The 55,047-nt window shown below is 65.8% G+C and carries 59 protein-coding genes and 1 pseudogene (1 of these 60 only partly in view); 29 read left to right on the top strand and 31 right to left on the bottom strand.

Annotated features, from left to right (window positions below; all coding sequences use genetic code 11):
• From CSQ99_RS09815 to CSQ99_RS09805, 3 genes are all read right to left on the bottom strand, one after another.
• On the bottom strand, positions 1–860 hold the 5' portion of the coding sequence (locus CSQ99_RS09815; RefSeq protein ID WP_099038874.1) for an alkane 1-monooxygenase. The gene continues 364 nt to the left of window position 1, outside the view; 860 of the gene's 1,224 nt are visible here — the first part of the coding sequence; the start codon lies at positions 858–860; its stop codon lies beyond the left edge, outside the window.
• Between the two features lie 140 nt (positions 861–1,000).
• Positions 1,001–1,870 (bottom strand): type IV toxin-antitoxin system AbiEi family antitoxin domain-containing protein, encoded by an 870-nt coding sequence (locus tag CSQ99_RS09810; RefSeq protein WP_099038873.1) that lies wholly within the window; start codon positions 1,868–1,870, stop codon positions 1,001–1,003.
• Between the two features lie 78 nt (positions 1,871–1,948).
• A complete protein-coding gene (locus CSQ99_RS09805) occupies positions 1,949–3,424 on the bottom strand; it encodes an amino acid permease (RefSeq protein ID WP_099038872.1) in 1,476 nt (491 codons plus the stop codon).
• Between the two features lie 53 nt (positions 3,425–3,477).
• Here CSQ99_RS09805 and CSQ99_RS09800 point away from each other — a divergent pair, with 53 nt between their 5' ends.
• Positions 3,478–4,818: an FAD-dependent oxidoreductase gene (locus tag CSQ99_RS09800; RefSeq protein WP_099038871.1), complete on the top strand. Its 1,341-nt coding sequence runs from the start codon at positions 3,478–3,480 to the stop codon at positions 4,816–4,818.
• A 1-nt stretch (position 4,819) separates the two neighbouring features.
• Here the strand turns inward: CSQ99_RS09800 and manA are convergent, their stop codons facing one another.
• The 4 genes from manA to CSQ99_RS09780 all read right to left on the bottom strand — a co-directional run bounded on the left by manA (position 4,820) and on the right by CSQ99_RS09780 (position 9,066).
• Positions 4,820–6,046: a mannose-6-phosphate isomerase, class I gene (manA, locus tag CSQ99_RS09795; protein WP_099038870.1), complete on the bottom strand. Its 1,227-nt coding sequence runs from the start codon at positions 6,044–6,046 to the stop codon at positions 4,820–4,822.
• A 4-nt stretch (positions 6,047–6,050) separates the two neighbouring features.
• A complete protein-coding gene (locus CSQ99_RS09790; RefSeq protein WP_099038869.1) occupies positions 6,051–7,163 on the bottom strand; it encodes a TobH protein in 1,113 nt (370 codons plus the stop codon).
• The gene (locus tag CSQ99_RS09785; RefSeq protein WP_099038868.1) at positions 7,160–8,560 is read right to left on the bottom strand and encodes a phosphomannomutase/phosphoglucomutase; all 1,401 of its coding nucleotides are present in this window, start codon (positions 8,558–8,560) and stop codon (positions 7,160–7,162) included. The genes CSQ99_RS09790 and CSQ99_RS09785 overlap by 4 nt, the downstream gene beginning before the upstream one ends.
• A gap of 86 nt (positions 8,561–8,646) precedes the next feature.
• Positions 8,647–9,066, bottom strand: a complete 420-nt coding sequence (locus CSQ99_RS09780) for a DUF3499 domain-containing protein (protein ID WP_099038867.1) — start codon at positions 9,064–9,066, stop codon at positions 8,647–8,649.
• Positions 9,067–9,239: 173 nt separating this feature from the next.
• On the opposite strand from CSQ99_RS09780, the gene CSQ99_RS09775 reads away from it, so the two are divergent.
• Positions 9,240–9,662, top strand: a complete 423-nt coding sequence (locus CSQ99_RS09775; protein ID WP_006247595.1) for a metallopeptidase family protein — start codon at positions 9,240–9,242, stop codon at positions 9,660–9,662.
• Positions 9,663–9,671: 9 nt separating this feature from the next.
• Here the strand turns inward: CSQ99_RS09775 and CSQ99_RS31850 are convergent, their stop codons facing one another.
• Positions 9,672–10,088 (bottom strand): WhiB family transcriptional regulator, encoded by a 417-nt coding sequence (locus CSQ99_RS31850; RefSeq protein ID WP_006247596.1) that lies wholly within the window; start codon positions 10,086–10,088, stop codon positions 9,672–9,674.
• A gap of 293 nt (positions 10,089–10,381) precedes the next feature.
• Here CSQ99_RS31850 and cofD point away from each other — a divergent pair, with 293 nt between their 5' ends.
• Genes cofD through CSQ99_RS09755 form a run of 3 tightly spaced genes read left to right on the top strand, consistent with a single transcriptional unit; the run spans position 10,382 to position 13,262 of the window.
• Positions 10,382–11,383: a 2-phospho-L-lactate transferase gene (gene cofD, locus CSQ99_RS09765; RefSeq protein WP_099038866.1), complete on the top strand. Its 1,002-nt coding sequence runs from the start codon at positions 10,382–10,384 to the stop codon at positions 11,381–11,383.
• Positions 11,380–12,729 (top strand): coenzyme F420-0:L-glutamate ligase, encoded by a 1,350-nt coding sequence (locus CSQ99_RS09760; protein ID WP_099038865.1) that lies wholly within the window; start codon positions 11,380–11,382, stop codon positions 12,727–12,729. The genes cofD and CSQ99_RS09760 overlap by 4 nt, the downstream gene beginning before the upstream one ends.
• Positions 12,726–13,262, top strand: coding sequence for an NUDIX hydrolase (locus CSQ99_RS09755; protein WP_099038864.1), 537 nt, complete (start codon positions 12,726–12,728; stop codon positions 13,260–13,262). The genes CSQ99_RS09760 and CSQ99_RS09755 overlap by 4 nt, the downstream gene beginning before the upstream one ends.
• Positions 13,263–13,313: 51 nt before the next feature.
• Here CSQ99_RS09755 and manB read toward each other — a convergent pair whose 3' ends face one another.
• From manB to rfbD, 3 genes are read right to left on the bottom strand one after another with little or no spacing between them, the layout of a single operon-like run.
• Complete coding sequence (manB, locus tag CSQ99_RS09750) at positions 13,314–14,390, bottom strand: mannose-1-phosphate guanylyltransferase (protein WP_176560951.1); 1,077 nt, start codon at positions 14,388–14,390, stop codon at positions 13,314–13,316.
• Between the two features lie 18 nt (positions 14,391–14,408).
• Complete coding sequence (locus tag CSQ99_RS09745) at positions 14,409–15,284, bottom strand: glycosyltransferase family 2 protein (RefSeq protein ID WP_099038862.1); 876 nt, start codon at positions 15,282–15,284, stop codon at positions 14,409–14,411.
• Between the two features lie 49 nt (positions 15,285–15,333).
• Entirely contained in the window at positions 15,334–16,200 is an 867-nt protein-coding gene (gene rfbD / locus CSQ99_RS09740; RefSeq protein ID WP_099038861.1) for a dTDP-4-dehydrorhamnose reductase, read from the bottom strand.
• Positions 16,201–16,267: 67 nt separating this feature from the next.
• On the opposite strand from rfbD, the gene CSQ99_RS09735 reads away from it, so the two are divergent.
• From CSQ99_RS09735 to CSQ99_RS09725, 3 genes are read left to right on the top strand one after another with little or no spacing between them, the layout of a single operon-like run.
• A complete protein-coding gene (locus CSQ99_RS09735; RefSeq protein WP_099038860.1) occupies positions 16,268–17,731 on the top strand; it encodes an LCP family protein in 1,464 nt (487 codons plus the stop codon).
• Between the two features lie 2 nt (positions 17,732–17,733).
• On the top strand, positions 17,734–18,438 hold the full coding sequence (locus tag CSQ99_RS09730) for a TIGR03089 family protein (protein ID WP_099038859.1): 705 nt from the start codon (positions 17,734–17,736) through the stop codon (positions 18,436–18,438).
• Positions 18,439–18,461: 23 nt separating this feature from the next.
• Positions 18,462–19,874 carry a multicopper oxidase family protein gene (locus CSQ99_RS09725; protein ID WP_099038858.1) on the top strand — a complete coding sequence of 471 codons (1,413 nt, stop codon included), beginning with the start codon at positions 18,462–18,464 and terminating at the stop codon, positions 19,872–19,874.
• Positions 19,875–19,962: 88 nt separating this feature from the next.
• On the opposite strand, the gene CSQ99_RS09720 is transcribed toward CSQ99_RS09725, so the two are convergent.
• The 3 genes from CSQ99_RS09720 to CSQ99_RS09710 are packed head-to-tail and all read right to left on the bottom strand — an operon-like array spanning position 19,963 to position 22,879.
• Complete coding sequence (locus CSQ99_RS09720) at positions 19,963–21,126, bottom strand: acyl-CoA dehydrogenase family protein (protein WP_099038857.1); 1,164 nt, start codon at positions 21,124–21,126, stop codon at positions 19,963–19,965.
• A gap of 60 nt (positions 21,127–21,186) precedes the next feature.
• Positions 21,187–21,702, bottom strand: coding sequence for a 5-(carboxyamino)imidazole ribonucleotide mutase (gene purE / locus CSQ99_RS09715; protein ID WP_176560950.1), 516 nt, complete (start codon positions 21,700–21,702; stop codon positions 21,187–21,189).
• Positions 21,695–22,879, bottom strand: coding sequence for a 5-(carboxyamino)imidazole ribonucleotide synthase (locus tag CSQ99_RS09710; protein WP_245908841.1), 1,185 nt, complete (start codon positions 22,877–22,879; stop codon positions 21,695–21,697). Before CSQ99_RS09710 ends, purE begins: the two co-directional genes overlap by 8 nt.
• 155 nt (positions 22,880–23,034) lie before the next feature.
• On the opposite strand from CSQ99_RS09710, the gene CSQ99_RS09705 reads away from it, so the two are divergent.
• A complete protein-coding gene (locus tag CSQ99_RS09705) occupies positions 23,035–23,718 on the top strand; it encodes a GtrA family protein (protein WP_099038855.1) in 684 nt (227 codons plus the stop codon).
• Here CSQ99_RS09705 and CSQ99_RS09700 read toward each other — a convergent pair.
• Together CSQ99_RS09700 and CSQ99_RS09695 are read right to left on the bottom strand one after the other, a co-directional pair.
• On the bottom strand, positions 23,673–24,191 hold the full coding sequence (locus CSQ99_RS09700) for a PH domain-containing protein (protein WP_099038854.1): 519 nt from the start codon (positions 24,189–24,191) through the stop codon (positions 23,673–23,675). The genes CSQ99_RS09705 and CSQ99_RS09700 overlap by 46 nt on opposite strands.
• A 22-nt stretch (positions 24,192–24,213) precedes the next feature.
• On the bottom strand, positions 24,214–25,020 hold the full coding sequence (locus tag CSQ99_RS09695) for a biotin--[acetyl-CoA-carboxylase] ligase (RefSeq protein WP_099038853.1): 807 nt from the start codon (positions 25,018–25,020) through the stop codon (positions 24,214–24,216).
• 96 nt (positions 25,021–25,116) lie between these two features.
• Here CSQ99_RS09695 and CSQ99_RS09690 point away from each other — a divergent pair, with 96 nt between their 5' ends.
• From CSQ99_RS09690 to CSQ99_RS09680, 3 genes are read left to right on the top strand one after another with little or no spacing between them, the layout of a single operon-like run.
• Positions 25,117–26,757: an acyl-CoA carboxylase subunit beta gene (locus CSQ99_RS09690; RefSeq protein ID WP_099038852.1), complete on the top strand. Its 1,641-nt coding sequence runs from the start codon at positions 25,117–25,119 to the stop codon at positions 26,755–26,757.
• 50 nt (positions 26,758–26,807) lie between these two features.
• On the top strand, positions 26,808–27,074 hold the full coding sequence (locus tag CSQ99_RS09685) for an acyl-CoA carboxylase subunit epsilon (RefSeq protein WP_245908835.1): 267 nt from the start codon (positions 26,808–26,810) through the stop codon (positions 27,072–27,074).
• Positions 27,071–27,700, top strand: a complete 630-nt coding sequence (locus tag CSQ99_RS09680; protein WP_099038850.1) for a Maf family protein — start codon at positions 27,071–27,073, stop codon at positions 27,698–27,700. The genes CSQ99_RS09685 and CSQ99_RS09680 overlap by 4 nt, the downstream gene beginning before the upstream one ends.
• Positions 27,701–27,706: 6 nt before the next feature.
• Here the strand turns inward: CSQ99_RS09680 and CSQ99_RS09675 are convergent, their stop codons facing one another.
• From CSQ99_RS09675 to CSQ99_RS09665, 3 genes are all read right to left on the bottom strand, one after another.
• Positions 27,707–28,075, bottom strand: coding sequence for a hypothetical protein (locus CSQ99_RS09675; RefSeq protein WP_099038849.1), 369 nt, complete (start codon positions 28,073–28,075; stop codon positions 27,707–27,709).
• 121 nt (positions 28,076–28,196) lie between these two features.
• A complete protein-coding gene (locus tag CSQ99_RS09670; RefSeq protein ID WP_099038944.1) occupies positions 28,197–28,559 on the bottom strand; it encodes a hypothetical protein in 363 nt (120 codons plus the stop codon).
• A 99-nt stretch (positions 28,560–28,658) separates the two neighbouring features.
• Positions 28,659–29,027, bottom strand: a complete 369-nt coding sequence (locus CSQ99_RS09665) for a hypothetical protein (protein WP_099038943.1) — start codon at positions 29,025–29,027, stop codon at positions 28,659–28,661.
• A gap of 289 nt (positions 29,028–29,316) precedes the next feature.
• Here CSQ99_RS09665 and CSQ99_RS09660 point away from each other — a divergent pair, with 289 nt between their 5' ends.
• The 3 genes from CSQ99_RS09660 to CSQ99_RS09650 all read left to right on the top strand — a co-directional run bounded on the left by CSQ99_RS09660 (position 29,317) and on the right by CSQ99_RS09650 (position 32,524).
• Positions 29,317–30,204 carry a sulfurtransferase gene (locus CSQ99_RS09660; protein ID WP_099038942.1) on the top strand — a complete coding sequence of 296 codons (888 nt, stop codon included), beginning with the start codon at positions 29,317–29,319 and terminating at the stop codon, positions 30,202–30,204.
• On the top strand, positions 30,201–30,611 hold the full coding sequence (locus CSQ99_RS09655) for a SufE family protein (RefSeq protein WP_099038848.1): 411 nt from the start codon (positions 30,201–30,203) through the stop codon (positions 30,609–30,611). The genes CSQ99_RS09660 and CSQ99_RS09655 overlap by 4 nt, the downstream gene beginning before the upstream one ends.
• Before the next feature lie 113 nt (positions 30,612–30,724).
• Positions 30,725–32,524: an acetyl/propionyl/methylcrotonyl-CoA carboxylase subunit alpha gene (locus tag CSQ99_RS09650; protein ID WP_099038941.1), complete on the top strand. Its 1,800-nt coding sequence runs from the start codon at positions 30,725–30,727 to the stop codon at positions 32,522–32,524.
• A gap of 51 nt (positions 32,525–32,575) precedes the next feature.
• On the opposite strand, the gene CSQ99_RS09645 is transcribed toward CSQ99_RS09650, so the two are convergent.
• Positions 32,576–33,274 carry an SDR family oxidoreductase gene (locus CSQ99_RS09645; RefSeq protein ID WP_099038847.1) on the bottom strand — a complete coding sequence of 233 codons (699 nt, stop codon included), beginning with the start codon at positions 33,272–33,274 and terminating at the stop codon, positions 32,576–32,578.
• A 22-nt stretch (positions 33,275–33,296) separates the two neighbouring features.
• On the opposite strand from CSQ99_RS09645, the gene CSQ99_RS09640 reads away from it, so the two are divergent.
• Positions 33,297–33,629, top strand: coding sequence for a hypothetical protein (locus CSQ99_RS09640; RefSeq protein WP_099038846.1), 333 nt, complete (start codon positions 33,297–33,299; stop codon positions 33,627–33,629).
• Positions 33,630–33,642: 13 nt separating this feature from the next.
• Here CSQ99_RS09640 and CSQ99_RS09635 read toward each other — a convergent pair whose 3' ends face one another.
• The gene (locus CSQ99_RS09635) at positions 33,643–34,182 is read right to left on the bottom strand and encodes a nucleotidyltransferase family protein (protein WP_099038845.1); all 540 of its coding nucleotides are present in this window, start codon (positions 34,180–34,182) and stop codon (positions 33,643–33,645) included.
• 269 nt (positions 34,183–34,451) lie between these two features.
• On the opposite strand from CSQ99_RS09635, the gene CSQ99_RS09630 reads away from it, so the two are divergent.
• Entirely contained in the window at positions 34,452–34,895 is a 444-nt protein-coding gene (locus CSQ99_RS09630; protein WP_099038844.1) for an STAS domain-containing protein, read from the top strand.
• Here the strand turns inward: CSQ99_RS09630 and CSQ99_RS09625 are convergent.
• Together CSQ99_RS09625 and CSQ99_RS09620 are read right to left on the bottom strand one after the other, a co-directional pair.
• The gene (locus CSQ99_RS09625) at positions 34,866–35,588 is read right to left on the bottom strand and encodes an RNA polymerase sigma factor SigF (protein WP_425437805.1); all 723 of its coding nucleotides are present in this window, start codon (positions 35,586–35,588) and stop codon (positions 34,866–34,868) included. The genes CSQ99_RS09630 and CSQ99_RS09625 overlap by 30 nt on opposite strands.
• 62 nt (positions 35,589–35,650) lie before the next feature.
• Entirely contained in the window at positions 35,651–36,085 is a 435-nt protein-coding gene (locus tag CSQ99_RS09620) for an ATP-binding protein (RefSeq protein WP_006244323.1), read from the bottom strand.
• A gap of 121 nt (positions 36,086–36,206) precedes the next feature.
• Between CSQ99_RS09620 and CSQ99_RS30945 the strand changes: the two genes are divergently transcribed.
• From CSQ99_RS30945 to mbp1, 4 genes are all read left to right on the top strand, one after another.
• Positions 36,207–36,374, top strand: coding sequence for a hypothetical protein (locus CSQ99_RS30945; RefSeq protein ID WP_176560948.1), 168 nt, complete (start codon positions 36,207–36,209; stop codon positions 36,372–36,374).
• An 81-nt stretch (positions 36,375–36,455) separates the two neighbouring features.
• On the top strand, positions 36,456–37,472 hold the full coding sequence (locus CSQ99_RS09615) for a DNA topoisomerase IB (protein ID WP_099038842.1): 1,017 nt from the start codon (positions 36,456–36,458) through the stop codon (positions 37,470–37,472).
• A gap of 77 nt (positions 37,473–37,549) precedes the next feature.
• Positions 37,550–37,747: a hypothetical protein gene (locus CSQ99_RS09610; RefSeq protein WP_099038841.1), complete on the top strand. Its 198-nt coding sequence runs from the start codon at positions 37,550–37,552 to the stop codon at positions 37,745–37,747.
• 105 nt (positions 37,748–37,852) lie between these two features.
• On the top strand, positions 37,853–38,092 hold the full coding sequence (gene mbp1 / locus CSQ99_RS09605) for a microaggregate-binding protein 1 (protein WP_099038940.1): 240 nt from the start codon (positions 37,853–37,855) through the stop codon (positions 38,090–38,092).
• A gap of 63 nt (positions 38,093–38,155) precedes the next feature.
• On the opposite strand, the gene usfY is transcribed toward mbp1, so the two are convergent.
• Together usfY and CSQ99_RS09595 are read right to left on the bottom strand one after the other, a co-directional pair.
• Entirely contained in the window at positions 38,156–38,464 is a 309-nt protein-coding gene (usfY, locus tag CSQ99_RS09600; protein ID WP_099038840.1) for a protein UsfY, read from the bottom strand.
• 145 nt (positions 38,465–38,609) lie between these two features.
• Complete coding sequence (locus CSQ99_RS09595) at positions 38,610–38,927, bottom strand: hypothetical protein (RefSeq protein WP_245908834.1); 318 nt, start codon at positions 38,925–38,927, stop codon at positions 38,610–38,612.
• 161 nt (positions 38,928–39,088) lie between these two features.
• On the opposite strand from CSQ99_RS09595, the gene CSQ99_RS09590 reads away from it, so the two are divergent.
• A complete protein-coding gene (locus tag CSQ99_RS09590) occupies positions 39,089–39,679 on the top strand; it encodes a restriction endonuclease (protein WP_099038939.1) in 591 nt (196 codons plus the stop codon).
• Here CSQ99_RS09590 and lat read toward each other — a convergent pair.
• Both lat and CSQ99_RS09580 read right to left on the bottom strand, forming a co-directional pair.
• Positions 39,676–41,004: an L-lysine 6-transaminase gene (lat, locus tag CSQ99_RS09585; protein WP_099038838.1), complete on the bottom strand. Its 1,329-nt coding sequence runs from the start codon at positions 41,002–41,004 to the stop codon at positions 39,676–39,678. The two genes, CSQ99_RS09590 and lat, sit on opposite strands and share 4 nt — an antisense overlap.
• Positions 41,005–41,056: 52 nt before the next feature.
• Positions 41,057–41,509, bottom strand: a complete 453-nt coding sequence (locus CSQ99_RS09580) for an Lrp/AsnC family transcriptional regulator (protein WP_099038837.1) — start codon at positions 41,507–41,509, stop codon at positions 41,057–41,059.
• 30 nt (positions 41,510–41,539) lie between these two features.
• Between CSQ99_RS09580 and hglS the strand changes: the two genes are divergently transcribed.
• The 5 genes from hglS to nei2 are packed head-to-tail and all read left to right on the top strand — an operon-like array spanning position 41,540 to position 50,383.
• Entirely contained in the window at positions 41,540–42,742 is a 1,203-nt protein-coding gene (gene hglS / locus CSQ99_RS09575; RefSeq protein ID WP_099038836.1) for a 2-oxoadipate dioxygenase/decarboxylase, read from the top strand.
• Positions 42,739–44,283 carry an L-piperidine-6-carboxylate dehydrogenase gene (gene amaB / locus CSQ99_RS09570; protein WP_099038835.1) on the top strand — a complete coding sequence of 515 codons (1,545 nt, stop codon included), beginning with the start codon at positions 42,739–42,741 and terminating at the stop codon, positions 44,281–44,283. The genes hglS and amaB overlap by 4 nt, the downstream gene beginning before the upstream one ends.
• Positions 44,284–44,330: 47 nt before the next feature.
• On the top strand, positions 44,331–45,029 hold the full coding sequence (locus CSQ99_RS09565) for a TetR/AcrR family transcriptional regulator (protein ID WP_245908833.1): 699 nt from the start codon (positions 44,331–44,333) through the stop codon (positions 45,027–45,029).
• A gap of 32 nt (positions 45,030–45,061) precedes the next feature.
• On the top strand, positions 45,062–49,621 hold the full coding sequence (locus CSQ99_RS09560) for an ATP-dependent helicase (protein ID WP_099038834.1): 4,560 nt from the start codon (positions 45,062–45,064) through the stop codon (positions 49,619–49,621).
• Positions 49,622–49,624: 3 nt separating this feature from the next.
• The gene (nei2, locus tag CSQ99_RS09555; protein ID WP_099038833.1) at positions 49,625–50,383 is read left to right on the top strand and encodes an endonuclease VIII Nei2; all 759 of its coding nucleotides are present in this window, start codon (positions 49,625–49,627) and stop codon (positions 50,381–50,383) included.
• 3 nt (positions 50,384–50,386) lie between these two features.
• Here nei2 and CSQ99_RS09550 read toward each other — a convergent pair whose 3' ends face one another.
• Both CSQ99_RS09550 and CSQ99_RS09545 read right to left on the bottom strand, forming a co-directional pair.
• The gene (locus CSQ99_RS09550; RefSeq protein ID WP_099038832.1) at positions 50,387–51,490 is read right to left on the bottom strand and encodes a fatty acid desaturase family protein; all 1,104 of its coding nucleotides are present in this window, start codon (positions 51,488–51,490) and stop codon (positions 50,387–50,389) included.
• 28 nt (positions 51,491–51,518) lie between these two features.
• The gene (locus tag CSQ99_RS09545; protein ID WP_099038831.1) at positions 51,519–52,568 is read right to left on the bottom strand and encodes a ferredoxin reductase; all 1,050 of its coding nucleotides are present in this window, start codon (positions 52,566–52,568) and stop codon (positions 51,519–51,521) included.
• A gap of 70 nt (positions 52,569–52,638) precedes the next feature.
• On the opposite strand from CSQ99_RS09545, the gene CSQ99_RS09540 reads away from it, so the two are divergent.
• Together CSQ99_RS09540 and CSQ99_RS09535 are read left to right on the top strand one after the other, a co-directional pair.
• On the top strand, positions 52,639–53,325 hold the full coding sequence (locus tag CSQ99_RS09540) for a TetR family transcriptional regulator (RefSeq protein WP_099038830.1): 687 nt from the start codon (positions 52,639–52,641) through the stop codon (positions 53,323–53,325).
• Positions 53,326–53,356: 31 nt separating this feature from the next.
• Positions 53,357–54,142 carry an enoyl-CoA hydratase/isomerase family protein gene (locus CSQ99_RS09535; RefSeq protein ID WP_099038829.1) on the top strand — a complete coding sequence of 262 codons (786 nt, stop codon included), beginning with the start codon at positions 53,357–53,359 and terminating at the stop codon, positions 54,140–54,142.
• Here the strand turns inward: CSQ99_RS09535 and CSQ99_RS09530 are convergent.
• Both CSQ99_RS09530 and CSQ99_RS31295 read right to left on the bottom strand, forming a co-directional pair.
• Positions 54,111–54,881, bottom strand: coding sequence for an SDR family NAD(P)-dependent oxidoreductase (locus tag CSQ99_RS09530; RefSeq protein WP_099038828.1), 771 nt, complete (start codon positions 54,879–54,881; stop codon positions 54,111–54,113). The genes CSQ99_RS09535 and CSQ99_RS09530 overlap by 32 nt on opposite strands.
• Before the next feature lie 60 nt (positions 54,882–54,941).
• Positions 54,942–55,047 (bottom strand): annotated as a pseudogene (locus CSQ99_RS31295) (RNA-binding protein); the annotation flags it as partial.

The following is a 55,047-nucleotide window of genomic DNA, read 5'->3' as shown; positions in this document are numbered from 1 at the left end:
AGCCCGTAGTGCTCGAGGTAGTTCACCGTCTCGAGCAGCGTGAACCCGAACACCGCCGAGATGAGAATGTAGGGAATCAGCGCCACCCCGAACACTGCGATCAGCGCGCCGTAGAACACGACCGACATCGCCCAGGCGTTCAGCACGTCGTTGGACCAGTGCCACTTGCTCTTACCTGCCCGCTGTAGCCGCTTGGCCTCCAGTTCCCAGGCCGACTTCGCGCTCCCCCACACGCTGCGTGGCAGAAACTCCCAGAACGTCTCGCCGAACCGGGCCGACGCGGGGTCCTCCGGAGTCGCGACGCGGACGTGATGTCCCCGGTTGTGCTCGATGTAGAAGTGGCCGTAGAGCGTCTGAGCCAGTGTGACCTTGGCGAGCCACCGTTCCAGTTCGTCCTTTTTATGACCCATCTCGTGCGCGGTGTTGATGCCCACCCCTCCGAGCATGCCCACCGACAGCGCGAGACCGATCTTGGCCGGCCACGCCAGCGGACCGTCGAACCCGAGCCAGCTCAGGTTCGACGCCGTGAACAAGTAGGCGCCAAAGATCACGCTGGCGTACTGGAACGGAATGTAGATGTATGTGCAGTAGCGGTAGTACTTGTCGTTCTCGAGCCGCTCCATCGCCTCGTCGGGCGCATTCTGCCCGTCGGGCCCAAAACGCAAGTCAAGAGCAGGCAGCAGGATGTACAGCAGGATCGGGCCGATCCAGAACGGCACCTGCGCCACCGCATGCCAGCCCCACTGGTTGAGGGCCCACACCAGCGGCATCATCACGAACAGCGCCGTCGGTGCGATCAGCCCCATCAACCACAGATAGCGCTTCTTGTCCCGCCACTGTTCGATCTCGAGCTCTGACATTTGCGTGGTCACTGGAGTTCCTCCTCGTGTGAGTACCATCACGGCCTGAGGTTGACTATAGAGCCACTTTTGTCGCCTGTCTAGACACAGAGGCATGTTTTGTAAAGTTCGTTTCGTGAATCGGGCGCGCTCATCGACCGTCACGGTTGATTAGCGCGCCGAATCGCAGCTCGAATAATCGTCAAGACCCGATCCGGGTATTCGGTGAGGTCCAGCCAGGTGAAGCGCAGCACCTGCCAACTCTTCAGCACGATGGCGTTCTGGCGCTCACGGTCGATCTGGAACTCCTCAGCGCCGCTGTGGAAGGCCATCCCATCGACCTCAATGGCTACCCGCGGACCCGGAAACCCGACGTCGACGCGGTAGCCCGCGACCCGGTAGTTCGCCTTCCATCCGGTGATGCCCGCGTCTCTCAGGGTCTTGATCAAGAGCCGCTCGGCGGCAGACCGCGATCCGTCGGAGGCTGCCTGCAAAAGCCGGCGCGAGCGTGGCGCACCTGTTCGTCCTTTGTTGCGAAGATGTGCGTGCCACAAGCTGTTGAGATCGACATGGCGCTGCAGCGCGTTGTCCATCAGCTTCGGTCCACCTCCGCGCTGGGCAGCGGCTTCGACGACGGTCAACGGGAGCGACGTCACTCGTAGGCCGCGACGCTCGACAACGTCGCACTCGTCGAGGTTGCGGCGCCGCACTCTGGTGTCTGGGTGCCGGCGGCCGTGACTGCCCCGCGGCACGGTCACTTCGGCTATCTCGGGCGCAAACCGGGTCAGAGCATGCCACCACGCGGCCGTCAAACCGCTGGCTACGGCACCGGGCCCGTAGCCCCACACCGCGGCCCGGACCCGGGCGGCGTCGGAGAACGGCCGGTCGTCGACGAAATACACGCCTCGACTGCATCGAACCCATTCACCCGACTGCAGCCTGCGCTGAACTGCCCGCCAACTGAACCCCGCCGCGCGTGCCTGACCGAGGGTGATGACGCCGTCGTGTCGGCGCAAATAATCGTTGAGCACGATTGATCAGACGGTCGGGATGGTCTCCGCGGTTCTCTCCTTTGCGAATCGGGCGCGCAAACCAACCGCGACGGTCGATCAGCGCGCCGAATCCGCAGCGGACTCCGACTCCCGCCGGCCGAGCACCGAGTGGCGGCGGCCGTAGAGGAAATAGACGGCCACGCCGAGAGCCATCCAGATGAGGAACCGGATCCAGGTCAGCGCGGTGAGGTTGAGCATGAGCCAGACGCACGCAATGATCGCCGCGGCCGGCAGCCACGGCACACCCGGCGCCCGGAAGCCGCGCTCGAGATCGGGGCGCTGACGACGCAACACGATCACACCGGCGGACACCAGCACGAACGCGAAGAGCGTGCCGATGTTGACCATCTCCTCGAGCTTGCCGATCGGAAACACCGTCGCCGTCACGGCCACCAGCGCACCGACGATCAGCGTGATGCGCACCGGTGTGCCGTGCTTGCCGGTCTTGGCGAGCGACCGTGGCAAGAGTCCGTCGCGTGACATCGCAAACAGCACCCGCGTCTGCCCGAGCACCAGCACGATCACCACGGTGGTGAGCCCGGCCAGCGCTCCGATCGAAATGACCTTCGCCGCCCAGTCGATACCGTTGGCAGCGAATGCCGTTGCGAGGTTTGCTTTTTCACCAGCCTCGCGGAGTTCGGTGTAGTTGATCATGCCGGATATCACCACGGCCACCGCGATGTAGAGGACCGTGACGATCGCCAGCGAGGCGATGATGCCGCGCGACACGTCACGCTGCGGGTTCTTGGTCTCTTCCGCGGTGGTGGCGACGATGTCGAAGCCGATGAACGCGAAGAACACGATGGACGCACCCGCCAGCAGGCCGTACCAGCCGTAGGTACTGCCCCCGGCGCCGGTGAGCAATGAGAACAGCGACTGGTCAGTTCCCGAACCACCTTCACCGGGCTGGGCAGGCGGGATGAACGGGGTGAAGTTCTCCATCTTGATGTAGAACGCGCCGACGGCCACGACGAGCAGCACCACCGCCACCTTGATCACTGTGATCGCCAAGCTGACCTTCGCGGAGAGCTTGGTCCCCCACGCCAGGATGACGGTGACGAAGACGATGATCAGCAGGGCGCCCCAATCCAGTTTCAGACCAGCCATATCCGCGGTGCCACCGCCGAAACCGAAGACGGTGCCCAGATAGCTCGACCAGCCCTTGGCCACCACCGCGGCCGCCACGGCGAACTCGAGGATCAGGTCCCAGCCGATGATCCATGCGACGAACTCACCGAACGTCGCGTAGGAGAACGTGTAGGCGCTGCCGGCCACGGGCACAGTCGAGGCGAATTCTGCGTAGCACAACGCGGCCAGACCACACGCGATCGCGGCGAAGACAAACGAGATCGAGATGGCCGGACCGGTGATGTTTCCGGTCGTCGACGCCGTGATCGTGAAGATGCCCGCGCCGATCACCACCGACACCCCGAAGACCGTGAGGTCCCACCAATTCAGGTCTTTTCGCAGGCGAGTGTCGGGCTCGTCGGTGTCGGCGATCGACTGCTCAACCGACTTCGTCCTGCGTGCCATCGGCGTTTCCTCCCGTGGTCTGTGACGGGAATGTACCGAGTACTGTCCACTCAATGGGGCGGAGTTATAAACACGCAACCGTGATCGGAGCCAGCCTGGGGGGGTTGTGCGCCGCTCGGGTCCTCTCCGATGTGTGCGAGCGCGTGACCGTCTACGAGCGCGACGAACTGCCGGACCGCCCGGCGAACCGGAACGCCGTCCCGCAGGGCAGGCATGTTCATCTGCTGATGGCGCGCGGGGCCCAGGAATTCGAGAGCCTTTTCCCCGGCCTGCTCGACGACATGGTGGCCGACGGTGTTCCGATTCTGGAGAACCGGCCAGACTGCATCCACTTCGGCGCAGCCGGCCATGTGCTCGGTACGGCGCATCGGTTGCAGGACGAGTTCACCGCCTACGTCCCCAGCCGTCCACAGCTGGAGTGGCAGATCCGCCGCCGCGTGATCGCGATCGAGAACGTCGAGATCATTTGCGAAGGGGTCACCGAGCCGACCTATGACACCGCGCTGGGGCGCGTCACCGGAGTGCTGCTCGATTCGGGTGACGCCGTGCCGGCCGATCTCGTCGTCGACGCGACCGGCCGCGGCACCCGGCTCCCCGCATGGCTCGACAAGTGGGGCTACCCGCGGCCGCGCGAGGACACCGTCGACGTCGGGATCGCCTACACCAGCCATCAGTTCCACATCCCGGAGGGCCTGCTCGCGGAGAAGGTCGTGGTGGCCGGCGCCTCGCGCGCTCAACCGGTCGGCATCGGCATGCTGTTCTACGAGGACGGCAACTGGAACGTCACGACGTTCGGCATCGCGAAGGTCGAGCCGCCGCAGACCGTCGCGCAGATCCTCGACCTGGCCGACGACATCTTGCCCGCGCATGTGTCGGCCGCACTGCGGCGAGGTACACCGCTCGGCGAGATGGCGTTCCACAAGTACCCGACCAGCCGGTGGCGCCGTTATGACGATCTGGAGCGCTTTCCCGCAGGCATCATCCCGTTCGGCGACGCCGTGGTGAGCTTCAATCCGACGTTCGGACAGGGCATGACCATGACGGCCATCCAGGCCGCGAACCTGCGTGCGGTGATCGAATCCGGCGAGCCTGACCTCGCCCCCCGCCTCGCGAAGGCGACGGCGAAGACGACGTGGCCGGTCTGGTTGATGACCGCCATCGGCGACCTGGCGCTGCACAATGCGACCGGCGAGTCCAAGTGGTGGTACAAGCCGGTGGGCGGATTGTTCGATCAGTTCCTCGGCGCCGCCGAGACGGATCCCGTACTGGCCGAATGGTTTCTGCGTAGATTCAGCCTTCTCGACAGTCTTTATATGGTTCCGTCGCCACGCCTGGTCGGTCGCACCATCCGGCACAACATGAAACTGTGGCTGGCAGAGAAGCGCTCGGCGTAGCCTAGATCCCGACCGTCGCCCTGAAGAGTTTCGTCGGAACATCGGCGGCAAGACGGATCGGTCCCTCGTCGGCGGCGACCCACGCGGCTGAGCCGCGGTTCAACGTGACATTGCCCCCCTTGGCATGCACCACCGTAGAGCCTTCGGTGCACAACAGGATCTGAGGCCCGTCATGACGGCACGGCGCGTCGATCTCGTGACCGAGGTGCTCGCCGTCGATGTGCAGCTCCGAGACCGCGAATTCCGGTGCAGGAGTGTCGTACACCGACTCGAGGCCGTCCTTGGTGATCTTGGGGCGGATCAGATCCTCGCTCGCCGGGGTGAAGTCGAGCACGCGCAGCAGCTCGGGCACGTCCACGTGCTTGGGAGTGAGCCCGCCACGCAATACGTTGTCGGAGTTGGCCATTACCTCCACACCCACGCCGTGCAAATAGTTGTGCAGATTTCCCGCCGGCAGATAGATCGCCTCGCCCGGGGCCAGGGTGATCCGGTTCAGCAGCAGGCTGGCCAGCACACCTGCGTCACCCGGGTAGCGCTCGCCCAGTTCGAGTACGGTCCTGGCCTCAGCAGCGAATGTCTTACTGCCCGAACGCACATAATGGATCGCGCCTTCGATCACCGCGGGCACCAGCACGTCGAGATGAGGCTGCGGCGCAGTGATCCACGTGGTGAACAAGGCCCGCAAGCCGTCTGCGTCGGGCTGGCCGGCCAGCAGGTCGATAAATGGGTCGAGGTCTGTCACCGCGAGCGCGCGCATCAGATCGACGCTGCCCTCGGCCGGGCGGAATCCGGCGAGCGCCTCGAATTCTCCAAGAGCGACCAGGATTTCAGGTTTGTGGCTGGCGTCGCGATAGTTGCGGTTCGGCGCGTTCACCGGGATACCGAGGCGGTCTTCGCGCGCGAAGCCCTCCGCCGCCTGAAGTGCACTTGGATGCGCTTGGAGCGAAAGAGGCTCGTCGGCGGCGAGCACCTTGAGCAGGAACGGCAGCGTGTCGCCGAATCTGCCGCGCACACCCGCTCCGAGCTGTCCTTCCGGATCCTCGCGCACCGTGTCGAGCAGTGACCGGTCACCGCTCTCGGTTTCCAGCAACGCCGGGTCGCCCGGATGGGCGCCGAACCACAATTCGGCCTCGGGATGCGCTGTGGGACTGGTTCGTCCGGTGAAATCGGCGATCGCAGTGCGTGATCCCCACGCGTAGGTCCGCACTGCTCCTCGTAGCAGGTTCACTTGCTCAACCCCGGACCAGCTTCAGGTAAACGGCCGTCATTTCCATCCGGACAGCCAGCAGCGCCAGTTGCTCTTCCAGACGCCCCGGTCCGGCCGAGGCGGCAGGCTGGGGTATGCGCTCGATGTCGGAGACGTCGAACGCCTCCGGCACGTCCTCGGCGATGATCACATCGACGCCGCCGAGACCCGCGACCCTCGCCGTGACCACTGCCCGCTCGGCGTCGGTCGCGAGCACGAAGGTTCGAACTCGCGGCGGAAGCGGACCGTCGATCTGCTCGTCGTGGAAGATCGACTGTTCGCGATCGGCGCCGGATCCGGCACTCATTCCGTTGCGCAACGCCACCGCCGCGTCGGCCAGCCCCACCGCGGCGACGGCCCGATGGGCGACCCGCAACATGACGCTCGCGACATGTCGGGCCAACACCAGCGTCGCCGCATTGTCACCCGCGATGACGACGTCACAGCCCGACATCCGCTCGGCCAACGACTTTGCGGGATTGGTGAACACGTCGCGTCCAGCGCTGTTGCGCAAGGCTTCCGCATCCAACTCGTCAGCCAGTGCCGCCAGATCCACCCGCAGTCCCGGGTCGACCGTGGTCAGTGTCGCCAGGCCGGCGGCCAGATAGCGGGAAAAGCCGAACTCGTCCGGCACCCACACCCGCGGAGCCAGCACGACGGATCGTCCCGCAGTGGCGTCGCGCAGCGGTCCTTCATAGGGCGCGACCACAACGACGCGAGCGCCACGGCGAACTCCGGTGGCGGCGGCCGAAACCAGCGCAGGATCGGCCGGATCGTCACCCGCCACAATCAGGACGTCCAGTGCTCCTATCCAGGGCGGCACTTCGGGGGCGACGACAATCGGCGCGGCCACCGACGCGCCGAGTGCGGCAGCGAGCAACAACCCTGCGGCTTCGGCGTTCCCGCGACCCGCAACCCAGATCACCGTCCGGGGTGGCTCATTGCTCCGCAGTTGGTCCAGTTCCCCCTCGTCGAGCGCCGCCGCGGTGGCGCGCACCTGGGCACCGGCCATCGCCACGGCGCGCAGCGAACCGTCGCGATCGGCGGCAAGCAGCCCGTCCAGGTCGTCGAGGTCGACGAGCGAGTGGGTGGCGTTCACTCTGACACCTCGGATGCCACCTCGGTGCGCGCGGCGATCCTCGTCGCGATCTGCGCGACGATGTCGTCGACTTCCTCGGTGGTCCGCGCTTCGACGTTGAGTCGCAGTAACGGCTCCGTGTTGGACATACGCAGGTTGAACCAGGATCCGTCGCCAAGATCGACTGTCACGCCGTCGAGGTGGTCGATCGAGTGCACGCGCGCAACGAAGGACGAAAGCACGTCGTCGACGCACGCCTCGGCGTCGGTGACCGTGTAGTTGAGCTCGCCGGATGCTTCATAGCGCTGGTAGTCGGCCATCAGGTCGGACAACGGCCGGTTCTGCTCACTGAGTGCCGCCAACACATGCAAGGCCGCCAGCATGCCAGAGTCGGCGCCCCAGAAGTCACGGAAGTAATAGTGCGCCGAATGCTCTCCGCCGAAGATCGCACCGGTGTCGGCCATCAAGCCCTTGATGTAGGAGTGTCCGACGCGCGAGCGCACCGGAGTACCGCCACGTTCGGCGACGAGTTCCGGGACGGCTCGAGAGGTGATCAAGTTGTAGATCACCGTCGCCCCGATCTCACGCTCGAGTTCCCGCGCGGCGACCAATGCGGTCACCGCCGACGGTGAGATCGGCTGGCCCAACTCGTCGACCACGAAGCACCGGTCGGCGTCGCCGTCGAACGCCAGCCCGATATCGGCACCGGTCTCCAACACGAACTTCTGCAGGTCGACGAGGTTCGCCGGTTCCAGCGGATTGGCTTCGTGGTTGGGGAAGTTGCCGTCGAGTTCGAAGAACAGGGGTGCCAGCGTGATCGTCGGAATCGGTCCCAGCACAGCGGGAGTGGTGTGGCCGGCCATACCGTTGCCGGCGTCGACGGCGACCTTCAGCGGCCGCAACTCGGCCAAACTCACCAACGACCTCAGGAAGTCGCCGTAGTCGGCCAGGACATCGCGGTCGGACATCGAGCCGCGGGGCCCGTCGTGAGCTCCCACCCCGGCGATGACTTCCTCGCTGATCGCGGTGAGACCGGTGTCCTTGCCGACGGGCTTGGCGCCTGCCCGACACAGCTTGATGCCGTTGTAGGCCGCCGGGTTGTGGCTTGCGGTGAACATGGCACCTGGACAGTCCAGCAGGCCCGAGGCGAAATACAGCTGATCGGTGGAAGCCAGGCCGATGCGCACCACATCGAGGCCCTGCGCGGCGACACCTTCGGCGAACGCCTCCGCGAGCGACGGTGAGCTGTCGCGCATGTCGTAGCCGATGACCACTTGGGTGGCGTTCTCGTCGCGCATGAGCCGGGCGAACGCACTGCCGATCTCGCGGACAAACTGCTCGTCGAGTTCTTCGCCGACCAGGCCGCGAACGTCATACGCCTTGATGACGCGGCGGACAGCCGCGGCGGGCCGGGACATAAAACTCCTTGAGACGTGGACGCTGGCGCCAGCCTAACCGGCGAACGGAAGAGGCAGGTCCGGTAGTGCGCGCCGAGCGTCGACGCTTACTCGGGAGGGTCTGGCAACACCCGCAGGTGGCCCCGCCGTCGCCCGTTGGAGTCGGCCCGTCGGGCCGGCGGCGCCATGAGCGCCCCGCCGGGCATCCCGGTGACCGGATCGGAAAACCCCGCGGCCACTCCGCTGATCGGGGCAGAGACATCGCGCCCTTCACGCACCGCGTCGGCCAGCGCCACCAGGTCATCCTCGTCGGGGTGGCTCGGCAGTGGACCCGCGTGGCGAACCAGCTCCCAGCCGCGCGGGGCAGTGATTCGGCCGGCGTGCAGCACGCACAGATCCCACGAGTGCGGCTCGGACACCGTGGCCAGCGGGCCGACGACTGCCGTCGAGTCGGAGTAGACGAAGGTCAGCGTCGCAACTGCATAGTGGGGGCACCCGGGCCGGCAGCAGCGACGGGGAACGTTCACAGCGAGAATCTATCGTGCGCAAACGGCGCACGCCGCCGGACACGCGCGCATCTGAGTGTCGATCTCCAACCGTTACGATTTGTGTCGTTGCGGACGATTTGCGTATTTGGACGAAGGAGCACGCGATAACCGGCATCGGGCGCCGACATTTGCGATCACGCCGCGGCCGCGAGATGCGCGGGCCGCTCATTCCGGCGACGGTGCCCGGCTGGCGCAGCCGCGCCGAACTGTTCGACATGGCCGTGCTGGAGGCTTATGAGCCGATCGAACGCCGATGGCAGGAACGCCTGTCGGCACTCGACATCGCCGTCGACGAAATCCCCCGGATCGCACCCAAGGATCCCGAAAGCGTCCAGTGGCCCGCCGAGGTCATCGCCGACGGGCCTGTCGCGCTGGCCCGGCTGATCCCGGCCGGTGTCGATGTTCGCGGTAACGCGACGCGGGCGCGAATTATGTTGTTCCGCAAGCCGATCGAGCGACGGGCCAAAGACACCGTCGAGCTCTCAGAGCTACTGCATGAAATCCTGGTGGCGCAGGTGGCCACCTATCTGGGAGTCGAACCCTCCGTTATCGACCCCACGATCGAGGATGTGTGAACGGGCCCCTTAGATCACTCCGCGCTTGAGGCGGCGGCGCTCACGCTCGGAGAGGCCGCCCCAGATGCCGAAGCGTTCATCCTTGGCCAGCGCGTAGTCGAGGCACGCGTCGCGCACCTCGCAGCCCTGGCAGATGCGCTTGGCCTCGCGGGTCGAGCCACCCTTCTCCGGGAAGAATGCCTCGGGGTCGGTTTGCGCACACAATGCCTTCTCTTGCCAGAGGTCGTCCTCCGGCGTGAGCATTGCCGGCAATGCCGGGATTACCGGCGCCACATCAATCGGGGCAGGCACCAGACTTAACTGGGGACGCCGCGGCGTCTCGAACGGTGCCGGTCCGGTATTGGTGTGCGGCGCGCTGTCAACTGAGCCGAGTACCCGGTCGTCGAACCGGACCACATGATCGAAATCGCTGAACTCAAAAGACATTTTCCGCCTCCTCACCTGATGTCTTAGATCCGTGAATAGAGCCCCATTGTGTTCTGTGCGGCCATCTCGATTCGAACATATGATCGAATCTCGGTCTGCGACACCGAAACCGGCCGGCCAACCGCGAAATGACACTGGTGTGATTACACACGCGCTAGCTGCCGTGGTCAAGCGTTGGAACAGAAATTCATACCATTCCGTGACCCGAATTCGGCGCGTCGAAATATCGGCGTGTCTGTCACACCCTCGGCCACCTGCCCTCGCTCGGCCCCGACGGCCTAATGTCGGTCACTGTGAAGGTCACGGTTCTGGTCGGCGGTGTGGGCGGCGCCCGCTTCCTGCTCGGCGTGCAGCACCTGTTGGGGCTGGGGCAGTTCGGGGATTCTGCGGACCCCTCACCACACGAGTTGACCGCGGTCGTGAACGTCGGTGACGACGCGTGGATGTTCGGCGTACGGATCTGTCCTGACCTCGACACCTGCATGTACACGTTGGGCGGCGGCATCGACCCAGAGCGTGGCTGGGGCCATCGCGACGAAACCTGGCACGCCAAGGAAGAACTCGCCGCCTACGGTGTGCAGCCCGACTGGTTCGGCCTCGGCGACCGCGACCTCGCCACCCACCTTGTGCGCAGTCAAATGTTGCGTGCCGGATATCCGCTGTCACAGGTAACCGAGGCGTTATGTGGCCGATGGTCGCCCGGTGCGCGATTGTTACCCGCCAGTGACGATCGCAGCGAAACTCATGTTGTCATCACCGATCCCGAGGACGGCGAGAAGCGGGCGATCCACTTCCAGGAGTGGTGGGTGCGCTACCGCGCGCAGGTACCCACCCACAGCTTCGCGTTCGTCGGCGCCGATACGGCGACTGCCGGTCCCGGTGTTGTCGAGTCCATCGAAACCGCCGACGTCGTCTTGGTGGCTCCGTCCAATCCGGTGGTGAGTGTCGGATCGATCTTGAATATCGCAGGCATCCGCGGTGCGCTGCGCACGACGACGGCACAGGTCATCGGCTACTCCCCCATCATCGCCGGTAAGCCGTTGCGCGGCATGGCTGACGAATGCCTTTCGGTCATCGGTGTGGCCAGTACCTCCGAAGGCGTCGGCACGCACTACGGGGCCCGCAGCGGCACCGGCATCCTCGACGGCTGGCTCGTACACGAGGGAGACCACGCCGAGATCGACGGCATCGAGGTGCGCGCGGTGCCGCTGTTGATGAAGAATCCCGCGACGACGGCCGAAATGGTGCGCGCCGGGTTGGACCTGGCCGGGCTGAAGTTGGATCCACGCCAATGACGGAACACGGATCTGCCGCAGCCATCGAAATGATCCCTGTGCCAGGGCTTCCCGAGTTCCGCCCGGGCGACGATCTCACCGCCGCCATCGCGTCTGCGGCGCCCTGGCTACGCGATGACGACATCCTGGTGGTCACCAGCAAGGTGATATCCAAGTGTGAGGGCCGCATCGTAGCTGCACCCGTCGACGCCGACGAGCGAGACGCCCTGCGGCGCAAGCTGATCGATGCGGAGGCAGTGCGGGTACTGGCACGTAAGGGCAAGACCCTGATCACCGAGAATGCGATTGGTCTGGTTCAGGCGGCAGCCGGCGTGGACGGCTCCAACGTCGACTCAGCAGAACTCGCACTGCTGCCCACCGACCCCGATGCCAGTGCTGCGGCCCTACGGGAGGGACTGCGCGAACGCCTCGGGGTCACCGTGGGAGTGGTAGTGACCGACACCATGGGCCGGGCATGGCGGAACGGACAAACCGACGTCGCGATCGGCGCGGCGGGGCTCACGGTGCTGCACGGGTACGAAGGATCGGTAGACCGGCACGGCAACGAGTTGATCGTCACCGAGATCGCCGTCGCCGACGAGATCGCCGCCGCAGCCGACCTGGTCAAGGGCAAGCTGACCGATATCCCGGTGGCGGTGGTGCGTGGACTGTCCCTGCGAGACAACGGCTCCAACGCCGGCCAGTTGGTGCGTGCCGGTGAGGACGATCTGTTCTGGCTGGGCACCGAGGAGGCGATGGCACTCGGCCGCCGCCAGGCTCAGCTGTTGCGACGATCGGTACGCACCTTCAGCAGTCAGCACGTTGCGCCCGATAAGATCGAGGCCGCCGTCGCCGAAGCACTCACCGCTCCCGCGCCACATCACACCCACCCCGTCCGCTTCGTATGGGTACAGGACCCGGCCGTGCGGTTGGCCCTGCTCGACCGGATGAAGGCGAAGTGGCGCGCCGACCTAGCAAGCGACGGGCGAACACCGGAGTCGATCGAACACCGCGTCAGTCGTGGCACCATCCTCTACGACGCACCCGAACTCGTCATCCCGTTCATGGTGCCCGACGGCGCGCACAGCTACCCAGACGCCGAGCGCACCGCCGCTGAGCGCACGATGTTCACCGTCGCCGTCGGCGCCGCGGTACAGGCCCTTCTGGTGGCGCTGGCGGTGCGCGACGTGGGCAGCTGCTGGATCGGGTCGACGATCTTCGCCGCCGATCTGGTGCGTGACGAGCTCGGCCTGCCCACCGACTGGGAGCCGTTGGGCGCCATCGCGATCGGCTATCCCGAAGAGGGTTCCGGACCTTCGGGACCGCGCGATCCGATGCCGACGGACGACCTCCTGGTGCGGCGATGAGTCTGCACTCGTCGGCGGTCGAGGTGTTGACCGAATGGCAGGCACCCAACCCCGATCAAGACACGTTGCGCCACGCAGTACTGGCGTTCCTGGCGGCGCGCCCGGACGGATGCCTACGCGCGTGCGTGCCGGGGCACGTGACCGGTTCGGCGTTGGTCATCGACCACAGCGGATCTCACGCGCTGCTGACGCTGCACCCGCGGTTCGGCCGGTGGCTGCAACTCGGCGGGCACTGCGAAGAATCCGACGCCGACATCGTCGCCGCCGCGCTGCGGGAGGCCACTGAGGAATCGGGCATCGACGGCCTGGAGATCGATCCGACGCTGGCCGCGCTGCATGTACACCCCGTCACGTGTTCGCTCGGAGTGCCGACCCGCCACCTCGATATGCAGTTCGTCGTGCACGCCCCTGCCGGTGCTGAATTCGCCCGCAGCGACGAGTCGTTGGACCTTCGATGGTGGCCGCTGGATGCGCTGCCCGACGATTGCGACCATGGGCTCATCCAGCTGGCGGCCGCCGCTCGCAACCGGTGAATTGGGTGCGCAAACAGTCGCTCACGGACTGTCAGCGCACCGAAATCACTCTTAGACGTCGGTCGAGTAACGGATTCCGCCGTCGGGGATCGTGACGCCCGGCCACACGCGTGCACCTCGCAACAACTCACAGCGTGCGCCGATGTCCGCGCCGTCACCGATCACGCCGTCACGGATCAGCGCGCGCGGCCCGATGCGGGCCCCGAAACCGATGATCGACCGTTCGATCACCGCACCCGCGCCCACCTTGGCTCCGTCGAAGATCACGGCGCCGTCCAGGCGTGCGCCGCCGGCGATCTCGGCACCTCGCCCGACCACCGTGCCGCCGATCAGCAGCGCACCGGGCGCGACGCTGGCACCGTCGTGCACCAGATCCTCACCGCGGTGTCCGTGCAGCGCCGGTGACGGCGCGATGCCGCGGACCAGGTCGGCAGAGCCGCGCACGAAATCCTCGGGGGTGCCCATGTCCCGCCAATAGGTCGAGTCCACATAGCCGCACACCCGAAACCCATCGGCAAGCAGCGCCGGGAACACGTCGCGCTCGACGGAGAGCGGGCGCCCCTTCGGAATGCCCTCGATCACCTCGCGCTTGAAGACGTAGGACCCGGCGTTGATCTGATCGGTCGGCGGGTCCTGCGTCTTCTCCAGGAATGCGGTGACCACACCATCGGAATTCGTCGGCACGCAGCCGAACGCCCGTGGATCGCCGACGCGGACGAGGTGCAGAGTCACGTCGGCGTTGTTGGCCTCGTGGCTGTTCAGCAATGCACGCAGATCGGCGCCGGACAGTATGTCACCGTTGAAAACCAGCGCGGTGGAGTGCCGCAGCTTCGACGCCACGTTGGCGATGCCGCCACCGGTGCCAAGGGGCTCGGTCTCGACGACATAGTCGATCTGCAGCCCCATCTTCGATCCGTCGCCGAATTCCGACTCGAACACCGCTGCCTTGTACGACGTGCCGAGCACGACATGCTCGATGCCGGCATCGGCGATCCTCGACAACAGATGGGTCAGGAACGGCAGACCGGCGGTCGGCAGCATCGGTTTGGGGGCCGACAACGTCAACGGGCGCAATCGGGTACCCAGACCGCCGACCAATATGACGGCATCCACTTCGGCCGGATTCATCAGCCCGTCCCCCTTCGCCTACTTACGCCGAGAATTGCGCACGACCAGGCCTGCCCGCGCACTGAGAGCGGCCTTGATTGTCCACCGCAGGGGCGCCTGCGACCAGTGCGGATAGCGATCCGCCAGGAAAGTGTAGGTACTGGTGTGGTGGGCGGCCAAGTTGCGGGCGGGATCGCGTCCCGTCGCGTGGCCCTTGTCATGCAAAATCTCCGCCGACGGCACATAGACGTTCTGCCAGCCCGCGCGGCCCAGGCGATCTCCTAGGTCAACATCCTCCATGTACATGAAATAGCGCTCGTCGAACCCGGCGATCTCGTCGAACGCCGCCCGTCGCAGCAACAGACACGAGCCGGACAGCCATCCGACGGGCCGTTCGCTGGGCGCCAGCCTGACCTGCCGGTAGGCGGCGGTCCACGGATTGGAGCGCCACAGCGGCCCGACGACCGCGTGCATGCCGCCCCGGATCAGGCTGGGTAGATGGCGCGCCGACGGGTACACCGTGCCGTCAGGGTCGCGGATCATCGGCCCCAGCGCACCCGCCCGCGGCCAGCGCGCCGCCGCGTCCAAGAGGATGTCGATGCTGTTCGGTCCCCACTGGACATCGGGATTGGCGACGATGAAAAAATCCGAGCTTGACTGGGCCGCACTGTCTTTCAAGAACTCATCGACGGCGCGGTTCACCGCGCTGCCGTAGCCGAGGTTTGCGCCGGTGCGCAGCAGGCGCACGTTGGAATAGTGCTCCAGCGCCTCTTCGGGCGCGCCGTCGGTGGATCCGTTGTCCGACATGATGACCGTCACCGCGCGATCGGTGGCATGCGACAACGACGCCAGGAACCGGTTCAGATGTGGCCCTGGTGAGTACGTCACGGTCACCACGGTTAATTCGTCGCTCACGCGCCGTCCACTAATTCATCACTCAAAGTCGTTACTCACGGCGTAGAGATTAACCGGCCTGCTTGGCGAGCGCGGCGGCCAGCGCGTCGCGCCACGGCCGCAGTGGTGTCAGCCCCGCTTCGGCCGACAACCCAGAAGACAGCGCCGAGTACGGCGGCCGCGGCGCAGGCCTGGGATGGCGGTCGCTGCCGACGGGTCGGACCCGGGCAGGATCGGCGCCCACCGCCTCGAAAATCGCCTGCGCTTGCTCGTAGCGACTGGCCTCCCCTCCGTTGGCGGCATGCAGCAACGGTTCTCGGATGTTGCCGTCGGCCACCTCGAGCAGCGCGCCAACCAGGTCAGCGGCATACGTCGGTGAACCAATCTGATCGGCCACCACGTCCACCGTCTGATCGCCTCCGGCGAGCCGGCGCATTATGGCCACGAAGTCGCCTCCGTCTCCACCCTCGTAGACCCACGCCGTTCGGACGATATGGGCGTCGGGCATCGCGGCGAGCACCGCGAACTCACCTGCCAGTTTGGTGCGACCGTAGACGCCCTGCGGCCCGGTCTCGTCGTCGATCTCGTACGGGCGCCCCTTGGCGCCGTCGAAGACGTAATCGGTGGAGATGTGAATGAATTCAGCTCCTGCGCGTGCACAGGCTTGCGCGATATTGGCGGGTCCGACCGCGTTGACGGCGTGGGCGCGCGCCTCCTCGGACTCTGCCGCGTCGACCTTGGTGTATGCCGCGCAGTTGATCACCACATCACCGGGTTCGATGAATCGCTCGGCTGCGGGGGCGTCGGTGATATCCCACTCCGATGACGTCAGCGCCAGCACATCGTGGCCCCGACTGCGTGCCTGAGCTGCCAATTCACGTCCAACCATGCCACCGGCACCGGCGATAACGATTCGGCCATTTTCTGCAAAACCCATAGGTACGAGTCTGGCACGCCGACCCGCGCTCCCCACTCTGTGCCCTTTTCGCAAGTAACCTGGCCTGATGCCCGCTCGTACTCTCCGTGTCATCGCCGTGTCGATGGCACTGGCGATCGTCGTCGGCACCGGCGTCGCCTGGGGCAAGATCCGATCGTTCGAATCCGGTATCAATCACATCTCGCCCATCTCGCTGGGCGGCGGCGGTGAGGATGGTGCGATCGACATCCTGCTGGTCGGCGTGGACAGCCGCACCGATGCGCACGGAAACCCACTGACCCAGGAAGAGCTCGCCACGCTGCGCGCCGGTGACGACGAGGCGACCAACACCGACACCATCATCTTGGTGCGGATCCCCAACAGCGGGAAGTCCGCCACCGCGATCTCGATCCCGCGCGACTCCTACGTCGAAGCGCCGGGTGTCGGGAAGATGAAAATCAACGGCGTCTACGGTTCGGCTCACTTCGAGAAGCTGGTCGAGCTGGTCGAGCAGGACGGCATGGACAAAGCGCAGGCGGAACCGCAGGCTGTCGAGGCCGGTCGCGAAGCGTTGATCAAGACCGTGGCGAGTCTGACCGGCGTCACCGTCGACCACTACGCCGAAATCGGGCTCCTCGGATTCTCACTCATCACCGACGCCCTCGGCGGGGTGAATGTGTGCTTGAGAAATCCTGTCTACGAACCCCTTTCGGGAGCGGACTTCCCCGCGGGTTGGCAGAAGCTGACCGGCCCGCAGGCGCTGAGCTTCGTCCGCCAGCGCCATGATCTGCCCCGCGGCGATCTCGACCGGGTGGTGCGCCAGCAGGCGGTGATGGCATCGCTTGCCCACGAAGTGATCTCGAGCAAGACGCTGTCAAGCCCTTCGACCCTGAACCGGCTCGAGAACGCGGTACAGCGCTCGGTGGTGCTCTCCGACGGCTGGGACGTCATGGAATTCGCGGAGCAGTTGCAGAAGCTCGCGGCGGGCAACGTCGCCTTCGCCACGATTCCGGTACTCCAGGAGAACGGCTGGAGCGACGACGGGATGCAGAGCGTGGTGCGCGTCGACCCCTCCGAGGTCAAGGACTGGGTCGACGGGCTGCTGCACGACCAGGATGAGGGCAAGACCGAAGAACTCGCGTACACACCGGAGAAGACGACCGCCGACGTTGTCAACGCCAGCGATATCAACGGGCTTGCCTCCGCGGTCTCGAACGTGCTGACCAACAAGGGCTTCTCGGCCGGCAGCACCGGCAACCACGAGGGTGACCCGGTGACGGGCAGCCAGGTGCAGGCACCCAAGGCCGACGACCTTGGCGCGCAGGCGATCTCCAAGGACCTCGGCGGACTACCTATTGTCGAGGACCCTTCGGTGGCTCCAGGGTCGGTGCGGGTCGTGCTGACCGCCGACTACACGGGTCCCGGTTCGGGCCTGGACGGTATCGACCCGACGCTGACGGCCGACCCGGTGGCTTCCGGGCCGACCCCGGAGGATCCGCTGGCCTCGCCGATCATCACCGCCGGCTCGAACGACCCGGAGTGCGTCAACTAGACGTGACCACAATCAGTTCGGCCATCCTCGATCCGCTCATGGGCTCCGATCCCGCCGGGCCTCGGATCACCTACTACGACGATGCCAGCGGCGAGCGGATCGAATTGTCCACCGCCACATTGGTGAACTGGGCGGCCAAGACCGGCAACCTGCTACGCGACGAAATGGGCGTCGAACCGTCTGCCAGAGTCGCGGTGCTGTTGCCCGCCCACTGGCAAACCGCCGCTGTGTTGTTCGGGATCTGGTGGATCGGTGCCGAAGTCATCACCGGCGGAGCCGCCGACATCGCACTGTGCACGGCGGAGCGGCTCGGCGAGGCCGACGAGGCCGTGGGGATGGGCGAGATCGCGGTGCTGTCGCTCGACCCGTTCGGCAAGCCGGTGCCCGACCTTCCCGTGGGCCTGACGGACTACGCGACCGCGGTGCGCGTGCACGGCGACCAGATTGCCCCCGAGCGCAATCCCGGAGCCGCGCTGGATGGCCGGTCGGTCACCGACGTGCTGTCCGCTGCGCAGGCGTCCGCTGCCGCCCAAGGTCTCACTGCAGAGGACCGCGTGCTGTCGACGGCCGACTGGGCGAACGCGGACAACCTCACCGAGAATCTGCTGGCAGTTTTCGCGGCCGGTGCATCACTGGTGCAGGTGGCGAATCCGGATGCCGCAGCGATGGATCGCCGCAGACAAATGGAGAAGATCACCCGCGGTTGAGCGAACGGTGCCACGCTGAAATCATGATCAGTCGACGGCAGTTCATGGTCGTGGGCGCGATGGGCTTCGCGGGGGTGGGCGCCGCCTGCTCGCAGTCGCAGTCACCGTCAGCCGGACCCGCGAATCTCACTCTGGCGGCCGGCGAGACCGACATAGACCTCACCGGCGCCACGCTTCGCACCTGGGCCTATAACAATCAGGTGCCCGCTCGTGAAATTCGCCTGCGCAAGGGGGAGCGACTCCGGGCCGAATTGACCAATGCCCTCCCGCAGGGCGTCACGGTGCACTGGCACGGCATCGCGATCGTCAACGATATGGACGGGGTGCCGCCCCTGACGCAGGCGGCGGTGGCCAAGGGTCAGACGTTCACCTACGACTTCGTGGTGCCCGACGCCGGAACGTATTGGTTCCATTCGCATGTCGGCACCCAACTGGACCGCGGCCTGTACGGGCCACTCATCATCGAGGACCCCGACGAGAAGGTCGACTACGACGACGAACTCGTCGTCGTGCTGGACGATTGGATCGACGGCACCGGCACCAACCCCGACCAGGTGTTCGAGAACCTGCGCAAGACAGGGATGAAGCCGATGGAACCCGGCGGTCCTGGCGTGACTCCGGCGATTCCGCTCGGCCGAGACGGCGGCGACGTCACCTACCCCTACTTCATCATCAACGGCCGCGTCGCGAAAGATCCGCAGGTCGCGGATTACCGTACGGGCCAACGGATTCGGATGCGGGTGATCAACGCCGGCTCCGACACGGCGTTCCGGGTAGCGGTGCCAGGCACGTCCATGACGGTCATCCAGACCGACGGCTACCCGGTGATGCCGGTACAGGCGGACTCGGTCATCCTCGGCATGGGAGAGCGGGTCGACGCCATCATCACCGTCAACGAGTCGCTGCCGGTCATCGCCGTGCCCTACGGCAAGCCGGGCCACGCCCAGCTGAACATGCGGGTCAACAATAGGCCCGCCACGGTGAACGTCGACGAGTTCGTTGGGTCGGTACGTACTCAGGAACCGCTGGACACCGCGACGCTGTCACCCGCGCCGGAGGTCACGCTGCCCGCGAAAGAGCCCGATCAGATCATCGACGCCCGCCTGGCCGGACCCGTCGACGGCTACAACTGGCCGATCAACGGAAAGCTGTACGACCCGCCGCGCGATGGGGTGGCAGTGCAGCCGAACCAACGGGTCCGCATCCGCTACATCAATGAGTCGATGATGTTTCATCCGTTCCATCTACACGGCCACACGTTCCAGGTGATGAACGGTGACACCCCGAAAGCCCGCAAGGACACCGTGCTGGTGCCGCCGCTGCAGACCGTCGATGTCGACTTCGACACCGATAATCCCGGGAAATGGATCACTCACTGCCACAACACCTATCACCTCGAGGCGGGGATGGCGTTCTTCCTTCAGTACGCCGGCTGACGGTCCGAGAGTTGCCCGCGGATGTGCGGTTTCATACGGCCGGGCCGGCGTGTCGCGAATGAAACCGCACAATCGGCATTGCGGCGTTCTACTTGAGCAGTGCGCGTGACATGACGACACGCTGGATCTGGTTGGTGCCCTCGTAGATCTGGGTGATCTTGGCGTCGCGCATGAACCGCTCGACGGGGAAGTCGACGGTATAGCCGTAGCCACCGAACAGCTGCACCGCGTCGGTGGTCACCGACATCGCGACGTCAGAGGCGTAGCACTTGGCCGCCGAGGAGATGAATCCCAGATCGGGCTCACCACGCTCAGCGCGCGCTGCAGCGGTGTACACCATCAGCCGGGCCGCCTCGATCTTCATCGCCATATCGGCGAGCATGAACTGCACGGCCTGGAAATCGGCGATGCGTTGCCGGAACTGCTTGCGCTCCTTGGTGTATGCGATCGCCGCCTCCAGCGCCCCCTGGGCGATGCCGACGGCTTGGGCGCCGATCGTCGGGCGGGTGTGATCCAGGGTGGCCAGCGCGGTCTTGAAACCGGTGCCCTCGTCGCCGATGATCCGATCCCCCGGGATACGGCAGTCCTCGAAATACAACTCCGTCGTCGGGGAACCCTTGATGCCCAGCTTGCGCTCCTTGGCCCCCACCGCGAATCCCGGATCGTCGCGGTGCACCACGAACGCCGAGATACCGTTGGCGCCCTTGTCGGGATCGGTCACCGCCATCACCGTGTACCAGGTGGAATGCCCGCCATTGGAGATCCAGCACTTCGCACCGTTGAGCACCCACTCATCGCCATCACGGCGCGCACGGGTACGCATGGCCGCCGCATCGCTACCGGCCTCACGCTCGGAGAGCGCATAGGACGCCGCGGCCTCACCGGAAGCGATGCTGGGCAGCACCTGCTTCTTGAGTTCCTCAGACCCTCGCAACAGCAGCCCCATCGTGCCCAGCTTGTTGCAGATCGGGATCAACGACGACGACGCACATACCCGCGCCACTTCCTCGATGACGATGCACGCCGCGACCGAATCCCCGCCCTGGCCGCCGTACTCCTCGGGAATATGGATCGCGGCCATCCCCGAAGCGGTCAGCGCCGCAAGGGCCTCATCGGTGTAACGCGCCTTCTCATCGACATCCGCGGCATGCGGCGCGATCTCTTTGTCGCACAGATCGCGCAGCACCGCGCGCAACTCGATGTGCTCCTCAGAAAGCTTGAAGGCATCAAACGACGGGTTTCCGATGGCCATGGCGACTCCTTGCTACTCGTCGGTAACTTTACCGTCCCGGCGTCCTCAACCGGTTCGCGGCTACTTATTGCCCAGGAGCCGATCGCGCAGCGCCGCATCCTTTTGCAGGACCATATGGGCCAGCTCGGTCTGGAAATCCTCGACGCGCTGGCGCAGCGCGGCATCCGAGGACCCGAGGATTCGCACCGCCAGCAGTCCCGCGTTGCGGGCGCCGCCGATCGACACGGTGGCCACGGGCACACCGGCAGGCATCTGCACGATCGACAGCAGCGAGTCGAGGCCGTCGAGCTTGGCCAATGGCACCGGAACGCCGATGACGGGCAGCGGTGTCGCCGAGGCCACCATGCCGGGCAAGTGCGCGGCTCCGCCTGCACCGGCGATGATCACCTCGATGCCGCGCGCGGCGGCCGTCTTCGCGTACTCGAGCATGCGATCGGGCGTGCGATGCGCCGAAACGACTCCGACCTCGAACGGCACGTCGAACTCGGCCAGTGCGTGCGCCGCGTCCTCCATCACCGACCAGTCGCTGTCGCTGCCCATGATCACGCCGACGCGCGGCTTGGCGTCCTCAGGCATGTCCACTCCACCCATCTGTCCATTCGGCATGCGACAACCAGTGTGCGGCCCGCATCGCGCGTTCCCGCACATCCTCGACATACGCCGCGTCATCTGGCGACCCGCCTGGCCGGCCGAGGACGTTGACGTGGCCGATCTTGCGGCCGGGACGTTCGCCCTTTCCGTACAGATGCACCTTGGCCTCGGGCATCCGGCCGAACAGATGATGCAGTCGCTCGTCCATGGCCATCGTCGGGGTCTGTTGAGCGCCAAGCACATTCGCCATGACGGTCACCGGCGCGATGGGCGATGTATCCCCCAACGGATAGTCGAGCACCGCACGAAGATGTTGTTCGAACTGACTGGTGCGCGCACCGTCCATCGTCCAATGGCCCGAATTGTGTGGTCGCATGGCCAATTCGTTGACCAACAGCCCGCCCTCGACGGTTTCGAACAGCTCGACCGCCAGCAGCCCGACGACACCGAGTTCGTCGGCCAGTCGCAACGCCAGTCCTCCCGCGGCACCCGCAAGTTCGTCGTCGAGTGCGGGGGCGGGAGCGATGACCTCCACGCAGATGCCGTCACGCTGCACGGTGTGCACGACCGGCCATGCGGCACCCTGTCCAAACGGCGAGCGCGCCACCAGCGCGGCGAGTTCGCGCCGCATCATCACCTTCTCCTCGACGAGGACGTCGACGCCTGCCGCCAGATACTCGGCAGCCACCTCGCGGGCATGGGCCCTATCGCGTGCCAGCGTCACCCCGCGCCCGTCGTAGCCGCCGCGGACGGTCTTGATCACCAGGTCCGCGTCCGACCCCGCGGCGAACTCATCCACGTCCGACGGTGACGTCACGGCCGCGAACCGCGGCACCGGCGCTCCAAGGGCCTCCAGTCGCCGCCGCATGACCAGTTTGTCCTGGGCGTGGATCAACGCTGTCGGCGGCGGCGCGACATTCACGCCTTCGGCGATCAGCTTCTCGAGCATCTCGGTCGGGACATGTTCGTGGTCGAACGTCAACGCATCGGCGCCGACCGCGGCACGCCGCAGCGCATCGAGGTCGTCGTGCGAACCGATCACCACGTCCGGAGTCACCTGCGCCGCCGGATCATCGGGTGTGACGGCCAACACACGTAGCGTCTGCCCCAGCGCGATCGCGGCCTGGTGAGTCATCCTGGCCAGCTGTCCACCGCCGATCATCGTCACGACAGGCATTTGGTGCTCCCGTCGTCCGCCAGAGAGCACAGTCGGATTGCGCGGCACGGACCTATGTTGTCATGCGCCCGACCTTTACTTACCGTCGGTGACCTGCACGGGTACGCGTGACGTGGCCGATTTCCGTAGACTGCCCTGTTGTGTCCTTCACCGATGCCACGATCGCGCGGCTGCCAAGCCCGATCCGGCCGTACTTCGAACGGCACCACGAGCTCATCAAGTTCGCGATCGTCGGCGCCACCACCTTTGTCATCGACTCGACGGTCTTCTTCACGCTGAAGCTCACGGTGCTGGAGCCCAAGCCTGTGACGGCGAAGATCATCGCAGGCGTCGTCGCGGTGATCGCGTCCTACATCCTCAACCGCGAATGGAGCTTCCGCGACCGCGGCGGCCGGGAGCGTCACCACGAGGCGCTGATGTTCTTCGCGTTCAGTGGCGTCGGCGTGCTGCTCTCGATGGCCCCGCTGTGGTTCTCCAGCTACGTGCTGATGCTGCGTGTCCCCGAAGTCAGCCTGACGGTGGAGAACATCGCCGACTTCGTCGCGGCCTACATCATCGGCAACCTTTTGCAGATGGCCTTCCGCTTCTGGGCGTTCCGACGCTGGGTGTTCCCGGACGAGTTCGGTCGCAACCCGGACAAGGCGCTAGAGGCCACGCTCACCGACGGGGGCATCGCAGAGGCCGTCGAAGATGTGCACGACCCCGCTCTGCACGGCATCGACGCGGACGGCAACGTGACGCCGTTGCGCAGGCCGACCCGGCGCGCGCGGCGACTGGCTCAGCTCGGCGATTCCTCCGAACCCAGGGTGTCGAAGACTTCGTGATACAGCAGCGAGTGGACCTCTTCCACTCGCGGGATGTCCATGAACTCCAGGGGATCCTGAGACGCTGACTCGATGATCAGCGTGCCGGTGCGCAACATGCGATCGAGAACACCGTGACGGAATTCGACGCTGTTGATCCGCGCAAGCGGGATGTCGATGCCCGAACGGGTCAGCAGCCCGTGGCGGAACATCACCCTGCGGTCGGTGATGACGAAATGCGTTGTCCACCAATTGAGGAACGGCCATATCGTCAGCCACCCGACGATGATCACCCACACGACGGCGATGACGATCATCACCACGTTACGGGCGGTGGGATCCCAGTTGGTGGTGTTGACGTAGCCGGCGGCGAACGTCGCGACCGCGGTGATCACCAACAGGATCAGGACGGGGCCGATCAGCCGCTTCCAATGCGGGTGGCGGTGTAGCACCACGTGCTCGTCTTTGGCGAGCACTTTTTCCGGATATCCCATAAGCGAAGACCCTATTCCCCGATCAGCTACCCGCGGGTCGCAAGTGCACGATGTCACCCGCGGCCACCGTCGTCGTGTCGCCGTCGGCGTCGATGATGAGTCGGCCCTGGACGTCGATATCGCGCGCGACCCCGACGATCTCGCGCTCGCCGGGAAGGAGCGCGCGCACTCCCATCCCGAGGGTCAGACTGCGGGCACGGTAATCGGCGATCAGTTTCGGGTCGGCGCCACGAGCGCGTCGCCACGCGTCGATGCGCTGCCCCAACGCACTCAGCAGCTCGATGACCACGCGCTGGCGATCTGGTGCCGTCACCCCGAGGCCGACGAGTGAAGTGACACCGTCGACGCCGACCTCGTCAGCGCTCAGCGACACATTGAGACCGATGCCGACGACGACCGCCCGCTGCTCGGCGGCGACCTCGGCGAGAATTCCTGCCAGCTTGCCGCCACCGGCGAGCACGTCGTTGGGCCATTTCAATCCGGCGTCGATACCGAGGGCGGTCACCGTGTCGACGATGGCCACCCCGGTCGCCAAGGGCAGCCATCCCCAACCGTCGGTGGGCACCCCCGCCGCGTCGATCGCCACCGACATGCTGATCTGCGCGTATCGCGCGGCGGCCCAGCTGCGCCCCTGCCTGCCCCGGCCTGCGGTCTGGTGCTCGGCGATCAGGACCGCACCCGCGATGGGGGCGCCGCCGTTGGCGCGCGCGATCAGGTCGGAATTGGTGGATCCGGTCTCGGCGACCACCTCGACCGTCTGCCATACCGCGCCGCCTCCGATGGCGGCGCGCAATGCGGTTTCGTCGAGGGGGGCCCGCTGCGCAGTCACGGGCCCAAACCTAGGTGATGCGGCGCGAGCCTGCTTAAGGAGATATTAAGGACGCGCCGTCCGCGCCGTCCCGATCGTTCGTTAGCATCGACCCTCATGACGAGCGTTAGCGATCAGTCGGTCGAGCCCTCGGGCGAGCACGAGATCGACATCCACACCACCGCGGGCAAGCTGGCCGATCTGCGCAAGCGCGCCGAAGAAACGCTGCACCCGGTCGGCGAGGCGGCCGTGGAGAAGATTCATGCCAAGGGCAAGCTGACCGCGCGTGAGCGCATCCTCGCGCTGCTGGACGAGGGCTCGTTCGTCGAACTCGACGCTCTGGCCCGGCACCGCAGCACGAACTTCGGGCTGGCCGACAAGCGCCCCTTCGGCGACGGTGTGGTGACCGGCTACGGCACCATCGACGGCCGCGAGATCTGCATCTTCAGCCAGGACGTCTCGGTGTTCGGCGGCAGCCTCGGCGAGGTCTACGGCGAGAAGATCGTCAAGGTCCAGGAGCTTGCGATCAAGACGGGTCGCCCGCTCATCGGCATCAACGACGGCGCGGGCGCACGAATCCAAGAGGGTGTGGTGTCACTCGGCCTGTACAGCAAGATCTTTCACAACAACATCATGGCCTCAGGGGTCATCCCGCAGATCTCGCTGATCATGGGCGCCGCCGCGGGCGGCCACGTGTACTCCCCCGCACTGACCGACTTCGTCGTCATGGTCGACCAGACCAGCCAGATGTTCATCACCGGGCCGGACGTGATCAAGACCGTCACCGGTGAAGACGTCACGATGGAGGAACTCGGCGGCGCGCACACCCACATGGCCAAGTCCGGCACCGCGCACTACGTGGCGACCGGCGAGCAGGACGCGTTCGACTATGTCCGCGAACTGTTGTCATATTTGCCGAGCAACAACTATGCGGACCCACCGCGCTACCCGGCCGCGGTTCCCGACGGGGCGATCGAGGACAACCTCACCGACGAGGACGTCGAACTGGACACGTTGATCCCCGATTCGCCGAACCAGCCCTACGACATGCACGAGGTCATCACCCGCATCCTCGACGACGACGAGTTCCTCGAGGTGCAGGCCGGCTATGCCGGAAACATCTTGGTCGGGTTCGGCCGGATCGAAGGCCGCCCGGTGGGCATCGTCGCCAACCAGCCGACCCAATTCGCAGGCTGCCTGGACATCAACGCCTCAGAGAAGGCCGCACGGTTCATCCGCACGTGCGACTGCTTCAACGTGCCGATCGTGATGCTGGTCGACGTGCCGGGCTTCCTGCCGGGCACCGAACAGGAATATAACGGCATCATCCGCCGCGGAGCCAAGCTGCTCTACGCCTACGGCGAGGCCACGGTCGCCAAGATCACCGTGATCACCCGAAAGGCGTACGGCGGCGCGTACTGCGTCATGGGCTCCAAGGAGATGGGCGCCGACGTCAACGTGGCCTGGCCGACCGCGCAGATCGCGGTGATGGGCGCCGCGGGTGCGGTCGGGTTCGTCTACCGGCAGGAGCTGGGGCAGGCCGCCAAGGAGGGCAAAGACGTCGACGCGCTTCGCCTCGAGCTGCAGCAGACCTACGAGGACACCCTGGTGAACCCGTACATCGCGGCCGAACGCGGTTATGTCGACGCGGTGATCCCGCCGTCGCACACCCGCGGCTACGTCGCCACCGCGCTGCGCCTGCTCGAACGCAAGGTGACGCAGGTGCCGCCGAAGAAGCACGGGAACATTCCACTGTGAGCGGGGCGAACGATTCAACAGCTGTGAGCGGGGCGAACGATTCAACAGCAGTGAGCGGGGACGAGACCGTGGCCGACGAGCCTGTGGCCGAAGAGCAGCACGCGCACGAGCCGCACATCCAGATCGTCAAGGGCCGCCCGACCGAACTCGAGGTCGGCGCGGTCATCGCCGTCCTGGCCGCCGCTTCGGGGACCCCTGCCGAGCCACGGGAGCAGGAAGAAAACCTGTGGGGCCATCCGGTTGACCGGCTGCGCTATTCGTTCTTCAGCTGGCAGAAGGTGACGCTGCAGGGACGGACTCACCTGCGCCATCGATGACGCGATTCGTTCTCGCATCAGCATCAGCCGGTCGCCGTAAGGTGTTGCGCCAGGCCGGAATCGACCCACTCGTCATCGTCTCCGATGTCGACGAGGACGCGTTGATAGCGTCGCTCGATCCGGACCTACCGCCGGAGGCCGTGGTGGCCAAGCTCGCCAACGCCAAGGCGCTCAGCGTCGCCGCGCAGCTACCCGAGGACTTACTCGATGACTGTCTGGTGCTCGGCTGCGATTCAATGCTCTACCTGGCAGGCGAGCTGCGCGGGAAGCCCGGCTCCGCTGAAGTTGCTCTGCGCCAATGGGTGTCGATGACGGGATCCACCGGCCACCTGCTCACCGGCCACGCGCTGTTGCGCCTCACCGCAGGCGTCATCACCCATACCGAGGGCGACACCGGCAGCACCACGGTGCATTTCGGAAGACCGCCGCAGGAAGACCTGGCCCGCTATATCGAGAGCGGCGAGCCCATCAACGTCGCAGGCGCGTTCACCCTGGACGGGTTCGGTGGCTGGTTCATCGACCGAATCGAGGGCGACCCATCCAACGTCATCGGGGTCAGCTTGCCACTTGTCTACCGATTGGTACGGGACGCAGGGCTGAAGATCACGGACCTTTGGTCGTACTGATCTCGGCTACTCACATCCACCCGGCCGAGCCACTTCGAACTCAACCGTGGCAGGCTCAGCGGTAACTTCCACTTCCTCATCCGCCGAGGGCGACTGCCCGCACACCCGCCAATTGGCGTAGTTGTACACCACCTGATTGACGCCGCTGACGGCGAACTCAATCTCGACGTTTTCGGTACCCGCGGCTTCGTACGTCGCGGCTACCGCATTCTCCAGCATGTTGCTCTCGGTGTCGGGCATCGTCCAGGTTTCTGCGTCGGACTCCTCCGCCGCAGCGATGGGTGCAGCGAATCCGGCAGCCGTCACGAGCATCGCAAAGGAAGCCGCCGCCACCGCGACGCTCCCTACCTGCCTCTTGAACCCTGTGAACTCCATGCCGGGGACCTTAGTGCTGGCTGCAAACCAACGGCGAAACGCCAGGTAACCATTGGATTACGAGAACGGTTCCGCGCGTCGATCTAGACGCGTGGGCCGTGAGCCGCCACCTGCTACCGAACTAGCAGCCGGCAAGACGACGCTTGAGCGCCAAGGTCACCCGCTGTGGTTTAGCACCGATCTTCACGGTGGCCTCGGGGCCAGGAGACTGCCCGCACACCACCCAGGAGGGATAGTTGTACACCACCTGATTGTTGACTGCGTCGTAGATGTTGAACGTGACGTTGTCCGGCCCCGCAGTCTCCAAGACGCTGTCGACTGCCGTCTGCAACCCCGTCCCCCTGAGGGTGGGCATCGTCCACGTCTCCGTGTCCTGCGCCACCGCTGGGGGTGCGGTGAAAACCACACCTGCGATCAGCATCCCAAACGAAGCCGCACCCACCGCGACGTCTCGCACCTGCCTCTTTACACCCTTCAGCCCCATTTGGAGAACCATAGTGGTGGCCGCAGAGCGGCTGTCAGCTCTTAAATAACGATTCGAGCACGACTTCGGGTGACGCGGCCGTCAATCCAGTCGCGAGGTCTAGGCGCCGCAGTGCGTCCCGCCGGGACGCTCCACGTCCAATGTCACGGACTTCGTCTTCGCCGAGAGCTTGCTCCCCGCCGCCGGCGACTCTCCGCACACCACCCAGTTCTGCAGGTTGTACACGGGCTCGTGGTTCGGGGCGACGACCTCGAAAACCAGGGGCATTTGTTCCACGTCGACCTCGACCTCTTGTTCTGCCTGAGACAAGATCCGGTCCTTGAGGTCCGGCATCACCCACAGCGGGTCCGGTTCCGCGTACTGGATCAACCCGTCATCGGCGTGTGCTCCCGCCGGCCCTGCGGCAACGATCCCACCACCCAGCACGGCGCACGCCGCGGCGATTGCTGCAACAAGCTTCTTCTTCACAGGGAGCCCCTCGTATAGAAGTGCGATCAGCCAGACGAACATCGCTTCCTCTTCAAAGCGGCGGATCGGCTTTGTTCCGCAGTCTGCTGACGTTCAGGTAACTGTAAGACCGCCGCAGGGCGGACGCTCTGTTCCCCAGCAAACCAACAGGATTCGCGCAGCACTCAAGCAGGAGAACCGGCCCTGCTCCCGCGTTTCGGCGGGCCACCGAATGCGTGATCCGATACCGCGCCGAACTGGACGCGATCGCGCCCAAACCGGCCCACACCTGCCCGGTAGGCTCGGTGACGTGCCGCTACCTGCTGATCCCAGCCCTGCTCTGCAGTCCTACGCCCACCCGGAACGCCTGGTCACCCCTGACTGGTTGTCGGGCAACCTCGGCCGGCCCGGCTTGGCCATCGTCGAATCTGACGAGGACGTGCTGCTGTACGACACCGGCCACATCCCGGGCGCGGTGAAGATCGACTGGCACACCGACCTCAACGACCCGAAGGTCCGTGACTACATCGATGGCGCCCAGTTCGCCGAGCTGATGGACCGCAAGGGCATCGCGCGCGACGACACCGTGGTGATCTACGGCGACAAGAGCAACTGGTGGGCGGCCTACGCGCTGTGGGTGTTCACCTTGTTCGGCCACCCCGATGTGCGTCTGCTCGACGGCGGACGCAACCTGTGGATCTCCGACGGCCGCGACACCAACCTCGACGTGCCCTCCAAGCGGACCACCGGCTACCCCGTCGTCGAACGTGACGATGCACCGATCCGCGCCTTCAAGGACGATGTGCTGGACGTGCTCGGCGCCCAGCCGCTGATCGACGTCCGTTCACCGCAGGAGTACACCGGCGAGCGCACGCACATGCCGGACTACCCGGAGGAGGGCGCGCTGCGGGGCGGGCACATTCCGACCGCCCGCTCGATCCCCTGGGGCAAGGCGGCCAAGGACAACGGTCAGTTCCGCAGCCGCGCCGAACTCGACGAGCTGTACAGCTTCGTCTCCCCCGACGACAAGACGGTCGTCTACTGCCGCATCGGCGAGCGAAGCAGCCACACGTGGTTCGTGCTGACGCACCTGCTGGGACGCGAAGGTGTGCGCAACTACGACGGCTCCTGGACCGAATGGGGCAACGCCGTGCGGGTGCCAGTGGCTGTCGGGGAAGATCCCGGCGAAGCGCCATGAGTATGCCGGCCGCGCTGGCCGAGGTGGTGTCGGACTTCAAGGAAATGCAGGGGCAGGACAAACTGCAATTGCTGCTCGAGTTCGCCGGCGAGTTGCCGCCGCTGCCCGCCGACCTCGAAGAGTCCGCCATGGAGCCGGTGCCCGAATGCCAATCACCGCTGTTCCTGCACGTCGATGCCGCCGACCGCGACCACGTCCGGTTGCACTTCAGCGCTCCCGCCGAGGCCCCGACCACCCGCGGTTTCGCCGCGATTCTCGCGGCCGGCCTCGACACCCAAACCGCCGAGGACATCCTCGCGGTGCCCGACGACTTTTACAGCGAGCTCGGCCTTGCCGCGCTGATCAGCCCGCTGCGGCTGCGCGGCATGTCGGCGATGCTGGCGCGCATCAAACGCCACCTGCGCTGAGAGCCGCTCGGGTGTTGGAGGCACCGCGTCATCTGGTCCCCTCGTTGTCTCATAAACTGCCTCCGATACATTCTTAAAGACGTTTCTTAAAAAACATGCCGTCAGGAGGCGCAGTGGCAAGTCACGCCAGCTCAAAGATCTCCAAGGTGCTGGTCGCCAACCGCGGGGAGATCGCGGTCAGGGTGATCCGGGCAGCCAAGGATGCCGGGCTGGGAAGCGTGGCCGTGTACGCCGAACCTGACGCCGAAGCGCCTCACGTGCGGCTCGCCGACGAGGCCTTCGCACTCGGTGGCCAGACGTCGGCGGAGTCCTACCTCGTCTTCGAGAAGATCCTGGACGCCGCCGAGAAGTCCGGTGCCAACGCGATCCACCCCGGCTACGGATTCCTTTCGGAGAACGCCGAATTCGCTCAGGCGGTACTCGACGCCGGGTTGATCTGGATCGGCCCGAGCCCGCAGTCCATCCGTGATCTCGGCGACAAGGTCACCGCTCGCCACATCGCCGCCCGCGCCGAGGCGCCACTTGTGCCGGGCACCCCGGATCCGGTCAAGGACGCCGACGAGGTCGTGGCCTTCGCCAAGGAATACGGCGTCCCCGTGGCCATCAAGGCCGCCTTCGGCGGCGGCGGTCGCGGCATGAAGGTCGCCCGCACGCTCGAGGAGATACCTGAGCTGTTCGAGTCGGCCACCCGCGAGGCGGTCGCGGCGTTCGGCCGCGGCGAATGCTTCGTCGAGCGCTACCTGGACAAGCCGCGCCACGTGGAGGCTCAGGTGATCGCCGACACCCACGGCAATGTCGTTGTCGCAGGCACCCGCGACTGCTCGCTGCAGCGGCGCTTCCAGAAGCTCGTCGAGGAGGCACCCGCGCCATTCCTGACCGACGCGCAGCGCAAGGAGATCCACGAATCCGCCAAGCGCATCTGCAAGGAGGCCGGCTACTACGGCGCAGGCACCGTCGAGTACCTCGTCGGCCAGGACGGGCTGATCTCGTTCCTCGAGGTGAACACACGCCTGCAGGTCGAGCACCCGGTCACCGAGGAGACCGCCGGTATCGATCTGGTCCTGCAGCAGTTCAAGATCGCCAACGGCGAGGCCCTCGACATCACCGAAGACCCGACGCCGCGCGGTCACTCGTTCGAGTTCCGCATCAACGGGGAGGACGCCGGCCGCGGCTTCCTGCCTGCCCCCGGACCGGTCACCCGCTATGACATCCCGACCGGCCCCGGTGTGCGGCTGGACTCGGGTGTCGAGGCCGGCTCGGTGATCGGCGGCCAATTCGACTCGATGCTGTCCAAGCTGATCGTCAGCGGCGCCACGCGCGAGGAGGCGCTGGCCCGCTCCCGTCGCGCGCTGGCAGAGTTCCACGTCGAAGGCCTGGCGACGGTGATCCCGTTCCACCGCGCGGTGGTCGCCGATCCGGCGTTCATCGGTGACGGCGAGAAGTTCGACGTCCATACCCGGTGGATCGAGACCGAGTGGGACAACACCGTCGAACCCTTCACCGGCGGCGAAGCCGTCGAAGAGGAAGACACCATCCCCCGGCAGACGGTCGTCGTCGAGGTGGGCGGTCGACGCCTCGAGGTGTCCCTGCCCGGCGATCTGGCCATCGGCGGTGGCGGCGGCGCCCCCGCGGGCGGCGCCGTCGTGCGCAAGAAGCCCAAGCCACGTAAGCGCGGCTCGCACGGGGGTGTGGCAGCGTCCGGCGACGCGGTCACCGCGCCGATGCAGGGCACCGTGGTCAAGGTCGCTGTCGAAGAGGGTCAGGAGGTTGCCTCCGGCGATCTCGTCGTGGTCCTCGAGGCGATGAAGATGGAGAACCCCGTCACCGCGCACAAAGACGGCGTCATCACCGGCCTTGCGGTCGAGTCGGGCGCGGCCGTCACGCAGGGCACGGTGTTGGCCGAAATCAAGTGACCTCGGTGCGCATACGTCCGCGTAGCGATCGCGAGCGCACCGAAATCGCTATCAGTCGGGCGTGACGAGGCTGTTGCGCTGTACGGGCGTGCCGAAGTAGGTGGCCTCGGGGTCGACGAGGACGGTCTTCGTGGCGTCCCCTTGCCGGGCCAGCGACTCGCGAGCCATCTGTTCGAACGGGATCTTCTGTGGCCCACCGATATTCACGACACCGTTGAGCGGCCCTGCGACGGCGGCGCGCGCGACGTCGGAGGCGACCCTGTCCGCCGGAATGGGCTGGATCAGCGCGTCGGGCACGTGTACCTCGTCGCCGACCGTCATCGAACCGGTGATGGCGTCGGTGAACTCGGCGAACTGGGTGGCGCGCACGATCGTGTACGGCATTCCGGATTCGATGAGCAGCTTCTCCTGGGCGACCTTGGCCCGCATGTAGCCGCTGTCGGGGAGTCCGTCCACCCCGACGATCGACAACACCACGTAGTGGCCGACCCCGGCGTTCTTAGCGGCGGCAACGACATTCGTGGTCGCCTTGGTGAAGAACTCCATTACCGGGCCGTCTTCGAACGACGGGGAATTCGTGACGTCGACAATCGCGTCGGCGCCTGCCAATGCTTCGCCCAGTCCCTCACCGGTGAGCACGTCCGCACCGGATCCGCGGGATGCCGCGATCACCTCGTGCCCGTCGGCGGCCAGTAGAGCGGCCACCTTGGTGCCGATCAGACCGCTGGCACCCATCACTGTGATCTTCATAGCCCATGCCTACCATCGACGCGTGGAGCCCGTCGAGATCAATGCAGGAGCTTGGTACCTGCGAGCGCTGCGGGACGACGAGTTGATCGACGACCGCCCCGCACTGGCGTCGATGGGTGAGTCCGACCCCGGCTACATCGCACGCTGTACCGCGCACTGGGCCGCCGACACCGGTTACACATGGGCGGTCTGCGAACCGACGACCGGCGAGATGCTGGCGGAGGTGCGTGTCGACCCGCTCGCCGCCACGTTGACGACCAGGGCGCGTGAGGGCCACGACGACGCCGTCGCAACCGCCGAGCAGTCGGTTCGTCGATTCGCGACGGCGATGCTCGGGCTTACGGTCGGCGACTGACCCGATCGCCTGCTCAGCCGGGGGTGTCGATGTCGCGGCCCGTCGCAAGGTCCGAACAGTCCACGGCGATGACGTCGCGGCGCGCGGCAAGAAAAGCCCGCGCACCCTCATCGCCATGTAATCCACGCAGCAGTTCGGGCCAATGCCGGTTCGCCACGACGACGGGATGGCCGGGCGCATCGCCGTAGACCGCTCTTGCCAAGCCCGACGACGACGATTGCGCTGCTGCCAGCACCCGCACCACCACGTCGGCACCCACATCAGGCGTATCGACGGTGTGCAGTACCGCGAAGTCGGCCTCGACGGCCCTCAGGCCCGCACGCAGCGAGGCAGAGAGTCCGTCTGACCAGTCGGTTGCAACGACCACACGGGCGGGTGCCGGCACATCGACGATCGCCGCGCCCAATACGACGACGACATCGTCGCACCCGCCCCGATGCAACGCCGCGACCGCGCAAATCAGCCATTCACCCTGCGCAGCAAGAACTTTCGGCATACCGAACCGGGTGCCAGCTCCGGCCGCCAGCAGTACACCGGCGGCCGTGGGCGACATGTGCCCAAGTGTGGGCCCATCAGGCGTCTCAGACAAACTTCGGTCACGTTCGGCGCTGTGAACTGGCATTATTACGTACTCGTCATTCAGATTGTCGTTCTCAGACCCTGGGGCGTAGGGTCGAGGAAGGTTGAAATCACAGCCAGCTGCAAGCGTCATCGACTGGCAGGGCGGATCAACCGCACTGCAGCGAGGCTTTCAAAAGCGCAGGGCCAATTTTGACGTGAGCCACAGTACGAATCGTCGTATTCACCACTGATGGAGTCACAATGTCGAGCACAACGTATCCCCAGCCGGTAACGCCGGAATCCCTCGTCGAGCGCGCCGAGTCCGATTTGGCGCATTTCGCCATCCGATGGTCACAGCCGAACACCGTCGTCATCACGGTGCAGGGCGAGATCGACGCGGCGAATGCGCACGAACTCATCGACTATGCGCTCCGACACGGGGGGCGCATCCACCGCTTGGTGGTCGACTTGAGCGGCGTCAATTTCTTTGGTACCTCCGGCTTTTCGGCGCTACACACCCTCAACGTCCGATGCGCGGGAGAATCCATCACATGGGCATCTGTGCCCAGCGGTGCCGTCACGCGACTACTGCGAATCTGCGATCCTGATTCGACTCTGCCGTTCTACGGCGGTGTCGAGACGGCACTGTCAGTGGTACAGGGTGAGCCGCACCGCCTACTGCAGCTGGTCCCGCAGACGCGTTAACGATTTCGCCAGCAGCCGGGACACATGCATCTGCGAGATGCCGACCCGCTCGGCGATCTGTGTCTGCGTCAGCGATTCGAAGAAGCGCAGCAACAGCACCGTTCGTTCTCGTTCCGGCAGCGCTGCGAGCAACGGCCGCAACGCTTCTCGGTTCTCGATCTGGTCGAGGCCCAGGTCGACGTCGCCGATCGTGTCGGCGATCGCCGGCGCATCCTCGTTACCTCCGCCGCCACTGTCGATCGACAGCGTGTTGTACGAGCTGCCGGCAACCAAGCCCTCGACGACCTCGTCGCGGTCCATCTCCAGTTCGATGGCAAGTTCAGAGGCCGTGGGTGCACGACCCAGGCGCTGGGACAATTCCGCTGTCGCGGCGCCCAGCCGCAGGTGCAGTTCCTTGAGCCTGCGGGGCACCTTCACTGACCAACTGTTGTCCCGGAAGTGTCGTCGAACCTCTCCCATGATTGTCGGTACGGCGAATGACACGAAGTCCGAACCGGCGTTCACGTCGAAGCGGATCACCGCATTCACCAGGCCTACGCGAGCGACCTGGACCAGATCGTCGCGGGATTCCCCGCGTCCATCGAAACGGCGTGCGATGTGGTCTGCCAACGGCAGGCAACGCTCGACGATGCGGTCGCGTTGCCGCTGAAAGGCAGCCGTATCTTCGGGGATGTCCGCCAGTTCGCGGAACATGTCGGCGACATCGGCATACTCAGAATTCGAGCGCGACGACGAACCCTGTGACGTCGAAGGGCTCACTGCAACGAGCTCGCTCGCCTCGTCGTCATGGAAATCCCGAATACCTGTCCTTCCTCAGGTCCCTGGCCATCCTGGAAGGTGCGCACATCGTCGGTCAGCGAGCTCAGCACGTGCCAGCTGAAACTTCCCGGGGCCAGGATGTCGGGACTCTTGCACGTCGCCGATGCGTGGATGACGACTGCGTCGTCGCGCGGATCGACCACGAGCAGAAGTGTGGAATCCGGAACGGCGCAGCGGATGAGGCGCGTGCAGGCTTCGTCGACCGCCAGGCGCAGATCGGCGACGGAGTCGAAGTCCAGATCCTCATATGTCGCCACGGCCGCGACGAGCGTGCGGAGCACAGCGAGATTTTCCAACGTGGCGGCGACCCGAAGCTCGACCGACCCAGCGTTTCGGATATGCCCGTTGTTCGTATTAGCAACGTCGGCCATTTGACCTCCCGGCAATGTCGAAGCGAGGTTACCCCAGGTCTTCTCCCAGCTAACCACGGGCGGTCTCGTAACCCGCCAGCGATGACGTGTGGCAAGCCACCGCTCCGGGTAATCCCCGGTCATGAAGCAGATTGAGTCGCAGAGCCGGCGTGGCGGCGCAGACTCGGACGTGGCCCGACCTTTGCGTCGGATCATCGTCACGGCCGGGCTGATCCTGGTTGGACTGATCTTGATATTGGTGGCGATCTACGCCGGGGCGTTCCTCATCCTGGCTCCGATGATGCAGTGATGCCACGGATGTCGTCGTCCGTATCGGTTGGTAATTCGCCATGGTTTGAGTTCAATACCCTCACCTCCTCGCGCACCAAACATGCGGCTTCGCCGTAGCGAACTGCGCGGCCCCGGACTGAGCCGAGTCCGACGCGGCCGCGGCTTCTCCTACTACGGCCCCGACGGCGCCCCGATCACCGATCCTGCAACCCTCGAACGCATCAACGGCCTCGTCATCCCGCCGGCCTGGAAGAAGGTCTGGATCTGCGCGCATCCCAATGGCCACATTCAGGCAGTGGGAACGGATGCCGCCGGACGACGCCAGTACCTCTATCACCAGAAGTGGCAGGAGGAACGGAACGAGGAGAAGTTTGACCGCGCGCTGCATATGTCGGGCGGACTTCCCGATATGCGTCAACAGATTGCGTCCGACCTCCGCGGCCGGGGGCTTACACGTGACCGGGTGATCGCGCTGGCCCTGCGACTGCTCGATCTCGGCTACTTCCGTTCGGGCTCAGAGCAGTACGCCGAGGAGAACAACTCGTTCGGCCTGGCGACCCTGCTGTGTGAGCACGTGACCCTCCACCGCAGCGCGGTCGAGTTCGACTATCCGGCCAAGAGCGGGGTTCGCCGGACTCTTCTGATCGAGGATCAACAGGTGGTCCGCGCGGTGCGCGCGCTGATGCGCAGACCGGATCGCAGCGAACGGTTGCTGGTGTGCCGCGGCGGTTCCGGCTGGACCGATCTCCACGCCGATGATCTCAACGGCCGCTTCAAGGAACTCGTCGGCGACGAGTACACGGTCAAGGACCTGCGCACGTGGCATGGCACGGTGCTGGCGGCGGCGGCATTCGTCGACACCGACCCTCCGGAAAACAAGTCGGTGATCAAACGCGTGGAATCGGCAGTTATGAAAGAGGTCGCCGAGGAACTCGGCAACACCCCCGCCGTGGCCAGGACTTCCTACGTTGACCCCCGCGTCGTCGAAGGATACGAGTCCGGGCTGACCATCGAGGCGGGCGTCCGCAGAGCCGCGCGAACCAGAATTCAGGCCAAGCGTCAGTCCATCCTGGACAGCAGCACCGCTCGTCTGATTCGGAAGGTCGCCAAGGACTAGAACCGGGCCGTCCTGAGCGCCAAAAACTCAAGCGCCAAAACGTTTTCGGCCTGGCGGCGAGGGTATCCTTGAGCATCATGCGCGATAGCGAAGAGCTTCCCCCCGACGTCCCAGTCGACGACGCCGCCGACCAAAGGCGAGCGGTCATCGAGCAAGACCTGGACGAGGAGTCCTCCACGGAGCCGTCGACCGAGCCGCCCCTGGAGGCCCCGGCAGCAGACTGGCAGGAACAGCTCGAGACGGTCGAAATCGACCCGGATGAGGATCGCGTTTAGCGCACACGGCCCCGGGTAACCCATTGATTGCGGGGCAATCCCCGCGGCCCCACGCTCAAGAAGTGGGCAGGACCAATTCCACTGCAAATGGCGAAAGGCAACTATATGACCGAGAAGAACAGCGGCCCCGAAGAAGGCATCAAGGGCGTCGTCGAAGACGTCAAGGGCAAGACAAAGGAAGCTGTCGGCACGGTGACCGGCCGTGACGACATGGTTCGCGAGGGTAAGGCCCAGCAGGACAAGGCCGACGCCCAGCAGGACGCGGCGCAGAAGGAAGCCGAAGCGGAAGCCGCACGGGGTGGAGCGAAGGCGGCCGAGAAGCGCCAAGAGGCTGAGCAACGATAGCTGCTCTACAGCTCCGCGGAAAGGGTCCAGCCGATTGGCTGGGCCTTTTTCTTGCGCGCTCGCCTAACTACTCGGCCGTTGCTTCAGTGCGTCGGGATGCTCTGCGTACCAACGCTCTTCGATTTTCCGAACACGAAGGTGTTCGATCAGCAGCCAGCCACCGCCGACGACGAACCCCGCGCCGGCAAGGGAAGCCAGCACCAAGCCGACATCATGATGTCTGGTGGCAAACGCCGCCAGGCACGAGACGAACAGCACAAGAGCCACACCGATCACGATGAGCCCCGGCATGATCTTGTTGTCCTTCATCGACTCCCCGGCGTGCGGACGCGTCGTTCGCGCATGGTCGACGGGATCCTTCGGGCCTTTCATCGGTACTCCTCTCTCGGCATACCTGCGGCCGCCCTACTTGGGCTGATATCAACGGTAGGACTACCCGACTCCGTTGTGTGAAAAACGAACATCACTGGTAGGGCGGGTATTGCCCACCGCGTAGTCGGCGGCTACGCCGGGGCGGTCATCCCCCGAACACCGCAGGCCCGGCGAGGGGCGGCATGCTCATGGTCAGTACGAGCAGCATCAAGGTCAGCAGGAACCAGCCGACCCCCTGCCATACCCACCAGGTTTCCTGCCTACGCCACGTCTGATATGTGCGGAAGAAGGCACGCAGCCCGCCGAGCAGCAGGATGACGGGCGCTCCGACGGCGAGCAGAGTTCGCTGGGGCACTCCGCAGGCCATCGTGTCGGCCGTCGCGCCGGTACAGGTACTCACCCATACGGCGGCGGTGATCAGAAACGCGACGCCGACCACGGCGACGACCGCGCCGAAGCGCATGGCATCACGGACTCCTGCGTCATCTTGTCGCAAACGCTCAGGACTCTGATACACGGCTGGAATCTCCCGAAGTCACCGATGAGAACGAATAGGAGATTCCCTGCAGGTCGAGCCCGTAAACCTCAGGGCGGGGCGCGGTGACGCGGCGTGGATGGGGAGTGATGTCGGTGCGGGCCCCTACCATTCGCCACGTGGCGCTGAAGTGGCATCTGCTTGCCGCCGTGGTCGGTGGCTGTGTGGCGTGGGCATTGGGGGCAACGCCCGTGTGGAGCCTGGTCGTCGCCGCGGCCACTCCGGCCATCGTTGCGGCCGCACCCCGCTTTGTCCGCGGCGCGATCCTCGGCATGCGGAGCCCGCATCCGCGCGAGGATGCGACGGCCGCGATGTCAGGCACGGAGTTCGAGGACTACGTCGCGCGGATCGCGCGATCGAGCGGCGTGCCGGTCATCATGACCTCGATCACCGGCGACTGGGGTGTCGACATCATCGTCGGCCGACGCCCCAATCGCCTTGCCATTCAATGCAAACGCCAGGCACGGCCCGTGGGTGCGGGTGCCGTTCAGGAGGTGGTTGCGGGCGCACCGATGCAGGACTGCGCCAGGACCATGGTGGTCACGAACCACGAGTTCACCCCTGCTGCGCGCAAACTCGCAGAACTGCATGGTTGCGAGCTGATCGGTGGCACCGAGCTTGGACGCCTCCGGCCAACGATCCAGCGCCTGACGACGCCCACCACACCGACCGAGGTCTAGCGCAGGGCGTCGCGCACCGCTTCGACCGCGGCGTCGATCTCGCCGCGCGACACCGTAAGCGCGGGCCGGAATCGCACGCTGTCGGCTCCGCTGGCGAGCATGATCACGCCCCGATCCCACAACTTGCCGATCAGCTCGTCGCGCTGCGCCGCGCTGGGGAGGCTGAATGCGCACATCAGGCCGCGCCCACGAACATTGAGAACCAATCCGGGGAACTCGGTAGCGAGCTCGCCGAGTCGGTCGAGAAGGTAGCGGCCGCCGTTGGCGGCACGGATCATCAGTTCGTCGGACTCGATGACCTCCAGGATGCGCCGTGAACGCACCATGTCAACGAGGTTGCCGCCCCAGGTCGAGTTGATACGCGAGCTGACCGCGAAGACGTTGTCGGATACTTCATCGACGCGTCCGCCTGCCATGACTCCGCACACCTGCGTCTTCTTGCCGAACGCAACCACGTCGGGCGTGACCCCCAATTGCTGGTAGGCCCAGGGTGTTCCGGTCATCCCGCAGCCCGTCTGCACTTCGTCGAAGATCAGCAGCGCGTCGAACTCGTCGCACAGTTCACGCATCGCCGCGAAGAACTGCGGCCGGAAGTGACGGTCGCCGCCCTCGCCCTGGATGGGCTCGGCGATGAAACAGGCGATGTCGTCCCGATGGGCCTCGAATGCCGCGCGGGCCTGGCGAAGCGACTCGGCTTCCAACGAATCCATATCCGCGCCGGGCCGCAGGTAGGGCGCGTCGATGCGCGGCCAGTCGAACTTGGGGAACCGGGCGACCTTGTTGGGGTCGGTGTTGGTCAGCGACAGCGTGTAGCCGCTACGGCCATGGAAGGCACCGCGCAGATGCAGCACCCTGGTCCCGAGATCGGGGTCGATTCCCTGCGCCTCGTTGCGTCTGCTCTTCCAGTCGAACGCGACCTTCAACGCGTTTTCGACGGCGAGCGCTCCCCCGTCGACGAAGAACAGGTGAGGCAGTGCGGGATCGCCCAGCACGCGCGCGAAGGTGGAGACGAAACGCGCCATCGGCACGGAGTAGATGTCGGAGTTGCTCGGCTTGTTGACCGCCGCCTGTGCGAGTTCGGCGCGGAAGTCCTCGTCATCGGCGAGCGCCGGATGGTTCATCCCCAGAGCCGAGGACGCGAAGAACGTGAACATGTCGAGGTAGCGCGCGCCGGTGCGCGCGTCCACCAGGTACGAGCCGGATGAGCGGTCGATGTCGAGGACGAGGTCCATGCCATCGGCCAGGATGCTGCGGGCCAGCACGTCACGGACATCGTCCGGACGGACGGAGGCAGCAAGGGCGGTGGGTGTCAGGACAGCGGTCATGAACCCATTCTAACGCATTATTTACGGTCTCGATGCCATCTGACCGTAACTATTACGGTACGAAGTCGCGTCCATCGTAAAAAGTCTGTAAGATAACAGTGCTTCGGGTGCGCACGTTCGCCGCGGTTCGTATCTGTTGCAGCAAGTCTTCGAGCGCCCGCGGGGTCTCGACACGCACGAGCAGGATGTAGCTCTCCTCGCCGGCCACCGAGTAGCACGACACGATGGCCGGTATGTGTTCGAGCCGCGCAGGAGCATCATCGGGTTGAGAGGGATCGAGAGGGGTGATGGCCACGAACGCCGACAACATCTTCCCGACGGCTTCGGGGTTGATTCTGGCCGTGTATCCCGTCACCACACCGCGGGACTCCAGTCTGCGGACACGGGACTGGACCGCCGACACCGAAAGTCCTGCGGTCTCCGCAAGATGGGCCAGCGTGGCCCGTCCATCGGCGACCAACTCACGCGCCAGCGCCCGGTCGATGTCGTCGAGCGGTTCGCTCATGGCCGCACTGTATCCGAGCGGAGGCGCGAAATGAGCCCACGCGTCCAAACGTGGCAGCTGCGTGCACAGTTCGCCGCCGCGTTGTCGCGGCTGTACGCCACCGAGGTGCCGCTGTACTCCACGCTCGTCGAGATCAGTGCCGAGGTGAACCGCGAAGTCGGCACGACCGAGCGGGTGACCGCCGAGCGTCACGGCGCGATCCGGGTCGGCAGCCCGCGCGAGCTCGCGCACGTCGCAGACTTGTTCGCCGCGTTCGGGATGTTTCCGGTCGGGTTCTACGACCTGCGTGACGCGCATTCGCCGGTCCCGGTGGTGTCGACGGCATTCCGGCCCATCGATCCAGACGAGTTGGAGCACAACCCGTTTCGGGTGTTTACATCGATGCTGTCGACTGCCGACCAGCGGTTCTTCTCCCCCGAGCTACGGGCCCGCATCGAGCGGTTCCTAGCCGGCCGGACCCTGTTCGACCCCGCGCTCATCGACGAGGCGCGACGCATAGCATCCGACGGCGGGGCCGATCGCGAACGCGCCCAACGCTTCGTCGCCGGGGCCGTCGAAGCATTTGCGCTGTCACATGAGCCGATCGACCGGGCGTGGTACGACGAGTTGAGCCGCGTATCGGCGGTGGCCGCGGACATCGCCGGTGTGACCACCACGCACATCAACCACCTGACGCCACGCGTACTCGACATCGACGAGTTGTACCGGCGGATGTCGCAGCGCGGTGTCGCCATGATCGACGCGATCCAAGGCCCACCACGTACGGCGGGACCCGACGTGCTGTTGCGGCAGACATCGTTTCGGGCGCTCGCCGAACCACGGCGCTTTCGCGATGACGACGGCACGGTATCCGACGGCACACTTCGCGTGCGCTTCGGTGAGGTCGAGTCACGCGGAGTCGCACTGACGCCCAACGGCAGGCGACGCTACGACGAAGCACTCGCTGCCGCCGATCCGGCCGCGGTGTGGCATGAGTACTTCCCCGCCACTGACGACGAGTTGGCGTCGTCTGGCCTGGCGTACTACCGCTGCGGCGACCCATCGAAACCGGTTGTCTACGAAGACTTTCTGCCAGCATCGGCGGCCGGGATCTTCCGCTCCAACCTCGATTTCGACGCGCAAGCCGCCGACGAGGCGGACAGTTGCCACTACAGCCTCAACTGGATGGCCGGACAAATCGGCCACCACATCCACGATCCGTACGAGCTCTACGAGAAAGCGGCATCACAATGACGACAATGCAGAAATCCCAACTTCTGACGGCCGATGCGCTTCGCGCCAAGGTGCGCGAAGCATTGGCGGCGGTCGGTTCGCCCGCCGAACTCGGCGAGCCAGGTGATAGCGGCTTGCAGGCCAGCACCCCCATCAGCGGCGATGTGCTGTTCACGGTCGCCGAGACCAGTGTGGAACAGGCCGATGCCGCGATTGCCGAAGCAGCGCAGGCATTTACGTCGTGGCGGACCACACCGGCACCGGTCCGCGGCGCTCTGGTCGCGCGCCTCGGTGAGCTGCTCGTGGAGCACAAGGCCGACGTGGCAACGCTCGTCACGGTGGAGGCGGGCAAGATCACCTCGGAAGCCCTCGGCGAGGTGCAGGAGATGATCGACATCTGCCAGTTCGCCGTCGGCCTGTCACGTCAGCTCTACGGCAAGACCATCGCGTCCGAACGTCCGGGCCACCGCTTGATGGAAACCTGGCATCCGCTCGGCGTGGTCGGGGTCATCACCGCGTTCAACTTCCCCGTGGCGGTCTGGGCCTGGAACACCGCCATCGCATTGGTGTGCGGAGACACCGTGGTGTGGAAGCCATCTGAACTGACACCGTTGACGGCGCTGGCATGCCAGGCGCTGATCGAGCGGGCCGCCGACGATGTGGGCGCACCGCGGGAGATCAGCAGGCTCATCCAAGGTGGCCGCGAAGTCGGCGAGCGCCTCGTCGACGATCCGCGGGTGGCGTTGCTGTCCGCCACGGGCTCGGTGCGGATGGGCCAGCAGGTCGGGCCCCGTGTCGCGCAGCGGTTCGGGAAAGCGCTGCTGGAGCTGGGCGGGAACAACGCCGCCATCGTCACGCCGTCGGCGGACCTGGATCTCGCGGTGCGCGGCATCGTGTTCTCCGCCGCGGGTACGGCGGGACAGCGCTGCACGACCATGCGGCGCCTGATCGCGCACACCTCGGTGGCCGACGAACTCGTCGGCCGAATCACGGCCGCCTACCGGCAGCTGCCGATCGGTGATCCGGCGGCCGACGGCACGCTGGTCGGCCCGCTGATCCACGAGACCGCGTACCGGGACATGGTCAGGGCACTCGAACAGGCCCGCGCCGACGGCGGCGAGGTGTTCGGCGGTGAGCGCCACGAGGTGGGTGACGAGGGCGCCTACTACGTCGCCCCGGCCGTCGTCCGGATGCCCGCCCAGACCGAGGTGGTGCATTCGGAGACATTCGCGCCGATCCTGTACGTGTTGACCTATGACGATCTGGACGACGCGATCGCGTTGAACAACGCGGTACCGCAGGGTCTTTCATCGTCGATCTTCACCACGGACATGCGGGAGGCGGAACGTTTCATGTCCGCCGACGGTTCGGACTGCGGCATCGCCAATGTCAACATCGGCACCTCTGGAGCCGAGATCGGCGGCGCCTTCGGCGGCGAGAAGCAGACCGGTGGTGGGCGCGAGTCGGGTTCGGACTCATGGAAGGCGTACATGCGACGGGCCACCAACACCGTCAACTACTCTTCCGAGCTGCCCCTGGCTCAGGGTGTGCACTTCGGCTGATACCGGGGCGACAATTTAGTTATACATGTGTCAATTAGGATCGGGGCATGGCTGAACCCGATGCTCTTCGCGCAAGCGGTTCCCCGCAAAAGGGCGGTGCCCCCACATCGGCGCCCAGACGGCGGCTGTCTCCCGATGAGCGCCGCAACGAACTTCTGACATTGGGCGCAGAGGTGTTCGGACAACGCCCCTACGACGAGGTCCGCATCGACGAGATCGCCGAGAAGGCGGGCGTGTCCCGCGCGCTGATGTACCACTACTTTCCGGACAAGCGGGCATTTTTCGCAGCAGTGCTCCGCGCCGAGAGTGAGCGGCTCTTCGAAGCGACCAACGCACCTCCCCGGCCCGGACTGGGGCTGTTCGACCAGTTGCGCGAAGGCGTCATCGCCTACCTTCGCTACTACGAGGAGAACCCGAACGTCGCGTGGGCCGCCTACGTGGGCAACGGCAGCTCCGATCCCGTCCTGCGTGGCATCGAGGACACCGACACCGACCGTCAGGCCGAACGCATCGTCGCCGCGTTCGGCGGCGATCAGCTGGACGCCAAGGTCGAACGCGACGTGCGCATCATCGCCTACGGATGGATCGCCTTCACTCTCGAGATGTGCAGGCAGCGGATGCTGGACCCGTCGATCGACATCGACCGTGTCGCCGACGCGTGCGCGCACACGGTTCTCGACGGCGTCGCGCGGGTGCCCGGGATCCCGGAAGCGCTGGCAGAGGCCATCGCGGCCGCGCGCCCCTGATGTTTGTCGGTGCACTGCTGCACGATGGCTAGATGAGCACCGGTCCCCTGGCCCGCTTCAGCGGGCTGACCCGCGACTGGTTCACGGGCACGTTCGCGGAGCCGACCCCTGCCCAGGCGCAGGCGTGGTCGGCCATCGCCGACGGTGACAACACGCTCGTCATCGCGCCCACCGGTTCCGGTAAGACGCTGGCGGCGTTCCTGTGGGCCATCGACCGCCTCGCCGCGTCGGAACCCCGTCCTGCCGGCACGGGAACGCGGGTGTTGTACATATCGCCGCTGAAGGCGCTGGCCGTGGACGTCGAACGCAACCTGCGGACCCCGTTGACCGGCATCGGCCGCCTCGCCGAACGTAGTGGAGTCCTGGCACCCGATATCAGCGTCGGTGTGCGATCCGGTGACACCACACCCGCCAAGCGCCGCGAGCTGATCACCCGGCCGCCGGATATTCTCATCACCACGCCGGAGTCGCTGTTCCTGATGCTCACCTCGGCGGCCCGCGAGACGCTCACCGAGGTGCAGACGGTCATCGTCGACGAGGTACACGCTGTCGCAGGCACCAAGCGCGGAGCGCATCTGGCCGTGTCGCTGGAACGGCTCGATCAGCTGTTGGACAAGCCCGCGCAACGCATCGGATTGTCGGCCACGGTCCGCCCGCCCGAGGAGGTGGCGCGGTTCCTTTCCGGTCAGGCCCGCACCACCATCGTGGCGCCACCCGCCGCCAAGACCTTCGACCTGTCCGTGACGGTGCCCGTGCCCGATATGGCCAACCTCAAGAACAACACCATCTGGCCCGATGTCGAGGAACGCATCGTCGATCTGATCGAGGCACACAACTCGTCGATCGTGTTCGCCAATTCCCGGCGGCTGGCCGAGCGACTCACCTCGCGTCTCAACGAGATTCACGCCGAGCGCACTGGCGCCGAAGTGTCCATGGAGCACAACCCGAAGGTGGGCGGCGGCTTCCCGGCACAGCTGATGGCCAGCGGCGCGTCGTTGGGCGCCCCGACACTGCTGGCCCGCGCGCACCACGGTTCGGTCAGCAAGGAGCAACGCGCACAGGTCGAGGACGATCTGAAGTCAGGCCGACTGAAGGCCGTCGTCGCCACGTCCAGCCTGGAGTTGGGCATCGACATGGGCGCGGTCGATCTGGTGATCCAGGTCGAGGCGCCGCCGTCGGTCGCCAGCGGGTTACAGCGCATCGGCCGTGCGGGTCATCAGGTCGGCGAGGTCTCCCAGGGTGTGCTGTTTCCCAAGCACCGAACGGATCTCATCGGGTGTGCGGTCACCGTCAAGCGGATGCTGTCCGGTGAGATCGAGACCATGCGGGTGCCGACTAATCCGCTCGATGTGCTGGCACAGCACACCGTCGCGGCGTGCGCCCTCGAGCCACTGGACGCCGACCGCTGGTTCGACGCGGTCCGGCGCAGCGCGCCGTTCGCGACGTTGCCCCGCAGCGCTTTCGAGGCGACGCTGGACCTGCTCTCGGGCAAGTACCCGTCCACCGAGTTCGCCGAACTGCGCCCCCGGCTGGTGTACGACCGCGACGCGGGCACGCTGACCGCCCGCCCCGGTGCACAGCGCCTTGCCGTGACGTCCGGCGGCGCGATCCCCGACCGCGGCCTGTTCACCGTGTATCTGGCCACTGATTCCGAGAAGCCCTCGCGGGTCGGCGAACTCGACGAGGAGATGGTCTACGAGTCACGTCCAGGAGATGTCATATCGCTGGGCGCCACAAGCTGGCGGATCACCGAGATCACCCACGATCGGGTTCTGGTCGTACCCGCACCCGGACAGCCCGCCCGGCTGCCCTTCTGGCGCGGCGACAGCGTGGGTCGGCCGCCGGAACTCGGCGCGGCGGTCGGTGCGTTCACCGGTGAACTCGCAGCTCTCGGCCGCGACGACTTCACCGAACGCTGTCGCACAATCGGTTTCGACGACTACGCAACGAACAACCTGTGGCAACTGCTCGACGACCAGCGACAGGCCACCAATGTGGTACCTACCGACACCACGCTGCTGGTGGAGCGCTTTCGCGACGAACTCGGCGACTGGCGGGTCATCCTGCACTCTCCGTACGGATTGCGGGTGCACGGGCCACTCGCCCTGGCGGTTTCCCGGCGCCTTCGTGAGCGCTACGGCATCGACGAGAAGCCGACGGCGTCCGACGACGGCATCATCGTGCGACTGCCCGACACCGAAGACACCGCGCCCGGCGCCGACATCTTCGTCTTCGACGCCGACGAGATCGAGCCCATCGTCACCGCGGAGGTCGGCGGCTCGGCGCTGTTCGCCTCGCGGTTCCGCGAATGTGCCGCCCGCGCACTGCTTCTGCCGCGTCGACATCCCGGCAAGCGATCGCCACTGTGGCACCAACGACAGCGCGCCGCACAACTGTTGGACGTCGCACGCAAGTACCCGGACTTCCCGATCGTTCTCGAGGCGGTGCGGGAATGTCTGCAGGACGTGTACGACGTCCCCGCGCTGACTGAGCTCATGCACCGCGTGGCGCAACGCCGGCTACGGCTGGTTGAGGTCGAGACCGCCACACCGTCGCCGTTCGCAGCGTCGCTGCTGTTCGGCTACGTCGGCGCATTCATGTACGAAGGCGACAGCCCGTTGGCCGAGCGGCGCGCCGCCGCACTGTCACTGGACAGTGTGCTGTTAGCGGAACTACTGGGCCGGGTGGAACTGCGCGAGCTGCTCGACCCCCAGGTCATCGAAACCACCGCGCGGCAGTTACAGCATCTGGCCGAGGATCGCCGCGCCCGCGACGCCGAAGGTGTCGCGGACCTGCTGCGGGTGCTCGGCCCGATGACCGAGGCCGAGATCGCCGAACGGTGCACCATCGCCGAGATCGGCGGATGGCTCGACGGCCTGGCGGCCAGCAAGCGGGCGCTGAGGGTGTCGTTCGCCGACCGTATCTGGTGGGCCGCGATCGAAGACATCGGTCTGCTGCGCGACGGCATCGGGGTGGCGGTGCCGGTCGGCGTGCCGACGGCGTTCACCGAAGGGGTCGACGATCCACTTGGCGAATTGCTCGGCCGATACGGCCGTACCCGCGGACCGTTCACCACCCACGACGCGGCCGCCCGCTTCGGTCTCGGGCTACGGGTCACCGCAGACGTGTTGGGCCGAATGGCCAGCGATGGCAAGCTGATCCGCGGCGAGTTCACCGCTGGATCCGCACCGGCGGTGACATCCACTTCAGCCACCGATTCCACCGAATGGTGTGACGCCGACGTCCTGAAGATCCTGCGCCGCCGGTCGCTGGCAGCGTTGCGGGCGCAGGTCGAACCGGTGAGCACCGCGGCCTACGGCCGCTTCCTGCCGGCATGGCACCAGGTTGGGTCGACGCAGAACTCGGGTATCGACGGACTGGCACACGTCATCGATCAGCTGGCAGGGGTGCCGATACCGGCATCGGCGGTCGAATCGCTGATGTTCGGGCAGCGGGTCCGCGACTACCAACCGTCAATGCTCGACGAGTTGTTGGCCTCCGGTGAGGTCACTTGGTCGGGTGCGGGCCAGATCGGCGGCGGCGACGGTTGGATTGCCTTTCATCTCGCGGATTCGGCGCCGATGACGCTGGCTGCGCCGACGGAGATCGAGTTCACCGACACCCACCGCGCGATCACGGAGACCCTCGGGGCCGGCGGTGCCTATTTTTTCCGTCAGTTGTCAGACAATCCGAACGACGAACTCAAACAAGCACTGTGGGAGCTCATCTGGGCGGGCTGGATCACCGGCGATACCTTCGCCCCGGTGCGGGCGATGCTGACCGGCACCCGCCGCTCGACCGGGCGCCGCGGCGCCCCCGCGCATCGCCAGCGGCAACGCCCGCCTCGGTTGAGCCGGTACAGCGTCGCGCACGCCCAGGCCCGCACCTCCGATCCGACCGTCGCGGGACGGTGGTCGTCGCTGCCGACACCCGAGCCGGAATCCACTGTGCGCGCGCATTTTCAGGCCGATCTGCTGCTGAGTCGGCACGGCGTGCTGACCAAGGGCGCGGTGTCCGCCGAGAACGTCCCCGGCGGATTCGCCATGCTCTATAAAGTGCTGACGGCGTTCGAGGACGCCGGACGGTGCCAACGCGGATACTTTGTCGAGTCGCTGGGCGGCGCCCAGTTCGCGGTGGCGTCGACCGTCGACAGACTGCGGTCCTATCTGGACGGCGTCGATCCCGACCACCGCGAGTACCACGCGGTGGTGCTGGCTGCGGCCGACCCGGCCAATCCCTATGGCGCAGCGTTGCAATGGCCAAGCAGGAGGTCGGGCGACGAGGACGTCGCGCACCGCCCGGGCCGCAAGGCAGGCGCTCTGGTGGCCCTTGTCGATGGTGAGCTGACGTGGTTCCTCGAACGGGGTGGGCGCTCGTTGCTGAGCTTCAGCGACGACGCGGAGGCGCACATCGCCGCCGGTGTGGCCGTGGCCGAACTCGTATCCGCCGGACGCGTGCCGTCGTTCCTCGTCGAGAAGGTCAACGGAGTCTCGGTGCTGGAGCCGGGCGCCGAGGGCCAGCGCGTTGCGGTCCAGGAGGCGCTGCTCGGCGCGGGGTTCTCCCGGACACCTCGCGGCCTCCGGTTACGGTGAGGAATGCCTGAAGGCGACACCGTCTACCGCACAGCCACGAAACTGCGGGAAGCGCTGACGGGAAAGACACTGACGCGCTGCGATGTTCGGGTGCCGAAGTTCGCCACCGTCGACCTGACCGGCTGCGCCGTCGATGAGGTGGTGTCCCGCGGCAAGCACCTGTTCATCCGGATCGGAGATGCGAGCATTCATTCGCACCTGAAGATGGACGGCGCCTGGCTCGTCGGGGGTCAGATCCGCCGGATCCAGCCACACAAGATCCGAATCATCCTGGAAACCGAGGATTCCCGTGCCACAGGGATCGACCTCGGTGTGCTGGAGATTCTGAAACGCGCACATGACATGGATGTCGTCGCCCACCTCGGGCCCGACCTGCTCGGCGACGACTGGGAGCCGGGCGTCGCGAAGGCGAACCTGACCTCCGATCCGCAGCGCCCACTGGCCGAAGCGCTGTTGGATCAGCGGGTGATGGCCGGAGTCGGCAACGTCTACGCCAACGAGCTGTGCTTTGTCACCGGCTATCTGCCGATGACACCGGTCGACGACATCAAGGACCCGCTGCGCATGGTGCAGCGGGCCCGTGACATGTTGTGGCTCAACCGTTCGCGCGTCAATCGGACCACCACCGGCGACACCCGAGCCGGCCGCGACCTATGGGTCTACGGCCGGGTCGGACGTCCATGCCGGCGGTGCGGCACCCCCATACAGTCGGACACCAGCGGAGGCCGTGTCTCCTACTGGTGTCCGGTCTGTCAGACGTAACAGCTAGCTGGGTAGCGCAAGCTTGAAGATCTTGCGCCAGACAGTGGCGATCTGCCGCGGCAGCGGCCCCGTGTTGTAGGGGATGCCGTAGCGCTTGCAGATTTCCTGCACCTCAGGCGCGATTTCGGCGTGACGGTGCGCGGGAATGTCGGGGAACAGATGGTGTTCGATCTGAAACGACAGGTTGCCGCTCAGGATGTGAAAGAGCTTGCCGCCGGTCAGGTTCGCCGACCCCAGGATCTGACGGAAGTACCACTGGCCACGCGTCTCGGCCTTGGTTTCCTCGATGGAGAACTCCTGCACGTCCTCGGGGAAGTGTCCGCAGAAGATGATCACATTGGACCAGACGTTGCGCATCAGGTTCGCCGTCATGTTCCCGGCGAACACCCATGGCGCGAACGGGCCGGCCAGCAGCGGGAACGCCACGTAGTCCTTGAGTGTCTGTTTCTTGGTCTTACGCCAGATCCCCTCGAGGATCTCGCGCTTGTCCTTGATCGAGATCTCGCCGGCGGTGATGCGCTCGGTTTCCATCTCGTGCAGCGCGACGCCGTACTGGAACAGCACCATCAGCAGGAATGCCCACACGGGATTGCCGAGGAAGTACGGCTTCCATTTCTGGTCTTCGCTGATCCGCAGGATCCCGTAGCCCACATCGCGGTCCATGCCGACGATGTTGGTGTAGGTGTGGTGCATGTAGTTGTGCGAGTGCCGCCACTGGTCGGCCGGGCAGGCGGTGTCCCATTCGAAGTTCTTGCCCGCCAACGTCGGATCGCCGGTCCAGTCGTACTGGCCGTGCATGATGTTGTGGCCGATCTCCATGTTGTCGAGGATCTTCGAGATGCCCAACATCGCTGTGCCTGCGAGCCAGAACGGCGGGAAGATGCCGCCGAAGAGCATCGTACGTCCGGCGACCTCCAGACCGCGCTGCGTCTTGATGATCCGGCGGATGTAGGTGACGTCGCGCTCGCCGAGTTCGGCGAGCACACGGTCCTTCAGCGCGTCGAGCTCGCGGCCGAACGCGTCGGCCTGCTCTGGGGTCATGGTGACGGTCTTGCCGCCAACAGTTTTCGAGATGGTCTTCGGTTGTGCGGTGGTCGCTGTAGTCATGGCTTGTCCTTTCTGGTGCGTTTCGGATCTAAAGCGCGATGTCGACGTCGCCGACGGGGGCGGATACACAGATACGCACGTCTTCTGCTTCGCTACTGGATACGGTTCCGGTGATCAGGTTCTTGACGACGCCACTGCTCTTGCGGCGAGTGCAGCTTCCGCAGATGCCCATCCGGCATCCGCTTTCCGGCGTGAGGCCTGAGTCCTCGGCCTGCTCGAGCAGTGGCCGGCCGTCATCGGTCAACTCGACACCGCTGTCGGTGAATGCGATTCGGCCGCCGCTCTCGGCCGACGGGGTGAATACAGGTGGGACAAAGCTTTCCGCCAATGCCTGCGGGTAGTGCGTGCGGACGGCCTCCACGAGTGCCTGCGGGCCACACACGAACACCGCGTCGGGCTCGGGCATCGCGGCGGCCAGGTGGTCGGGTCCGAAATAGCCCTCGAGGTCGCCCTGCCCGTCGCGGGTATAGCCATGCAGAACCCGGACTCCCGACATCGCGCCGAGCTCGCCCGCATAGCAGGCTTCCTGCGCGCTTCGCGCGTAGTGGATGAAGGCGACCTCGCGATCGGACCCCTCAGCCCGCATCGTCCGCAGCATCGACATCACCGGGGTGATGCCGCTGCCGCCCGACACGAACAGGACGCGCCGGGGCCGCGCCGTCGGCATCACGAAGTCGCCGCCGACGGAGTCCAGACCGACCACCATTCCCGGCCGGGCGTGGTGATTCAGATATGTGGACACCAGTCCGCCGTCGTGGTGACCGATCGTCAGCTCGATGTACGGCGAGCCTTCGGCACTCGCGGGCGAGTACGGGCGGGTGCGGCGACGGCCGTCGATCTCGACCGTCAGGTTGATGTGCTGCCCGGCGCGAAATCCAGTGAACGCCTGGTTGGGCTCGAGGGTCAGGGTGACGCTTCGCGGGGTCTGGCGCCGGACCGCGACCACGGTCGCGCGGGCATCGCGCTGGGTCCAGGTCGGGGCGACAAGCTCGGTATACCGGTCCACACCATGTGGTCCGGTCAGCAGGTCGACCAGCGGCGACCGGAGCACGCGCTGTGTCAAAGTTTCGGTGAACATATGTACACTGTTGTCGTACTTGCAGCACCTCGTCAATGGATTAGGCCAGGTTGTGGTATGTTTCACATCAGTGAACAGTCGTACGCCTAGCTCACGGTCGAGCCGGTCGAGCAGATCACGGTCACGGGAGTCCGGACGCTCGTCGCCGTCGCGGGAAGAGCGCAAGGAGGCCACCCGCCAGGCCATCGTCGCCGCCGGTCTGCGGCTTCTGGATGAGCGCAGTTTCTCGGCCCTGAGCCTGCGCGAGGTCACCCGCGAGGCGGGCATTGTGCCCGCCGCTTTCTATCGGCACTTCGAGTCGATGGAGGCCCTCGGCCTGGTGCTGATCGACGAGTCCTTCCGCAGCCTGCGCGACATGCTGCGCGGTGCGCGGGCCGGCAAGCTGGATCCGAACCGGGTGATCGAGTCGTCGGTGGACATCTTGATCGAGGGCGTCAACGAACGTCGCGAGCATTGGCGATTCATCGGGCGGGAACGCTCCAGCGGCGTGTCGGTGCTCCGCTATGCCATTCGCACCGAGATCCGTCTGATCACCTCTGAGTTGGCCATCGACCTGGCCCGCTTTCCCGGCCTGAACACCTGGAGCGGCGAGGATCTGAACATCTTGGCCAGCCTCTTCGTCAACTCGATGATCGTGATCGCCGAGGCCATCGAGGACGCCCACGACCAGGCCGCGCTGGACGAGATCAAACGGATCGCGGTCAAGCAGCTCCGGATGATCGCGGTCGGTGTCGCAGGCTGGCGCAGTACGGTCTGAGTCCATCCGGCACCGGACTAACGTGTCGGCCATGCCGAATCTGGAACTGACGTATCCGCGTCCCGACATCGCCGTGCTGACCCTCACCCGGCCGGAGAAGCTCAACGCGCTGTCCTATGACCTGGTCGAGGATCTGCATGCCGCCCTCGATGGCATCCGCGCGAACAACGAACTCCGCGTCGTCGTGCTCACCGGGGCGGGGCGCGGATTCTGTTCGGGACTGGACCTGACCGATCCCAACCCGGAAAACGCGGGCGAAGGAACGGAGTTCCCCCGGTCCGGAATGCGTTGGCAGGAAAGGATCGCCGAACTCACCGCGAAGATCCACCGCCTCCGGCAGCCGGTGATCGCGGCGGTCAACGGTCCGGCCTACGGCGGCGGCATGGGTATCGCGCTGGCCTGCGATATCCGGCTTGCATCCGAATCCGCGCGGTTCTGCACGCAGTTCATCAAGCTCGGCCTCGGCGGCTGCGACATCGGTGTGAGCTACACACTGCCCCGCATCGTCGGTGCGGGCCCAGCGTTCGACCTCATCCTGACCGCACGCGCGGTGGACGCCGACGAGGCGCTGCGGCTCGGGTTGGTCTCCCGCATTTCCGCCGAAGGCGCGGTGGTCGACGACGCGCTGACGATCGCCGAAACACTATGCGGCTATGGAAAGTTCGGCGTGGAATCGACTAAACAGGTGATGTGGGCGAACCTCGACGCGTCGAGCCTGGAGTCGGCGCTGCATCTGGAGAACCGCAGCCAGATCCTGGCGTCGACGGGCGGGGTGATGGCCGGCGCTACAGAGGCGTTCCGCCACCGTCAGCGATGATCACCGTCCCGGTCATGTAACTCCCGGCGTCGGACGCCAACAGCAATGCGACGCCGACCATCTCGTCCGGGGTGGCAAGACGCTTCAAAAACATGCTGCCCGCGATGCGGTCGATGGCCTCCTGCGGGTTGTTCCGCATCATGTCGGTATCGACGGGGCCGGGCGCGATCGCGTTGACCCGGATTCCGAGCGGCGCATACTCGGCGGCCATCGATCGGGTGAACGACATCAATGCCGCCTTGTTTGACGAATAGATGGCCGTCCCGGGCGAGAAGTTGAATGCGCCAACGGAAATCAGATTGACTACGGCGGCGTGCGAGGACTTCTTGAGGTGTGGCAACGCCGCCTGGACGAGGAAGACCGGCCCTCGCACGTTGACTTCGTACGACTTCGCCAGCGCCTCTGCGGTCATTTCGCCGAGGGGCTGCGCCAGCGCGTTGGCGGCGTTGTTGACCACCACATCGATGCCGCCGAACTCGTCGACCGTCCTGGCCACGAGCGCCTCGAGCGCGTCGGCGTCGCCGAGGTGGGTCGGCACACCGACCGCCTCACCGCCGAGTTCGCGCAGGCGCGCCGCGGTCTGCTCGCAGGCGGCTGCCTTGCGGCTCGCGACGACGACGCGGGCACCGGCGAGGGCGAAACCCTCGGCGAGGGCGAGTCCGATGCCGCGGGTGCCGCCCGTCACGATGACGGTGCGCCCGGTCATGTCGAATAGCTGATCAAACGCTGTACGGTCCACGCGGTCAGTCAAACAGCCCCACCACCGGCACCGGTGATCAGGTACATCGAATCAGGCGCGCTAGATGCAACCACTGACGCTGATGCGCCTGCCCACGTTGGCGCACACATCGACGTTGGGCGCTATCGGTGCGTAGTACGGCGGTGGCGGCGGCGGAGGCGGTGGC

The sequence above is a fragment of the Mycobacterium neglectum genome (assembly GCF_002591975.1).
In the GTDB taxonomy this organism is placed as follows: Bacteria; Actinomycetota; Actinomycetes; order Mycobacteriales; family Mycobacteriaceae; genus Mycobacterium; species Mycobacterium neglectum.
The sequence above is the reverse complement of the archived record's forward strand: the minus strand, read 5'-3'. Positions and strand labels throughout refer to the sequence as shown.

Bases quoted from the DNA above. Each gene is read 5' to 3' on its own strand.
- CSQ99_RS09805 (WP_099038872.1), bottom strand. From the start codon at position 3,424: ATGGCACGCAGGACGAAGTCGGTTGAGCAGTCGATCGCCGACACCGAC.
- CSQ99_RS09800 (WP_099038871.1), top strand. From the start codon at position 3,478: ATGGGGCGGAGTTATAAACACGCAACCGTGATCGGAGCCAGCCTGGGG.
- CSQ99_RS09785 (WP_099038868.1), bottom strand. From the start codon at position 8,560: ATGTCCCGGCCCGCCGCGGCTGTCCGCCGCGTCATCAAGGCGTATGAC.
- CSQ99_RS09775 (WP_006247595.1), top strand. From the start codon at position 9,240: ATGCGCGGGCCGCTCATTCCGGCGACGGTGCCCGGCTGGCGCAGCCGC.
- CSQ99_RS31850 (WP_006247596.1), bottom strand. From the start codon at position 10,088: ATGTCTTTTGAGTTCAGCGATTTCGATCATGTGGTCCGGTTCGACGAC.
- CSQ99_RS09760 (WP_099038865.1), top strand. From the start codon at position 11,380: ATGACGGAACACGGATCTGCCGCAGCCATCGAAATGATCCCTGTGCCA.
- CSQ99_RS09755 (WP_099038864.1), top strand. From the start codon at position 12,726: ATGAGTCTGCACTCGTCGGCGGTCGAGGTGTTGACCGAATGGCAGGCA.
- manB (WP_176560951.1), bottom strand. From the start codon at position 14,390: ATGAATCCGGCCGAAGTGGATGCCGTCATATTGGTCGGCGGTCTGGGT.
- rfbD (WP_099038861.1), bottom strand. From the start codon at position 16,200: ATGGGTTTTGCAGAAAATGGCCGAATCGTTATCGCCGGTGCCGGTGGC.
- CSQ99_RS09735 (WP_099038860.1), top strand. From the start codon at position 16,268: ATGCCCGCTCGTACTCTCCGTGTCATCGCCGTGTCGATGGCACTGGCG.
- CSQ99_RS09725 (WP_099038858.1), top strand. From the start codon at position 18,462: ATGATCAGTCGACGGCAGTTCATGGTCGTGGGCGCGATGGGCTTCGCG.
- CSQ99_RS09720 (WP_099038857.1), bottom strand. From the start codon at position 21,126: ATGGCCATCGGAAACCCGTCGTTTGATGCCTTCAAGCTTTCTGAGGAG.
- purE (WP_176560950.1), bottom strand. From the start codon at position 21,702: ATGCCTGAGGACGCCAAGCCGCGCGTCGGCGTGATCATGGGCAGCGAC.
- CSQ99_RS09710 (WP_245908841.1), bottom strand. From the start codon at position 22,879: ATGATCGGCGGTGGACAGCTGGCCAGGATGACTCACCAGGCCGCGATC.
- CSQ99_RS09700 (WP_099038854.1), bottom strand. From the start codon at position 24,191: ATGGGATATCCGGAAAAAGTGCTCGCCAAAGACGAGCACGTGGTGCTA.
- CSQ99_RS09690 (WP_099038852.1), top strand. From the start codon at position 25,117: ATGACGAGCGTTAGCGATCAGTCGGTCGAGCCCTCGGGCGAGCACGAG.
- CSQ99_RS09680 (WP_099038850.1), top strand. From the start codon at position 27,071: ATGACGCGATTCGTTCTCGCATCAGCATCAGCCGGTCGCCGTAAGGTG.
- CSQ99_RS09675 (WP_099038849.1), bottom strand. From the start codon at position 28,075: ATGGAGTTCACAGGGTTCAAGAGGCAGGTAGGGAGCGTCGCGGTGGCG.
- CSQ99_RS09670 (WP_099038944.1), bottom strand. From the start codon at position 28,559: ATGGGGCTGAAGGGTGTAAAGAGGCAGGTGCGAGACGTCGCGGTGGGT.
- CSQ99_RS09655 (WP_099038848.1), top strand. From the start codon at position 30,201: ATGAGTATGCCGGCCGCGCTGGCCGAGGTGGTGTCGGACTTCAAGGAA.
- CSQ99_RS09645 (WP_099038847.1), bottom strand. From the start codon at position 33,274: ATGAAGATCACAGTGATGGGTGCCAGCGGTCTGATCGGCACCAAGGTG.
- CSQ99_RS09635 (WP_099038845.1), bottom strand. From the start codon at position 34,182: ATGTCGCCCACGGCCGCCGGTGTACTGCTGGCGGCCGGAGCTGGCACC.
- CSQ99_RS09630 (WP_099038844.1), top strand. From the start codon at position 34,452: ATGTCGAGCACAACGTATCCCCAGCCGGTAACGCCGGAATCCCTCGTC.
- CSQ99_RS09625 (WP_425437805.1), bottom strand. From the start codon at position 35,588: ATGTTCCGCGAACTGGCGGACATCCCCGAAGATACGGCTGCCTTTCAG.
- CSQ99_RS09620 (WP_006244323.1), bottom strand. From the start codon at position 36,085: ATGGCCGACGTTGCTAATACGAACAACGGGCATATCCGAAACGCTGGG.
- CSQ99_RS30945 (WP_176560948.1), top strand. From the start codon at position 36,207: ATGAAGCAGATTGAGTCGCAGAGCCGGCGTGGCGGCGCAGACTCGGAC.
- CSQ99_RS09615 (WP_099038842.1), top strand. From the start codon at position 36,456: ATGCGGCTTCGCCGTAGCGAACTGCGCGGCCCCGGACTGAGCCGAGTC.
- CSQ99_RS09610 (WP_099038841.1), top strand. From the start codon at position 37,550: ATGCGCGATAGCGAAGAGCTTCCCCCCGACGTCCCAGTCGACGACGCC.
- mbp1 (WP_099038940.1), top strand. From the start codon at position 37,853: ATGACCGAGAAGAACAGCGGCCCCGAAGAAGGCATCAAGGGCGTCGTC.
- usfY (WP_099038840.1), bottom strand. From the start codon at position 38,464: ATGAAAGGCCCGAAGGATCCCGTCGACCATGCGCGAACGACGCGTCCG.
- CSQ99_RS09595 (WP_245908834.1), bottom strand. From the start codon at position 38,927: ATGCGCTTCGGCGCGGTCGTCGCCGTGGTCGGCGTCGCGTTTCTGATC.
- CSQ99_RS09590 (WP_099038939.1), top strand. From the start codon at position 39,089: ATGTCGGTGCGGGCCCCTACCATTCGCCACGTGGCGCTGAAGTGGCAT.
- lat (WP_099038838.1), bottom strand. From the start codon at position 41,004: ATGACCGCTGTCCTGACACCCACCGCCCTTGCTGCCTCCGTCCGTCCG.
- CSQ99_RS09580 (WP_099038837.1), bottom strand. From the start codon at position 41,509: ATGAGCGAACCGCTCGACGACATCGACCGGGCGCTGGCGCGTGAGTTG.
- hglS (WP_099038836.1), top strand. From the start codon at position 41,540: ATGAGCCCACGCGTCCAAACGTGGCAGCTGCGTGCACAGTTCGCCGCC.
- amaB (WP_099038835.1), top strand. From the start codon at position 42,739: ATGACGACAATGCAGAAATCCCAACTTCTGACGGCCGATGCGCTTCGC.
- CSQ99_RS09565 (WP_245908833.1), top strand. From the start codon at position 44,331: ATGGCTGAACCCGATGCTCTTCGCGCAAGCGGTTCCCCGCAAAAGGGC.
- CSQ99_RS09560 (WP_099038834.1), top strand. From the start codon at position 45,062: ATGAGCACCGGTCCCCTGGCCCGCTTCAGCGGGCTGACCCGCGACTGG.
- nei2 (WP_099038833.1), top strand. From the start codon at position 49,625: ATGCCTGAAGGCGACACCGTCTACCGCACAGCCACGAAACTGCGGGAA.
- CSQ99_RS09550 (WP_099038832.1), bottom strand. From the start codon at position 51,490: ATGACTACAGCGACCACCGCACAACCGAAGACCATCTCGAAAACTGTT.
- CSQ99_RS09545 (WP_099038831.1), bottom strand. From the start codon at position 52,568: ATGTTCACCGAAACTTTGACACAGCGCGTGCTCCGGTCGCCGCTGGTC.
- CSQ99_RS09535 (WP_099038829.1), top strand. From the start codon at position 53,357: ATGCCGAATCTGGAACTGACGTATCCGCGTCCCGACATCGCCGTGCTG.